This is a genomic window from Aquimarina pacifica (assembly GCF_000520955.1).
Lineage (GTDB): Bacteria > Bacteroidota > Bacteroidia > Flavobacteriales > Flavobacteriaceae > Aquimarina > Aquimarina pacifica.
The window spans coordinates 1-57,671 of record NZ_JACC01000039.1 but is presented as its reverse complement, the minus strand read 5'-3'; the positions used below and the strand labels follow the sequence as shown (position 1 = coordinate 57,671).

The following is a 57,671-nucleotide window of genomic DNA, read 5'->3' as shown; positions in this document are numbered from 1 at the left end:
TTTTTATAACATAGCAAAGAGTTTCAACTCCTTTTAAGCTAACTTTTTGTTCTGTGATCTCTCCGATAATATTTTCTGAAATAAAATAATCCTTATTTACCGCTAGTGTTTTGATATCTTCATCCGGTTTCTGATTTGATTTACAGGAGAAAATAAAAATAACAATAAGTAGAAGAGAGAGATTTTTCATTTTAAGAGAGTTTGTGTTTTTGAATAAGATTATTTATTTGGTATGAAAACTTAATTCAATTCAGGTGTTTTTTTGCCCGCAATTTTATCTTTTACAGATAACAAGCAATATGTTTGTTACGATTCGTATGACAATTAAAAGTACTGAATTTTTAGAGGATTACGAACCTAAATGATCATATTTTACTGTTACTTTTACTAAGGGATCATTTTAATTACAGTCGCAAATTTTGTGCGCTATTTTTAGTTATTATATTAAGATTTTGACTAAAAATTGTTTTATCAGCATTTTTCGTGTTGGTTGTAATTGAAGGTAATGAGATCGTATTAGAAATTTAGAACTTTAAAAGTTGTTTCAGAGTATGAGGATCGATCAAAACATCTCGTTTTAGAATCATCTAATTTGATAACTTAATTTAAGTCTTGCTGTTTGAGTGGTTGTTTTATTTTGTTATGGGATACAACCAAACTGGATAATGGCTATTGTGGCGGTCTGTTTTTATTTTTTCAAGCCAGTTTTTGATTCTGTCTCTTCTTTTATTAGCCTTTTTGCAAATTTATCAATATACCTTTCCGAAGTTGGTATTGAATTTAATATTAGTCTTTATGTCTAATAATTTCTTTAGTTTTTTTGCTTTATTAGTCATGTAAGAATCTGTTAACCAAACTCCGAGCTTTATTTTCTCAAAATGAATATTGACATTAGCTTTTTTGCAAGTTTCTGCATCTGGAAAAAATGGTACTCCATTAAATATCCATGTAAAAATTTTTAACCAATTTGCTAGTCTAGGAAACCAAATGTTATTTAATTCAATGGATTTCAGATCGCTATAGGAGTAAAATCCAGAATTCTGTTCTGTTTGTTCATCTATTAATTGAAACCCAGTATCCAGAAGTTGAAATTCAATTTTTGGATTTTTCTTCAAAACAATATTTTGCCTCATCATTTTTTTTCTGTTAGTTCTTATAATTTAAGAATAAAAATGGTTGTATCAAAATAGTCAATAAGAAACCTTTCTCAGAATCTCCTGATTTGCAGTTTATAAACAGTACCTTTGAAGTAAGAATTTTTTCAATTCTCCTTCACTTTTGGTTTTTTTATTTTCTTTTAGAAAGTCCTTCACGTAATTGAAACTTTTGGTAATTCATTTGATGTATGTTGTTACCAAATCTTACGAATTATCTACATCTAAGGGATTCATAGCTTATTATATTAATAAGCAGTCCCAACCGTTACAAAATATTTATGCATACACTTGGTGTAATCGGAACTTCCGAAAAGGAAGACGAACGTAGACTACCCATTCATCCTGATCATTTATTAAGGCTTCCTCATGATATTAGAAAGCAATTAGTTTTTGAAAAGGGATACGGTAAACCTTTCAAAATAGATGACGATGAAATTGCATCTCTTTCTGGAGGATTGGCTTCTAGAAGTGAAATATTGAAAGATATTGGATCGGTTATCATAGCCAAACCCGTTCTGTCTGATTTAAAAGAATTAAAAAAAGAAGGTATTCTTTGGGGGTACCCTCATTGTGCCCAGCAAAGAGAAATAACTCAAACTGCTATTGATCGCAAATTAACTTTGATAGCTTTTGAAGATATGTTCGTTTGGTCACCTAGTGGTTTACAGGGGCGTCATACATTTTATAAGAATAATGAAATGGCAGGATATTGTGCAATTCTCCATGCTATGCAATTAAAGGGAATTGATGGTCATTATGGAAATCAACGAAAAGTGATCATTTTTAGTTTTGGAGCTGTGAGCAGAGGAGCTATTTATGCACTGAAGGCTCATGGCTTTAGAGACATCACAATTTGTATTCAAAGGCCTGATCATGAGGTTAGGGAAGAGGTTCTTGATGTGCATTATGTTAGGATTAGAAAAGGAAAAGAAGGAGAAGCTAGAATGTTGGTCGTAGAACATGATGGATCAGAAAGACCCCTGACAGAGCTAATTAGCGAATCAGAAATTATTATTAATGGTACCTATCAAAATCCCAATAACCCTGTTGATTTTGTTACGCATGACGAAAAATCATACCTGAGAAAGGGTTGCTTAATTATAGATGTGAGTTGTGATGAAGGAATGGGTTTTTATTTTGCTAAGCCGACTACATTTAAAAATCCAATATTATCAGTTGATAATATAGACTATTACGCTGTAGATCATACACCCAGCTATTTATGGGAGAGCGCAACAAGGTCAATTTCTGCTGCATTAATTGTTCATCTCCCAACGGTTCTTAAAGGGCGTGATGCTTGGGACAAAAATGATACAATTCATCATGCGATTAATATAGACCAAGGTGTGGTACAAAAGAAAGAGATTCTTCAGTTTCAGAATCGAGCTCTTGGATATCCTCATTTAATAAAATAGGCTAAGTAGTTCAGGTAGATGATTTTTTAATTAAGTTTTCTGTACTTTCGCTGACTTTTTGAACTACTATTCTTACCACTATTTCGACTCAATTTTTCCTAATAAGTTTAGTGTTTTGGTAAGTGTTGGATATTTTCTTCTCGATTCTCATTTTCTGAGTACTTGGCTTAATAGTTTGACTCAAACACTTGATCTAGAACCTAAATTAGGTAATTTTAATTTCAGGTGTTTATCTTAATAAAGAAACCATTCTAAATCAGGGGTAATGATAAGAATGGTTTCTTTATTAATAAATCATTTTATATGTTACCTACATAATGGTATTCGGAGTTCCTTGCAAATCAACAGCAAAAAGTGCTATGACATCGTCGAAATAGAATTCATTAATGATATGATAATGATAAAATTTTTCACCATCACTATGCTGTGTTTCTCCATAATGCCCTCCTGATACATCTAAGTCCGCAGGATACGAGTTATCCATTTCTCTTCTTCCATATAATAAAAAACCATCTGCCAGAATACCTATTAATTTTTCATCATCATGAGAAAGTGTTGTGTTTTCAGGTACATCAGAAGATTCTATATGGTAATGATACCCAGAAGGGCCATTATGCGCTCCTGCATAATCAAATGTTTCTGCAATTACTTCTTCTATTGGTCTATTATCTCCTTCTAAATCATTAAAAATAGGGACTCCTGTTACAGAAATACCAATAGCACCTAATCCTGTAGCTGTGCTCGAAGCTGCTATCTCTGGTTCTGCAGGAACTGTAACAGTAAGGCCACGACTTCCTATACCACCCGGAGTTAAGGCAAGTGCTACTACGGGTTCTATATATAGGGGTTCTGTAGGTGCCCAGTACGGAGATGTGTGGTTAGGCAGACCATTTGACTCAATGGTAATATCATCACCATCAAATGAAATAGTTACCGCATCAGGATTGAATTCATCAAATGCTGATAGTGGAGTAACACCTCCGCTAGAGGAGGAGCCATCTGATGAATCATCTGAATCATCCGAATCATCATTATTATCACTACATGATGTAATGAATAGAAATGTTCCTAAAAGAAGTAAAATCGGGAATTTTAGATATTTCATTGTTTACAATTTTAAATTATGTTTAGTTTACGTGACTTTAAAAAGAGGTTTTGCAACTATCAGGTATAAAATAGTAACGCTTCTTTTTCTAATTTACGATTAGCCAGTATGAAATTACAGACATTTTAAATAAAAATAGGATTAAAAAGCATTAAAATCAGTGAATTATATTGGGCTTTCAGTGAATGAAACTTGGGTGTCTAGAATACCTTACGTCTTCTGATAGCTATAATATTCTACATCATCGTTGTAAATAATACACTATATTTCATATTTTTTAATTCTAAGACGATTATTATATAGAATTTGTCATGATCTTTTAATAAAAATTATTTTTAAGCTTTTCTGAATAGGGAAAGTTTTTGGTTCTAATGTATACTACTAGTTCTGTAGATGCATACTACATCTTTATTTTGATCAACTAAAAAACTAAATTAGTTTCACTATACATACTTTTCAGATCAAAAACCAATTGATGCCATTTAAAACTTTTGATACGCATTAATGTAGACAAAATTTCTTGAGAATAATAGTTCTAGAATGTATAGCAATTGGTCAATAGATAATTTTCACAAATTTCTAATGCTAGATGGTAGGATGTTTACTTTTACTGTTAATAGAAAAAAATGAAGTACTCGAGTGTTCGAAGGTTTTATTTTACTTTTAGATACTTTATTTCATGAATCCTTAATGATCAGAGGTTAATATTGTATAGGATTTCTAAAGATTTTACATTTGATATCTTTACCGAAGAAGGGTTGTTTTTTTGAATATATATTAGTATCGCAAAAACAACGAAGATCGAGATAGGGTAAATAACTCATTTGTGGTTATGATCTCTACTAGTCATTATTATTTGTTTTTGGGTGTGCGACACCTGAGAAGAAGGATTCCCATTTTTTTGTTTGCTCATTATATTTGAGAAATTCTTGTTTTATTGTACCATCGCCTTGTTTGGCCCACAAACCCCGAACGGGAGCACTTTTTTTACCATTATTAGGATACATTGTGCCCTCAAGAACCATGGCACCAGTTTCATTGAGGCTTCCCGAATAATCAATATGAAACATTGGACTCATCCATACCTGTCTCCATAGGCCAGTATTAGGATCGACAAAGGTCATGCCAGTTCCTGTACTACCAGACAGAGTAGTCCATTTCTCAAGTATCGCACAACCTTTTTCTTGCTTTGTATAGATTTGTTCCCCCATTTTTTTACCATCAGAAGTCAAAAAGTCCCATTCTCCCAATACAAAATCAAAGTCGCGATATGGACTTTCATCGGATGCACACAGAATTTGTGATTTTTCCTTTTCTTGTGAAAAAGAATACACCGTTGTTAATACCACCAAAAAAAATTGAAATATAGTTTTCATCGTCTTGAATTTTAAAGGGAGACGATTCTATGTACTTATTGTTACATATAAAAGCAAATAAAGATTCATACCCTTTATTGTAATGTATTGCTCTTTTCGGCTGTTATTTTTATATGATTCAAAACCCGTTTGTGTATTCGGTGAACAATAAAATTAGACCAAGTTTTCCAATAAATCTCAGGGGTGACATCTACTTTGTACCAAGTCGTTCCTTCTAATTCTGTTTGGTTTTTACCAATTTTTGTTAATTTAAACTGACCTTTGTATGATTTGAAATAGCCATCTAAATGTGGTGGATGAATTTCCCAAAATGGATTAAATTCATTCATAGGAATTGGCTGTTCTTTTACATCAAATTGTAATAGATTTGGTTCATTCCAGGTTGTAATTGGTTCGACAAAACTACCAGTTATAAAATTACAGTACCTAATTGCACCAACTCCAGTCCCTTTAATTGTAGCATCCGTTGGATAAGAAATCCCCGTTTTAAAAATCCAGTCAGTTGGTTCATCTATTTTATCAAAAGTTACAACGTTTTTCCAAACGTTCTCAATATTTGAATTAACGATAACGGTAGTTCTAACAGGAATTAGATTTTTAGGTTCATTGGTATAGTCAAAACTCATTGAAGAAAGACAAATTAGAAAAAGCCCTATGGTCGTATTTGTTGGGTTTGTCCACTTTCCTCTATTAGATTTAAACCCAAGATAAGAACCAAGCCAAACCACTAATGCAATTAAGGGCAATGACATTAGTATACAAATAAGTCCTTCAATAGCAAAAACTAAGAGCCCAACTAATACTATTCCGAGAGTTGCAAAACTCAATTGGTAGCTATCTCTTCTCGTTGTTTGGATCAGTCTTCCATTTATAAATGCGGGTAAAAATCCAATTATAAAAGGAATTACCAGAAATAGAGTCCATCCATAATCTTTAAATACTCCTATCTCAACATATCCCAAAATTGCGGATATCAGAAGTGTAATTAAAATTGAAAATAGTTTAGGGTTTTTCTTCATAGTTTGATGCTAATGTTTTACCACAATACTATAATAGCTATATCCTAGAATAGAATACAGCTTTTTAAGCTTTTTTATTTGTCATCAGTCATATGATCGCCACAATTTGCACAAAATGGTAAATGTGCATAATTTTCAGAATCACAATTATTACATTTTTTAAAAAGTTCGAGTCCACAGAATCGACAAAAGTTAGTTACAATGCCATACGTTTCTGTTTTATTTTTTTTCCCTACTGATTTATCCCATTTTTTTATTATAAAATCTTTGCCACAAGACGGACACATATGATTGTCTAGAGCTTTTTCGGCAGTTTCGGTTCGTACTTTTTTTGCTCTTTCGGTAGTAGAAACTTTTAACTCTTTCTTTTTTTGTTCGATAAAAGCTCTAATCTTATTGATAGCATAAATACCAAACAATACACTTATAATTATACCAACAGCAGATCTGATATATCCCCCATAACTTGGTAAATAGGGAACTAAACCAAAAAAGAAAGCATAAAAAGAGAACAGTACAAACCCCAAAAATAAGGGCCAGTATTTATGTTTTCTGAATTTTATGATGAAAAATATTCCTAAAAGTAGAATTGGTAAAATAAAGAGCAATCGAATTAAAAATACTTTTAAGTCATATTTTCTTATTGCTTTTTCACGTTCTTTATACGCTCTTTCTTTTTCGGTGTCAATACGTTTATAAATGCTACTTTTATCTTTGTTTAATAGCTGAATTTCATCGGTTATTTTTGTTAACTCTTTTTTCCATTCTTGTTGCGTTTTAAAGTATTCATCAAGTTCATTTGCTCTCGAAATAACTTCTTTGTCTTCTTTAGGAGAACCTACTGTTTTTCTGGCTTCTATCCAGTTGTCAAACGATTTTTTTGCGTTTTCATAATTGTTATTTACAACCTTAATTGTATTTTTAATACTGGATTTTTTTTCGTTCTTTAAATTGATTTCGGCATCAATTTTTTCTATATCAGACTTCTTTTTTGATATTATTTTGTTGTTATAAAATTCTTCGACCGTTGGCCTTTCTTTCCACTCGTCAACATCATCAATCAATTTGCCAGAAAGCGAAATTAAGAAAGCGCAAAGCACAATAGCAATAACGTAATTAATCAGTTTTGAAGTTTTTTCTAATTTCTTGTTATTAAATTCCATTATTTATTTTTGTAGTTAATAAACTTCTGTTCAGCTCTTCTTTGAGTGTTAAGAAATGCTTTTCGATAGTCTTACTGTCTTGGTATCTCTATAAGCCGGGATGATATTTTTCAAACACCATTTTTTTAAGATCTCATAATCTTCTTATAGTTATGTTACTAATGTCGAGTCTTTAATTACTAATTTTTGGCCCGATAACGGAAAATTTAAAGCTAAAAAGAGGGAAATTAAAAATTATTAGGTTCGTCATAATTAAGCTTTATCTTTTTTAGTTTCTACTTTTGTTTAAAGTCTATGTGTCTGCACCATCTCTAATATCTTGTTTTTAGATAGTTTGTTGTATCGTTAAGTATGTAATTTAGGAAATAAAAACTGAATAGAAAACCTAGGTGTATTTTCGTAAGTATTATACCACCGAGAGGTTGATTTTATAGGTTGTGGCTAATAATCGTTGTCTTTTCTTGCTTAAAATATAAATCTTACGTTCTAAAATTATACGGTAAATAGGAGTAAAACTAATTATACACGTATGAATTGTTGATGGATATAAAAACAATTGTAAAGTGCTACTTTTCATTTTTTCATTCATAATCGTGTTCTTTCTTCCACTCTATGAATTCAATTTTTTTACCCTTTGTTTTCTATATGATCGATTTCTAGTATTTCTCCATCTTCGGGGATATAAACTTTATACATTAGACGGTTATCCCTAAGAATAGTTTTTAATTTATCTCGCGTTAATGGGCAATGATTTATTGATTCCATATGGTTTGCAATAACTTTGCCTGAAGAGTTTTTTACAAATTTTATGATATCATCAACACTCATTATCAATTGCTTAAACAAATCAAATTGCGCAGTTCCGCAAGCCAAAACACTAATTTCTGGGTTATAATTCTTTAGTACTTTGTCAACTGACTCTGTGTATATTGTGTCTGAACTTAAGTAAATAGATTTTTGATTAGGAAGCTTAATAAAAAACCCGATTACATTTCCCATTAATTTAGAAACGACTCCATAACCGTGTTTAGCAGGGATACCTTCAATAGTTCCTCCTAAAAAGGTTTGTTTTTCCCAATATTTTAAGGTTTGAACAATATTCAGTCCTTTTTTTGTTAATGCTTTTTTATCTTTTATACTACAAATAACAGGAATGTTCTTTTTAATCAAGAATTGTATTCCTTTACTATCTAGGTGGTCAGGATGTCGATGTGTTATTAAACAATAAGTTACTTTTTCTAAGATAGTATTTATGTTCTGGGGTAGGGGTACTGTTGGGTTTTTTCTAGCTTTATGTCTGAACAGTGTAAAACTTGGCATGATTCCTTGGTCACCTAACATTGGGTCAATCAAAATAGCTTCGTTTTCTGTTTCAAGAACCATAGTGGCATTTCTGATTTGATGGATTTTTAGCATAGTATCAAATATTTTTACAAATATCTAATTGATAGGTAAGATATCCATTGATTCAAATCAAGAAGTACGTTTTCTTATTCTACTTAATGTTTCGGGTGTTATATTTAAATAAGAAGCAATATGATATTGAGGAACGTATTGAAGCCATTCGGGTTTGTATATAAATAATTCTTTATAAAGTTCATCGGGTGTTTTGGTTATTCGATTGAACTCTAACATTTCTTTTTGTTTTAATAACTTCTTAAATGATGACTCAACAAAGGATTTTCCACATTCGTATTTTTCTAGTAAATCAAAAAAAGAGTGTCGTTCTATACTTAATACCTCTACAGAAGTTATACATTCTTGATTTTTTTTGGTTGAAGAGTTTTGACTAAAAGTTAATAGGTCTGAGATAAATTGCGGTTTAACATAAAAATTGATATTTACTTCTTTTTTCTGATTAGAATAAAATTCCCGTACTACACCATTATTTAGAAAACGAAGTTTTTTGTCTTTAGAGTCTGCTTTGAGTATTATAGTTCCTTTCTTATAATTTTCTATTTTAAATAAAGAAAACAACTCTTCTAATCCATGTTCATTGAGCGGATATTCGGTTTTAAAGAATTTAGAAATTTCTTGGAACATATTTTTTGTATGTTGTCGACAGGTTATTCTTTTTTTAATCGTTTGTCAAACCATCCTATTACCGTTTCGTTCAGTTCTGTTTTATATTCTGAAAAAAAGTGGTCTGTATCAAATTTTTTTAATTCAAAATCGTAGTTTATTTCTTTTAATTTGTTGGCGATTTTGTCTGCTTGTTCTGGGTTTACTCTTTTATCTTTGATTCCGCATAAAATTAAGAGACTACTATTTTTGCTTAATTGGTCTACCCAATAAATGGCTGAACGTTTTTTTAATGCTTCTTCTTTGTTATTCCAATAATTAGGAATACATTCGGCAAAGACATTAGTTTCCATTTTTGGTCTAAACTTGGCTATGTCAAATAAGTCAGATGTTCCATTTCCTATAATAGCAGTCTTTATTAGGTCTGATTTTTTGAGGGCTAAGTAGGTCATCATTCCACCTCTCGACCAACCAAACATCCCAATACAATTCGCGTTGGCTTTTTCAATTTCTTTTACAGTTTCTGTTAAATTCAATACATCATTTATCTCCATACCCCCAAATTCATCTTTTGTCCTGTAGTTGCTTCCTATTATTACATAACCTTGTTCTGCTAATTTAGAAGTATACATTATCATCGTCGCAACCGTTAATGGAGCAAAATCTCTGTTTCCTCCGCGATTAAAAATCACCACTGGATATTTACCTTCTTTTTTTGGCTCAACTAACAAACCTTTAATTGTACGGTTGTCACTTTCGTAAGTAATAAAATAGAAATTCAATTTATTTAAATGTTCGAAATTTGAATTCAATTTATTGTCTTGAGAAATGCTGTTCCAAATCGGAGTTTTTGAAATATCAACTAATCTTTTAGAGTGTAATTTTCCGTTTTGTGAAAAACCCAAACTTAAAAAGAGGAAAAAAAATACTGATGTTATGACTCTGCTCATTAGTTTAGATACGTTACAGGTAGCAATCTTGTATATATAGAGTAAATGGACTTAATATAGCCGCATTTATGCATACAATATACTTTAATTTACTTAAATAGTGATCTAGGTGAACACCTAAACCACTATTGTTAATGCCTAATTTAGTGTATTGTTATTGATCTCTCAAATCGTAATAATTACAAGTGAGTCTATACTGTTTTGAATTTTAATTTTTAGTATGAGAATCGTACACTTTACCACTTATTTTCCATTCTCCTTCTTTTTTGAATAAGACAAAGAAATCAGTAAAGCGAAATCCATTCCAGTCATAAAATTCTACTTTTGCAGCTGCAGCTGGTCCAGAAATATCAATCCATGCAATATGAGATTGAACGTTTTCTGATGGGCCACCATCACTCACTGCAACGCCAAATTCATCTGCGGTCATATTATAAACTTGCCCCTCTATTGAACCTATGATATGTGCATGGTCATAAAATGCAGTCCGGCTTAATTTTCCATCTCCTGACTTTGCCGTTTTAATATAAGGCTCCAAAGCTTTTTCGACATCTCTGTAATCATTAAAACTCTGTAATTCTCTGTTTTTTTTATCCATTTTTTCTGTTTTTGAATTGTCATTGATAGTTGATTGTACGTTTTGAGCATTGATGCTACATACGATAATACTAATGACTAAAAGGGTTATTACTTTTTTCATTGTCTTGATTATTAAAATAATACAAGGCAAAAGTATGATTGAGTTTTACTACAATAATGTAGAAAACGACCAATGATATGGACAAAAGGGTCAGGTAGTTTGTTGCACTCTGAATTCGGTAGGAGAGAGACCAATACGTTTTTTGAATAATCTTGTAAAGTATTGAGGATCATTAAATCCTGTTTCATAAGCAATGTCACTTATACTTAATTCGCTTACTAGCAACAATTCTTTGGCTTTGTTAATTTTTTGAGTATTGATATAATTGTTAGGACTGTCATTGAAAAAGTTCCTAAAAGCCCTTTTAAAGGATGAAAGACTCATATTACAAAGCTTGGCCAGTTCCTGAACAGAAAGATTAGAAAATGTATGTAAAGCAATAACCTCATTTAATTTTATGGCTTTGGTACTATATAAATCTGTAATTAGTTGTTGAACTGAATCTATATAGTTAGTCTGAATGAGTAGTAATAATAGTTCCTTGACCTTTAATTCAAGTAAATCATTATTTACTAAGGTTGGATTCTCAAAATAAAATTCTAAAGAGTCAATAAATTTCGTTATTAAATCATTCGAAGAAATTTTTATACTTTGCTCACTATTGGTTCGTTTAATAATTGTAGTTGGGATTTCATTTTTATAAATTTCTTTAATCAATTCTGGAAAAAGATGAATCACAATGGTTTCTAATTCTTCATCATTATTTTTTTGAAGTATTTCAAGAAAATTACTTCCACATTTTAACAAAATAGCTTCTTTTCCCCTTATTTCTGTATTATGTTCACTAGATAGTAATTTGGTATTACCATTCTTAAAATATATAAAACATCCTCTGTCTTGAAAAATAGCTTCGTACTTTAAGGGTGTACGAACCTTCATTTTTTCAACAATCGTAAAATCTTTATATTTAAAATATTTGTGATCTTGAGTCAAAATGTTGTTTTATCAATCAAATTTGGTTTCTAATGGTGAGCATATTAGCTGTTAGTATTGTTTTGAATAATGGTCTCATAATGTTCTACCGTTGGAAAAGGATCATAGTACAGATGTAGCATTTTTTTCCATTCTAGATATTCTGTTGATTCTCTGAAACCAATAGTATGATCTTCAATTGTTTCCCAATTTACGAGTAAAACATACTTATTGTTTTCTTCGATACATTTTTTTAATGTATGTCCTTTATATCCTTTTATTGAACTAATATATTTTCCGGCAATATCAAAGTCTATTTCAAATTGCTTTTCAAGTCCTTTTTTAACATTCAGTATCGCTAATTCGAGTATCATAATTATGTAATTCTTTATCCATTTTTATTTTCAGTTAGAAGAAGTAGTAGTACTTGCGTTATAATAATTAGAGCTAAAAACGAAATATATGAAAAATAGTATGCGAAAAGATACTACATTTTGAGATTGGTATAGAGACATTTTTTTTATTTTGGTAAACTTTCTAAGTTGTAAGCTAAAATACTTTTTTGGTTTTAGTTATGAGAATATGTGTTTTCGATTTTATACTTAATGAGCTATGTTTTATAGCCCCTATTGCTTAACGTTCATATTCTCTATTGCCATTGCTTTGTTATAAAATACCTGAAACTCTTTATCTGAGTATTTAACTCTCATGGCTTGTAAAACATCAGAAAGTCCCAGACTAACCCATTCCCAAAGCATTGTATCGAAATTGTATTTATACATCTGTTCAGATACTTCTTTTCTTATATCAATAACTATATCTCTACTAATTCCATTTTTAATGAGTGAATTTATAGTATTTTCTGTTTCCTCTTCGGTATATTCGGTATCAAGAAATGGATCCAAAATATTATCCCAAGTCCAATTTTTTTCTGAAATCTTAATATTGTTAGTTTCGACAAATTTTGTCAATTCTTCTAATTTTTCTGCAGAGATAAAAATCCAATCATTTTTATATGATAATTGGGGTGGAGTAGCGGTTAAAGTGATAGAATTAATTTCATCGGCTTTCAAAATAATACTAGGATTTGCTAAAGAGGGTTTAAAAGGGTAGTTTTTTATTGATATTTCATCTTTTTTGATCGTGCATATACCATAACCACAAAAGAAGTTTTTTAACTCATAATTAGTTGCATTAAAAAATGTTACTGTTCCTTTTTTGAAAATATTTTTTATGAATTTTAGTATCATTTTTTGGAATAAAGCACAAGAAAAGCTCTTACTGTGTTTTAGTTTTGATTTAAAAATAAGGAAAAGACTTTTGCAATAAGACAAGTAAGAGAATATTTCTACTATCGCAGGATATAATTTCAGTTATGGGTATTAGGGCGATTTATTTTTTTATATCGAAAAGTCCTTTTTTTACTTTCATCAGAATAATAAATTAAAATTAAATCTTGTGGTGTCCATTCTTTTATAGAATAGTAAAGAATGTTTTCAGTTTTATATTTTAACTGTGATAAGTCGTTGGTTATTTCAATTTCGTAGTCAAAGCTTTTCTCTAATTCATAATAGATAGAATCTTTTTTATTAGCTATGATATGCAATTTATGAGTTATATCATTAATTGAGTTATTGGCCAAAAAATTAAGACTTTCAGTAATATTTGACTTAGTTTTTGTTACTCCATCTAAAGTAATTTGACTCTCAATAAGTCTAGTTACAGAAAGTTCTTTATATTCTTTACTATAAAGTTTCATATTTATAGAATCAAATTCCCTTTTGTGTTTTTTTTTACTGAGGATGTTTATAGTGTTTATAGTGAGATTGTTGTGTGGTTTGTGATACGTTAAAATTAACGAATCATTTTTTACCTTATAAAAACCAGTTTTTATTGATGAACCTGCTCTTTGTGTAAAGATGCTATCAGTTTCAAATGAAAGTATTATTCTAACTCCGTTATTTTTTACAAACAGATATTCTCCTAGATTTTTTTGAGAATATATGTTATTTACGATTAATAAAATGAATAAGATGTTTTTCATTTTTAAGGGTGGGTTCATTAATACATGCAATTTTGCACATCTTAAGTAAGTATATCTACAAGTTGTTAAATTGTATAATAAGTCAAGAAACCGAGCTATTTTCAATCTATACTTTTTAATAATCAGTCAGAATATTATAATTTAAAAATAACATTGTGTTTGTACTAGCTAGTACACTTTTGAGTGCGTTGTACTATGAATGCCAAAGATTGTTTTATAATATCTAACCTGAAAATAATCAGAATTTTCAGGTTAGATATTGTGATAGTAAACATGCTCATTATCTCTATAGGAAATTCTATAAGTAACTAACTATACAATATTGTTGATAGTGTCGTGTCAAAACTCTCGGCAGATAATCAGTCTTTTTTCTGAGTAATTTTACCAAGTCGAATAATCTAAGAAAAGGCTGTTTACTTCTCGAAGTGTTTTTCTTATTATTTTTTATCTCCAAAATAAGATACCCCACCACCGCTTAAGAAATCTTCTCTTACAGGACTAAATGTGTCAATAAGCATTCCTTCTTCTAAGCAAACCGCACTATGCAATAAATTAGGCTCAATATAAACTCCATCTCCTGCTTCAACAATTTTCTTTTCTCCATCAATTTCAAATTCAAACTTACCTGAAACACAATAGGTAGCTTGAGTATGAAAATGTTTATGAGGAGAACCTAATGCTCCTTTCTCAAATTTCACTTTTACCATCATGATTTGGTTATCGTAACCTAAGAATTTTCTTGATACTCCTCCACCAAGCTCTTCCCAGTCCATTTCTTTTGTGATGACGTACTTTTTACTAAATCGTTGCATTTTTTTAATATTTTGAATTTTAATTATTACGCGGGCAATATAATTTATTTCTATATAATTAGAGAAGTTAGTACCAGAAATTTATGATTTTAATTCTAACTGTTTCGTTCCTCTTCTTTTTTAAGAGGGTTCATGTTTGATGTATTACGTGTTTTAATCTGTTTTGGATAGTTTTTTGGTGTTTTTTTGATAATTTTGATATATGCGGTTGCTTTTTAATTCGTTTTTATTTTTGGTTATAAGTTTCTCTTTCTAATTTATACCAAATTGCCTCTTGTATTATTTCATCGTAAGGAGCTTTCTTATCATATACCATTCCTATTTTTTCCATTACTCTGATCGAAGTCTTGTTTTCGGGTAATGCTATGGCAATAATTAAATCAAGATTAAGTACTTTAAAACCATAATCAATAATGGCTTTAGAGGCCTCTGTTGCATAGCCCATTCCCCAGAATTTTTTTTTGAGTCTGTATCCAATATCCACTTTATCAAATTCTGGTAAATAAGTTAATCCCGCCCAACCAATAAATTTACTTGTTTCCTTTTGTATTACGGCTAATCGACCGAATCCATACTCTCTATAGTCCTTAAGTCTTATCGCTATTGATTGTTCTACTTCCTTCATTGATTTAATAACGGGTTCTCCTGTCCATTTTTGAACTTTTGGATCAGAATGTAACAGAAATAATTCTTCTTTATCATCAAAAGTAATTTCTCTTAATACTAATCTTTTGGTTTCGATCAATGTATTCATTTTATAAATCTTACAACTTTTATTACAAGGAATGTGGGTTGGGTTACAAGCTCTTATACTTCAGTTTATATTATACCACAATGTAATAAAAAAAGGGCATAGGTTAAGGTCGTACTGTTATTACTTAGATAGATTATTTTTAATTAGTTCAAATGCAAAACGGAGTGCATTATCATTATTATCAAGTTTCTATTTTATCGATTTTTTTATCAGGTAATTGTATTTTTATCAGTCTTACTTATTGATAGAGAACATATCTAGGTGGCTTCAGTCCATTCAACCTCATATAGACAAGCATCTGCCCTCTATGATGAGTTATGTGGTCGGCAAGTAATAACAAAATCTGTCTTTTTGTTCTATTTGCTCCAAAATAGTCTAACTTTTCTTCAAGTTTATTTATGTCAAAATTTGAGATAAATTCTCTGGTTTTGTCAAAAGTCTCACTGATTTTGGCTATCATTTCCTTTTTCGATTTGTTATCTACTTTAAGTTCTGTATCAGTAGCCCAATCTCTAGCTTCTCGGCCGCCCATTAAAGATTGACTATGCCAATCCATTGCCCACCCAATATGCATTAAATTTTCTGAAAAACTCATAGATTCTGTTGTTGCTTTGAATTTATATTTGTTCTCAGGCATCATTTCGGCTACAAGAATTAAATATTCTTTCGATTTATCCAGTCGTTCTATGTATTCTTTTATAAAGGGATCTTTTTGTGCTAGAATAGGAGATAAAAATGAAGAAAATAGGAGTATTGAAATAAGGGTTATTTTATGTTTTATATTTTTCACTTAGTTCAGTTTTTAATTTCTACTTAGATTTCTTTTTGTAATCAATGGTTAGACATGAAGATCAAAAGTCATTTTAATGCTTTTTACTTTGGGTTATAAATATTTATTATTTAACTAGAGCAATCACAGTCGTCTATAACAACAAGAGACCAATTATTGTCTGCGGCTATAAAATATAGTTTTTTAATAATCATATTATTATGTAGTATAACTACTTTCATTTTATCACCTCTCTTATACCTGTCTGGTAATTCTATTTCCTTGCCTTCAAATGTTTCTAAAATATAGGTAGGAAATTTTTTCACTTCTTTAAAATAAACACCATCGGGACTCTTACTTTTTTCACAAAAACCATTAACTGGCATTTCATTTTCGAAATAGATTGCTTTAGGCATTTCTGGCTCTTGTTCTTTATCATAATTTTCGAAGAGCATGTATGGTTCTAACTTACATGTAGTACCTGGATTATATAACCTAAAATAACCGATGTTGTAATTTTTGAGGTCTCTAGCTTGTGAACGATGTGTCCAATAATCAAATCCAATACCAAAAAAATGTTTATCGAGAATATTTTTGAGATAGTTTTTAAAGTTCGGAATAGTGTGTTCTTGGTTGATAGATGTTTGAGACCCAAAGACCCAACCTTTTTTATTTTGGTATACTATATGGTACCAATAATCTGTGATTTTACCTATAGATTGTTGTGTTCCTTTTTCAAGAATTCTACAGGTACTGCCATGATCTAGTGTAAATACAACTTTGCCAGTCATGGGTTTCGAACGAACCCAAATGTTATCCCCCTTTATAGTCAATGAATCATTACTACTATATTGTATAGCATCCAATGTTTGCGAATACACATTCGTACAAATAAAAAAAAGTAGTATGAGTTTATTCATATGAATAATTAATTGGCATTACGTACTTTGTGTTTGTAATACTTTATATATAGTTGTATCTAAGAAACATTCAAAAAAAATGTTCGGTACTTACCCAAAGGTAGCAAAAATGAAAAGAACAGTATTAAAGAGTTTTGTATCAATAGATTATATGTGTTTTTGTGTAGTTTTTATTTAAGTGGATATGTTTTTCTGTTCGAGATAGTGTAAAGTATGGATTATTAACTAGTAAGAAAGATGTAGTTAAGTAATTTTTTCCTTGTTGTTTTCTAATGGTATAAAGACTCGGTGGTATTAAGGGTGGTAGTTAAAAGTAATGAACTTTCTAGAAACCTTTTAATCACTTTTTATTTTCTAATCCGTTTAATTCTATTTCCGTCTAAAAAACCATCTAATAAAACGACTTCATTAACTATGTTATTCGTGCTTCTTAAAAAGCGCATAGAGGCGTCCATTTGTTCCATATAAAATTGGTTTTCGGATTGTGGTTTTAGATGTATTTTATTCGGTCCCATCATTACAAATAAACTATCATTTTGAACCACAACTTGAAAATTTGTATTTTCATTTATAGCATAAGAGCCAGAATAATCTTTTAGTAATTTTTTATCAATATCGAGTTCTTTTCTTGCCAAAGGAATTCGATATTCTTTATCGTTAATAATTGCATCAATACTATTCGATATTTCTTTTGCAACCGGATGTCTTCGGTTACTTAAAACGATTATTGAAATTTTATTTTGAGGATTTCTATATACAGAATAACTAAAACCATCATGTTCTAAATAACCTTCAATCTCTACTTTATTTACCGAATTTGAACTAATGATTTTTGTCAAGTCATGAGCTGTTGATTTAAGTCCATTTTTAATGAATGTGTTTTGCGAACTTATGACTGGTGATTTTTGTAATTCAAGTCCATTACCTTGATAATTATGATACAGGTAGCCTACGGCCAAATTAGTATCTGTTTTTTCAAAATAAGTGTTTTCTAATTCTAAATCTTTACTGTATTCCTCAATGTTTTCTTGGAAACTTTTTCCACTTATTTTTTCGATAAATAATCTTAAATAATCATGATTTAATTTATTCTTCTCTGATTGGTCCAAAGAACCTAGTGCTGAATTTGGCGTTTGATTTAATAAATCATTTAGAGTTAAGTCATATTTGATTTCTGGAAAGTACTTAGAAATGTTATCCGATAATTGAATTTGGTATTTAATTACCATTTCCTGAATCATATTGGTAATAACTATTTCAGAAATTTCACCTATCTTAAAAGAGGTGTTTTTTGAAAAAGGATTCTTTTTTTCGTAATCAGCTAGACCAAAGTTATTGTTGTAAATAATTGAATTTTCATTGGCAACCAATATAACTCCGCTAAATCGGTTTAATTCAAGATAGCGATTTGCTAGACTGTTAATTTTTTCAGTTTTCAGTTGTTGTAGATGCTCGGTTTCGGTTTTATTTTCTGTTTTACACGAAATTAAGCTTACTGTCAAAATCAAAAGGCAAAATAATGGATTCTTCAATTTCTTCATAATTACTACCAATGTTTACTCTATGTATGTTGTGGTTGGTTTTTTAGTAATAGTTGATTTTAAAATATATTATAGTATTCCAGAGAGTCTAAAAACAACTAAATAATATCCCACCAACTAAAAGTAAGTATCTAAGTCCTGGAGTAATTTTAATCTTATTCTTAAGATAATACCAGTCAAAAAGTTCCATTAGTGCTCCTAATGAATAAAAAACATTGGCACCAATTCCCCAAAATATTACTCCAATCGTATCCTCTGTTGTCCATTCGTAATCTATTTTGCCTAGAGAATCATAAATTCCGTATATTCCGAAGAGCCCAACCGCACTATTGAAAATCCAGCGTTTGGATTCCCACCACTTTATATTTGTTTTTAAATCTTCTAGGGTCATCTAAATTAGCTTCTACATTTAATATATGTGTTGTAGCATGGCAAAAATACAAGAACTATTCGATTAGTTGCTTTGAAGTTATAATCATATATATTCTTGCGCACAGTACTTTTATTCTCATCTATTCATCAATTCTATCTATCCTTTTTTAATTCCACTATAATAATTATCTTCTTTAAATTCGGGGATTATAACTTGGTCAATGATGCTTTTACATATCTCGTCGGTGAGTATTTTTCAGTACCTAATCCTGTTGAGATTCTGATTTTTCCAAGTGGCATACGACTCAAGTGAAGCAATAGGAATACCAATATAATTTGTTAGAATAAAAGAAAGCATATATTATTCCTATTGAACCTATAACTATAAGTACTTTTTTCATTTTATTGTTTATAACGGTCTTGTATGTGATAGTAGGGTATTTGAATGACTGCTTTTCTGATTTATAATATACTTTAATTTTAATAAAAGCACCTTGAAGAGGTGCTTAAATTACTGTTACTTGTAGACAATATTTTTGTATACTTATTTTTTGATTTCATTTCTTAAATCTACCAATTTCAATTCTTTATGGTAGGCTTCTATTCTTGCATGGGCAGTCCCATCTACCAATAAGATAACTATTAACATAGCAATCGTTGTGATGCTAATTGCTCGCCAAGTAGGTGTGTTAATAAAAATTAGCACTAAGGAAGTCACAATGATGATGATAGGAATTGCTTTAAACACCACTGTTTTGTATTCTTTTAAAGTTCTTTCTGCACGCAGAATTTCTGACTCTACAAATGCCGGGGCATCCGTTTTGTAAGCAGTTTCAAATTCTGTAATTCTTGATTTATTGGTAAAAAATAACCCAAGTCCGATTGTCATGAGTAAAGAACCCGCTACCAAAGTTGGAATAATGTATGCTCTGGCAATATCAGTTTTTCCTAGCTGCCAAAACCCGATGCTTGCGATTAAAAATAGTATCGCAAAAAACATAAAAAATCGTGTTGAGAAGACTTCGGCTTTTGCCCATTCGAGTGCAATTTTTAATATATCCATGTTAATTTAATTTATATTTTTCTCTATACTCTGTTGGACTTATACCTTCTTTCTTTTTAAATAATCTCGAAAAATAAGGAGGATATTCAAATCCTAATTCATAAGCCACTTCTGAGATACTTTTATTTGGTTGTAGTAAAATATTCTTTGCTTCATCAATTAAGTGCAAGTGTAAATGTTCGGTAGTAGTTTTACCTGTTTCTTTTTTAAGTGTATCACTTAAGTAACGTTGCGAAATCGATAATTCGTTTGCTATTTGTATGATACTCGGAATACCTTTTTCTTGTAATTGCCCTGATTCAAAATATTTAAATAGATGTCTATTAAATTTTTCTAATAAATCATTTGATAAATCTTTTCTGTTTAAAAACTGTCTTTCATAGAAACGATTGGCATATTTTAATAAAGTATCTAATTGAGAGATAATAATTTTTTTACTAAACTTATCTTGATTGTTTTGATATTCAATTTCAATATTTTTTGCTATTGATTCTATTTGTTTCTCTTCTTTTGGAGACAGGTGTAATGCTTCATTTGCTGTATACGAGAAGAAACTATATTTTTTTATTTGTTGAGCTAATTCTGTTCCTTGCAGAAAATCTTCGTGAAAGTTTATCGAAAAGCCTTTTTGCTCAAAAACCACACTATTATCCCATTGCAGAACTTGTCTTGGCGAAATAAAAATTAGAACACCGTTAGTAAAATCATATTTTGTGCGCCCATAGTTTAAGTTTCCTTTTACAAACTTTTTTAAACTAATAGAATAGCAATCGTTTGTAATTGGTGGCGAACTTTCTCTTGGACAAGGTAAGTAATCATTGCCTTTTGAGTTAAATACACTCAGCATAGGATGCTCGGGTCTAGGAAGCTTTAAGTAATCTAAATAGGATGATAAAGTTTTAAAATGTTGCATACTACTAATTTATAAATTCCACTCGAAACCAATAGTTTTTTCTGATAATTTCCATAACCTCTGTGCTACGGCTTTATCTTTTGCATGTGGTTCTAATTTACATGCTCCCACCGGACCGGTCCAATAACCTCTTCCTGTAGGCCCATAGAACTCATTTTGGTCCAAATTTGGCTCTGTTGCACACATCAATTGTGGATAAGAACCTTTTTCGGCCGATTGTACAAAGGGTGATAATTTCATTAGTTGCCAAATAAAGCGTGTCATTAAACCGCCACTGGTTTTAATTAATGATGTTCTAGAGGCACCTGGGTGACAAGCATAAACTTTAACATCTGTTTTACCTACTTCTTTTAGTCGGTCTTGTAATTCGTAAACGCACATAATCTGCGCCAGTTTACTTTGGCTATATACATCATTGGCATTGTAGTTCTTATCCCAGTTCATATCGTCAAATTGTATGGTCTTAATACCTAAATTATATCCCATACTACCTACTGTTACTATGCGACCTTTAGATTCTTCAATTCGCGGGTAAAGAAGAGCTTGTAGTAAGAAGTTGCCATAGTGATTTACACCAAGTTGGCTTTCAAAACCGTCTACGGTAAGTATTTGTTTTGGTACTTGGGCAATTGCAGCGTTACAGATAAGTGCATTGATATTAGGAACTGTTTTAAGAACCTTCTCTGCTGCTTTTTTTACAGAGGTTTGTTCTGCTAAATCCATTTGTATAGATGATACATCTATGTTATTACCTAGTTCTTGCTTCAAAACAGTGATGGTATCCTCTGATTTTTTTGGATTTCGATTAAGCATCACGACTTTTGCTCCCTTTGCAAGCAATATTTTCGCTGCTTCGAATCCGGTACCACTTGTCGTTCCTGTTATGACGTAAGTTTGACCATTTAGATGTCCAATTCTATCAGGCGTCCACCCTTTGTTACCAAATTGATTTATTTTCATTTTTGCCTATATTTTTTAATCATTAAAAGAATAAGACAAAGTTAGGGCGCAAGTAATCTTAACTTCTTATACGGATTTTCGAATGTTGTATACTTTTTGGTTTATCGTAATGTTCTCAGAAATAGATACTTTACATGAGTTAAAGATTAGGGTTTATTCTAAATTGCATCCTAGCTTTGTGAGTTGATTACAAATCTGCTGTGACTACATGTATAATGCAGCACATGTTTATTATTTCAGGAACTCATACCACTGGTATTTCAGATAAGTAACTCCATGATTTTTATTACTTTTTTTAGCACATTTCTTTTTTGCGGTGCTTTCAATTTTATAATAAAACCTTTTGATCTCAAACCTAAAATTAACGGATTGTTACAGTTAAATACTCATTTTTACCTTAATCTTTGCATGAAGAATTAGTAAACCCAAAATAGGAAATTATTGGTGTTATACTTACAACGACCTTTGGTTAAGCTCAAAAAATTATCGATTATTTTTATACATTATTAGCCGCCCTTTTTATTTCATTATTTGATTAAGGTGATGTTCTAAATGGTCGACATAGTCTATTATTAAGAACTCTAAGTCAGAGATATTTCCTTTTCCCAATTCTATTTTATAACTCAAGGTTTTTTCAGTTTGCAACTCAATTATGTTCTTTATCCTATTGTTGATTGATAACCAAAATTCAATAATTTCTTTAGTTTTAGCGTTTTGGTAGTCATTTACTTTAACTAACTCATTTTGTTTATAGGTTCTTATTTTGTACGGTTTGTCTTCAAATTGTATTTCCGTAAATCTTTGAAGATTATTGATTCCAGAATCAATTAAATGCCCTAATACTTCTTTTTTTGACCACTTTTCAATACTTATTTTTTGGCTCATTTCTGATTCAGAAGATTGAGATAAATATTCGAATCCACTTTTTAGTAATTGTTCAAGTTTATTAGTTGTTTCTTTCATCCCTTCGTTAAGTTTTTGAGATTGTTGTGTTTATTGGTTTTCTTCAGTTTCTGTATACCTACATATTCCTAAATCCTTTCTACTTAATTGTGGTTCAACATACATTTTAAGGTTATTCTCATCATATCCAATCTTAAATTTTGTTTTAGAACATCATTATTCAACTTTAGAAATCCTAAAATTCCAACAGTCAGAATTATTAGTATGATAATAAATTTCGTACTAAATTTTCAGTTTTTTAGAATGACATACAATGGTTTTATAGACGTTGTGGGTATTAATTTTCTATTTGTTTTATCATTTCTTTTGCAACTATTGCCGAGGAGGGAAGAAACATGGTTGACACAATTCTTTGGTCGATAACTATATCGTGTTTATTATTTAAATCACTTTTGGATTGAAATAAACCGCCATTGTCTCTCAATTGATTTTCTAACATTACTGGTAATAAAGTGCCTTTTTTAGCCCAGTTTTTGGTAATCTCAGTAGCATTCGGAAAACCAGTTACTTTCTTCCCCTTTACCATATATTCTCCATTACTAAGTTTGACATTTGCAAAAGCACCGGGTCCGTGTCCACAACCTCCTACGATTCCTTCATTTTCATAAATGTTAGCTATAATTGATAATAAATTCTCATTATTAGACACGTCGAATAATGGTCCATATCCACCGCCAATAAAAACGGCCTGATAGTCTTTATAATTTACTTGGTCAGGAGTAAGTGAATTTTCAACATTATCATTAAAATTTTCATACTTTATGGTATAGCTACTAATTCCGATAGGATCCATCGAAAATGGGACTTTTCCGCCGGTTGGCGAAACAAAATCAACTTTATATCCATGAGAAACAAAAATATGATATGGAGGAGCTACTTCCCAGAGGTTATTACCTGCGAAGTGTTTTTCTGGGTCCCCCATATTCTCGGTATTTGATACGATAATTAAGATTTTTCCTTTTGTAGTGTTCTCATTTTTACAGGAAACAAAAATTACTAATGTTAGTAATACTAAAAGTGTTTTTTTCATTTTTTGATTGATTGATTGAATTTTATATAAGATAATAAAAAGAGAAGAATGTTACAGTTTTTATCATTAATGTGAAGGTTTTGGCTATGAGTATTTGTGTGGTGCACTGTTTAACTTCACAAGATACAAACCAAACTAAAAATCAGAAAGGGTTTTCAGAAGTGAGCGGGCACAAGCAATTACTTACAGCAATTGTTAGGCACTATTTTTTATTCGATTATAAATTTCACTTTTACTTTTGCTACGAATTTCATTTTCTCAAAATCAATTATAATATCTTCTTTGGCCCGATTACCGTAAATGCTAGAATATCCTCTTATCTGAACTCCAGCTACTTTACCATGTAATTGACTTTTTATCGATTCAGATTCTAAATCCGAAATATAGATTGCTTTTCCAACTATTTGGTCTAAAGGCTCAACCATTTTTTTGGCATTTTGTTTTGCCTTTGAAATTGCCTTTGTTTTTAAATCTAACAGTAATAGGTCAGATTTAGAATATTCAGTTTTATTAATGGATACATTTGATATTTCTTCACGTTCTAATCCTGCCATTACTTTTCCGACGGTCTCTGCATCGTTAACAATTAACGAATACATTTTTGTTTTTAAAACTTTTTGCCCGCCTAAAAAGTATTTTTTGAAGTCACTACTATAGTCTAAAACAGAAAGACTTTTTTCTAAATCTATCTTTAGTGAATTTAGAACACGCAACATTGAAACTTCTAATTCCTCTGTTGATTTTCGGTTTCGATTGTCTTCTTCGTTTAATAGTATAACCAAACGAATTTTGTCAGGTGTTACTAAAGTGTCAATTTCTGCAATCGTTTCTAAAAATGGCTGATCAATAAAGTTCTTATTTTGAGCAAACGTAGGCATTGTTATAAATACGAGGAGAATGAGTATGACTTTTTTCATTGATTTTATTTTTATAGTTCGTTGTTTTTATCGAAACTATAATTTTGGTTGTTTTTTCAAAAGTCAGAATGAGTAAACTATACCTTTTAATTAGTTTGTTGATTATTTGATATTTTTCTTTCAAATGTTGCCTAACCGCTTTTAGGTGATATGTATCCGTCGATGTGTATGTACTACAAATCTTATTATTTGCTAGTTTTAATCAATTCGTTTCAAATATTTAATCCAATTCCCAAAATTGATGGTTTTTCTCACTGTTTCATTTTCAAAGAATTTAGAAAGTTCGGTATTCAACCAATTTTCAATTTGGCAATAATTCTCACCACGAATTATAGCGTCTGCAATATTACTTTGTGTAGTAAAATATAAGATTAATTCGTCTTTTGTAAATGAGACTTCATTTTTGAAGTTATCTTCTTTGACCAAGTCGAAGCGGCTTCTTTTTACATTCTCAGTACTCCAATCGTAGTTATTATTTCTTTTTGGTGATGGATATTTATGCATATATGTTTTGGGAAACCAATCTTTAAAAGATTCATTTTCTCTCATTTCTGATATAAAAAAGTTATCATAAATAATCAGGTATGCATTACTCCTTAGCAGACGATTTGCTTCAGATAAAAACGGGTCAATGTTGAACCAATGAACTCCTGAACAAACGGTAATTATATCGAATTCTTTATCTAAAAATGGTTGGTTTTCTGCTTTTGAAATAGCATAATTAATCTTGTCTTTTGAAATAGCATTATTCAACATTTCTTCAGAAGCGTCAGTTCCATAAACTTTATTAGCTATTTTGAGTAGGACTTTTGTAGATAATCCAGTTCCACAAGCAATATCAAGAGCTTTTTCGACATTCTCAAAAATCATTAACTCTTTTTTGATTCTTTCAATTGTTGTCGAATGAAAAGCGGGTCTTCCTTTGGCGTATCGCTCTGCAGCATTCTTAGGTCCAAAGTAATTCATTTTTACATTCCTTTTGGGTTCTACTAAGTACACGTAACGTAAAAAAACACAAATCAGAGCAAGCTAAGTATCCATGCACCAATCAATCTATTTACGCATTTTTATTTCTTTCTTAAATTATAAAAATCTAACACCACTACAAAATAGAAATGATCTTTTGGTCTATAGACTCAACTTTGCTATGATTTTATATATAATGTTGGCTGTTTTTTCTTTTTATAAAGTTCTAATTTTTTACGTTAGAAGTGATGTTTAATTTTACTGATTCAACGACGTCATCTATCGTTTCATGACCAACAAATTTTGTATAGAACACTGCTGTAGTTTTATATTGGCCTACGGGTAAATTAGCGTTTACCTGTACATTAATATCGGCATTTTTACCCGGTTCTAACCCACCAGTAACTAAGTTTCGATCCGCTGTAATTACATTTACTGTTGTACTAGGAACTTTATCCTCATAGGTAGTTGCAGACTTAAATTGAATTTTATGGTTTCCTATATTTTTCCATTTGGTAATACCCGTAAAATATTCTGATGAACCTGGTGTAATTACATCTGGTGTGGTAATATCTGTATTTTCAATTTCTACTGGGTTTTTTACATCAACAATTACATTTACCCATTTAATTCTATTGTTTGGATCGTCTCTAAGTACGATAATAAAGTTTTTGGGATATGCAAAATCAAAATTGGTTTCTGCGGTAGGGTAGGGTGTATCTACATCTGCAATAGGGATAGAAGAATCTTGTGTATAAAATACTTCTTCTGCATCAAATGTAACCGTTGGTGTTAAGTCGGAAAAATCTGTCCCAGCAGGTACGAACAAATAGATATCTTTTCTATTATTATCCTCAATGCTTGTTTCAATGGTAACATCATCGGTTAGTTCAGTGTTTTTGCTAGCTTCAAATTTAAAATCTGTAACGCTTAAAGTTGATGATATTGATGCAGCCTCTTGTTCAATCGTTACTGTGTAATGTAATAATTCTTGTGATTCATCCAATACATTTACAATGGTATGTGTCTGACTTTGTGTTTCGTAATTAAGAGTGGTACTATTTCCGGGTAAAATATTGAATTTACTTAAATTCAATTCGTCTGATGTAACAGCAGAAGCGATTCCATTTAGAGAAATCGTGTTGGGAATTATAATATTGATTTCACCAAAATCTGTTTCTTGGTTATCTACAATCGTAGGTTGTGTAATGTTCATAGAAATCGGTGTAATCCCAAACAATGGAAAATCAGATAACTTAGCATCATCAAGGTTTATTACATCTGGATTTGATCCGGGGTCATTACCATCATCTTTGTTACACCCCATAAAAATTGTAGTGAATAAAATAAGGATTAAAATTGGTGTTATTCTTTTTTCCATAATTGGTTTATAATAAATGCTAAAGATTTTTTTTGTGAAATGTAGCGTGCAAAAATACACTAACTTTTTGGTTTGGTAGGAAACTTAATTTTCTATGTTTTTAATTTTACTATTCTAAAAGTCAAATTTAAAAATTTGGAGTTTTTTTAAGAGTAAGAATTGTTCTTTGGGTTAAGCACTTATTGATTATGTTTTATACGCCATGTTCTCTATGGGCTTTATTCTACATCAGAATCATGCAGTCCGTCAATTAGTTGGTCAATTTGAACGATAATTTGTTTTCTTTTTTGTTTAGATTTTTCAATAATTTCTTCAGTACTTTTCGGGTTAGAGATCTGATTGTTGTAATAGTCAACAAGAGTTCGCATGGCATTCATTTTTGCACTCAAGTGGGTTTGTTCTACTTGTCGAATTAAAACTTCTTGAGATTTACGCTGAATTTTTCCGCTTTTTTCAAGTTCTTTTCTGTTCAAAACAATTTCTTCTCTATTTTGCTTTATTTCCTCTCGCTGTAGAATAATAGTGTATATTAATACTGCAAAAGCAAGAGCAGAAAACAATGCGTTTACGGCGCCAAATAAGTCTCCAAAAGTTCCTCTATCAGACCATTCAGAAAGAAAAAACATAATCAAAATAGCAGATACTCCCCAAATAAGAACAACCAAAAGAATCAACTTGATTAAGATACTATTTTTTGAATTTTCTCTTTCCATGATTATTTATATAGATTGCAGTTAACATATCGTATTAGAAAGGTAGGGTGGTAGGTGATAAGCGATACGTTTCTGGTTTATACGGACCATAATTTTATGTTTATATTTTCGTTTTTGTTACTTAAATCAGCGCATTGTGGCGTCGTCGTTTTTAATTATTCAAGTATCTCTTTAAGTTCATTAATAAACTTCATTGATTCTTTTTCAATTTGTTCAGTTAAACTTCTTTTGTTATCAAAATTGGGCGCTTCAACAATAGTTTGATCTATAATAGATAAACTGGTATCAATTGATTCAGCCAAATGATATTTATTCCAATCACTATTGTCAAAAAAACTCCAATATTTTTTTCTAATACTTTTGTTTTGCCCTGAAAGGCAAATTGAAAAACACAAAGTTTTGTGATCTAATATAATAACAAATTTAAGTTTTTGCTTTTTTAAATCCTCTGTGGTTATTGAAAAATAGGAATAATCTGCGCTTTCGCGATATAAATTACCTAGCTTAAAGGTTTCATATTCTTTTTGAAAAAATGCTCTTAATTCTTTCATATAGTTTATCAATTGATGATAGTCTAAGTCATTCGTGCATTGCTTGTCTTGTTTTTTGTAAGCAGATAAATTTACAGTATTAGTTTTTTCAAGTTTAACGTTAGTTGTTTTTTCAAGTGGAATACAAATGTCTATTATAAATTTTTGCTCAGGATGGGTTTTGTGATCATTAAGATATATCTCAAAATAGTCGTCATCTCTAAATTCATATTCATTTTCAATGACCCAAATGCACATACTTTTCCATGCTTTTGAAATTTCTTCTCCTTTAATTTCAAAATGCCCAACGGCATAAATACCTTTTTTTAGTTTGTATTGTCTAATTTCTCCTTCTGGGTTAATATTTTCGCTAATTGTCACACAAGTACTGAATCTTATTTTTGAGGTTTGAGTAACATTGGGGTTGTCGTGATAAATAGTTATTGCGTTAAAATTTGAGGTATCTAATACTCCTTTTTGATGTCCCCATTCTATCAATTTTTGAAACATACTACCTATCTTTTCAAAGTCTCCAATATGAGATGTACTTGCAAGTTTTAATTCTGGAAGTTCTTTTATGGTTATTTGCGCATTCATTTTAGTCCATTGTTGAATATTATCAATGGAACAAATGTATTTCTCTGATGAAAAAGGTTCTATACCAATCTTGCTAAGTAATTCTTTTCCGGAAGATTTAAATTTAGTTGGACTAACGCCGTAGTATTTCTTAAATGCTCTTGAAAAGGAATTATCACTATTAAACCCGTACTCATATGCTAATTCTTTTAAAGATGAATTTGACCCAATCAACAAAATAGAAGCAATGCGTTCAATCCGTTTTCTATTAATGAATTCATTTAGTTTTTCGTTTACTATTATAGAGAATACTCGATGAAAATGGTAAGGTGAATAATTGGCTTTCTCAGACAAGTTTTTAAGTGATAAATCTGTATTAAGATTATTTTCTATGAAATCTAAGACGATATTTATTCGTTTGAGGTACTCTCGTCTAGTTTCATTCATTTTATTTTTGGTTTTTCGAATGTTTATTAGGATATATGGTTTACAAAAGTTAAAAATCAGGTGTTTACGCCAAATTAGTTTCTGATCTTGTTGCTTGTTGTTTCTTTTTTAAAAGCCAAATCAACGATTTTGTGGTGTTTGTAAACAGTATCGAACTTTCATAAACGACTGAGGTTCCTAATTTGTTATTTGCAATGTTAGCACCAGTTTCTACTTTTTTTCTTTACGTAAAATCTTCTCCATTTTACGACCTTTTGCCAATTCATCAATCAGCTTTTCCATTTGTCTACATTGTTTATATATTTCAAATTCATCCTCAATTTCCTCAATTCGATAACCACAAACGACACCTTTAATCATATCTGCGTTCTTATGAATTTTAGCTTTTTGAAAGAATGTTCTATAAGTTACTTTTTCATCAATAAGTGCGTCTAGAGTCTCTTGATCATATCCCGTAAACCATTTAATTACTTGATCAAGCTCTTCCTTTGTTCTTCCGTTTTTCTCTAATCTATTTAGATAAAGCGGATAAATGGTCCCAAATACCATATTGGCAACTTTTTCATTCTTTTCGGCTGTAACTTTCATAATGACTAGTGTATTGATAGTGCTAACTTTTACTATATGTATCGTAGCAGGGTAAAACGTTACCCAATTTTTAATTCTTTAGCGCATTGGTTGGCAACTTTTATATTCTACATGCATTACGTCCTTACCAAATATACATGAACCAATTGATTTATCACTTAGCTGCTATGATTACATATGTGTTATTGGGGTGTGGTTTTTATTTCAAAATTGAAGTGGTCTACCTTTTCGCTTTTACCAAAAGTAGATTCGTAAAACTTAACTGCTTGTCGATCCTCTGAGTGTGCTTCAACGAAAATGCATTCAATTCCGTTTTTCATTGAATAATCCTTTATATAATCAATTAATTTTTTTCCTATTCCTTGGTTATGAAGTTCTGTTTTAACCGCTATATCATAAATATATAATTCACTTTTATTAGTATAATATCGTTGCAGTTCATATGCAGTTAGTCCTCCAATAACTTTATCTTTTTTAATTGCTGCAATGGCATAAAAATCGGGTTTTTTCAAGAGTTTCTTCAATTGTCTTTCTGAAGCGACTTTGTTTGGTTCTTCGAAAACCTCATTAAATAGTTTTACAAGTTCTCTGAATTGTTCACTATCATTTTTCTCAATTCTCGAAATTTTCAAACTGTTTCTCATCTATTAGTATTCAATTGTATACAATGTTTCTGTTATGATTAGAACAGGAATTAAAAGTAGTAAACTCTAGATTGGTACTTAATCAAAACTTTTAATTTTGTTTTATTTTTTTCTCTTCTAAAACCCCAATTTTATTTTGGCGGACTTCATTAATATTCACTTACTTTTAAATTTAGCACAAACGCCCTTTGCTTTTTATAAATTGTTGCCTTTAGTGCTTTACACGTATTGTGGTTCTCAAAAAGTTTATTTCTGAGGACATTTCATAAAGTTATTTTCTACGTTTCTGTTTTTAATTTTCGAGTACTACTATTTAGGTAGTTTTTTAAATTTCATGATAGCATTCAAATATCAAGTCCTAATTTTTTTTTGATGTTGTAACCTTTACATACTCTCCTGTATCCTATAGGTAAATAGAGACTTAAATTTAAAAAAATGATTCGCAAAGTAAAAACAGTAGTACTATTATTTCTTATTGTATTAGGTAGTTGTAATGCACAAATAGAAAAGAATTCAGATTTATTTACTGAACTAAAAGCAAGGAGTAGCCCCATATTGATTGACAGAATGATCGATAGTGAAATTAAGGATCTTAGAGTTCTTGCCTTTTATGTATTCAACATAATCATAAACACCTGAATGAGTTAATTTGTACACCCCGTTTACTTTATCATCAACTATTTCGTTATAATAATTAACAAACACTGGATATGGTCCACCTGGGTTTAAGTTTTCAGATTGTTTATCAAATACAAGAGCTATGGGAGCTTTCATTCCTTTATACTTTATTTGTATTGCTTTCCCATCGGTACCATAACTTATCCAAATTATATTGCTTGGATCATTATTATTAGTATAACAGATGTAGTGCTTAACTTCCTTGGTCTGTAGCTTGTCGTGTGTAGCTATATTTTTTAAATTTGAAAGTTTTGAATATACTTTCTCTTCACCATTATTTAATAGTTTTAGATAAACACTTTTACTATCAGTCTCGTTCGAAATTGGGCGTTCTTCTAGAATATACTCCCAATCTTTATTTTTAAAGAAATAAAAATAACAGCCTTCAGAACCTTGCTTTTCTATCTTTCCATTGGTTAGAATGAGATCTGGTTCCTCCGTTATCTTTTTTGATTTGCCCCAAGATTGATAACGGATGGTGTTGTCTGATAGTCTATCTACTTTAACAATATACTTATCGTTTGAGGCATGAATTAAATTATTATCAACTGTAAGTTCTTTTTCGATCAGTTTTAGCGAGGAGACTTCTTTTGTTTCTTCAGATGTATAATAGGCGGTTACGGTCTTGTTATTTAAGGATATTGTATTCCTATCAATGTAGTAGTCAAATACCATATTCGAACCATCTTCCAGTTCAATGGTCACTTGATTCGGGAGGTCGCTTATGGTTTCACTTTCTGCACCTTTAAGAATACCTTTTAATATTTTCCATTCTGGCTTTACCTCTCTAACTTCATCTTTATCTCCGTAGAACCTATGCACCTTAGTGACATTCATATTTAAATAACCTACCATAACGGTTTTTCCGACGAGCTCTGATGGTGTTGGGTCATAAAATATATTATTTTCGGAATTAACATAAATAGTCTCTGTTGTTTCACGATCGATAAAGTGACATGTTATCCCAAACGTTCCTGCATCTGGGCCATCTTCAACTTTTTGAACTATTGCTAACTCTTTAACCTCATCTTTAATAAACTCCAAAATTTCTTTAATAGTCGACCGATCAAAAACGCTATTGCATTGTAGCGTGTCTTGTGGAACTTTGTTTAGCAACTGATTAACGGCATCATATCCTCCTGATCCGGTTTTAGTTCTTTGGAGACACAAAATCTCTGTTTCGTCTAGATAATAAGTTCGTTTTTCTGAAATTTTATCTGACCTATCAACCCAAGAAGAGTTTTGATCCAACTTGAATATGAGTTTATTGTCCCAGAAGTAATAGGAAGATTTATTGCATCCATGATCATTGCAGTTAGCGCTGTAGGCGTATATTATCTTATCACCATTTACTACCCGTTTATACGTGATGGTACCAATTTCAGTTTCATTTACCGATTCTATAACCGAATAGGTTTCGGATTCTATTTTGCTTTCAATTAAAGCATGATTTTCTCTAATAAATTCTATTTGATCTTTAGGTTGAAGAACAGTTTTTGTTGATTCTGAACTTGTCTCCTTAGATCTACATGATATAATAGCAATGGAAGTCAAAATAAAAATAAGATTAAAGTAATTCATGTTGGCCGTTTTAGTTTGTAATTTAGGGTACTATTTGCAATGTTTGGTAATATTAAATATATGTGTCTTAAGAAAGCAAAATGTCACCAAGCCATCAAGATTTTCTGCATATTAGTTGCTAACCTTTGCTTTTGCAAACATTGTGCCATTAGAAAAATACAATAACCATTCGATTGATCCCTTAGGCAATATGAAATACTTTATAGTGTTCTACGACGTATTTATTTTTAATAGTCAATTATACCAAGGTTGTATTTTTCTTTAAGGTAGTTATTTATCAGTTTTAAGCTTACGTTTTTTAATGTAGTGTATTGCTGCAATCATAGCTCCAGTTCCCGCAACTATACTTAGACATAATAAAAATATAGATAGTACATACTCACCCGAGGCTTTCTCAACAGTTTCTTTTGAGAATAAATCTTTTATCCTAATGTTGATTTTGCCTTTTGCTAATTCTTCTTCAACATCTAGAGCAACAACTTCACCAAATTGATACTGGTGATATAGGTAAATAATTCCATTTTGCAAGTCGAAAATGTTTGAATACAAAGTTCTACTAAATACACCCTCTTGATGTACTGAATCCAGAATTGTTTTAAAATAGTCAACAGTTAGGTCATTTTCGTTGATTACTGCTCTCAGCATCTCCTCGGTTTTAGTGTATCTTTCGCATGGATACTCCAAAGCATTTTTAGGGTTTGCTTTATTGTAATTTGTTGATATTAAATATTTTTCATCTTTTTTCTTTCTCGTAAAGGCTAATTCTCCTTTCGTATCAACACTAATAACTACCGCATCCCCATTGGCATCAGCAAAGTTCAATTGATAATTTATACTTCCTGAGTCTGGATACCAATTTTCTCTTTGGTACGTACCTGCAATCTCAATCGCCTCTTCAACAGTAGTTGCTTTTCTTAATATTAACACAGGTGCCCATATCACATAATTCTCATAAGGTGGTTTATAATGTGGTGCTGGTATAAGCTCCGCATATAGGTTTATCCTAGATTCGGGTAGGGCATTAGCATCAAAACAGAGCCCTTTTTCATTAATTCCTCCTTGATGTGAATAGTCCTTAAACCCTAAATATATACAACCGTAATTTTGGTCAGTAGCTGGATCAGTCCACAAATAAGTTTTGGTTTTGTAATAATCCTCATTGTTGCCAAATAAGACTTTATCACCAATCGATGCAGAAAAGATTGTACAAGAACCTGGTACGGGATCAGTCGTATTATTTCTATTTATAATTTGTTGAATCACTATCCCAACAGACGAGAAAACTAGCATACCAATTAATATATAACGTTTGTTTTTCATCTTTTAAAATTATGATCTTGATTTGATGATATTGTTGGTAACATCTCGACTATGGTTATTACGAGAATTAAAAGTAGTAAACTCTCGGTTGAGTACGTCGCCAAAACTTTTTATTTTGGTTTATCTTTTTTGTTTCTAAAGCTAAACCAAAAAGATTCGGCGAATTTAGTCTAAAAGCAATTACTTTTGGGGTAAGCTTCAAAACTCGAATTAATTATAAGCATTGATGGGATGTCGTTATTCTTTGACCGCTACATCTTCTCTTTTTATAATTTGGCCTCCAATCATAATTTTTTCTATAGCATCATATGCTTCAATATCTATTAAAGGGTTTTTAGTCATCATAAGTATATTAGCCTTTTTTCCGATGGCCAATGAACCGAGAGAAGAATCTAAATGAAAAGCTTTGGCATTATTAATCGTAGCAGATGCGAGGATTTTATGTAAAGGAACTTCTGCCTTTTTCATTAATTTAAGTTCCCAATATCCATTATAACCAGGTTGATTCGTATAAATTGGGCCAGATGGCGTATCTGTGCCAAAAAGAATACGACCATTATTGTCAGAAAGATATTTTAACACTAGCATTGCATGAGCTTGTACGTTTCCGTAGATTTTATGCACCTCTTCTGCATTAGATTCACTAAAAAGGTCTTTGGCGAACCATTGTGCTTCTTCTGTTTTATACCATTCAAGTAAATTTTTGGGAACCACTTTTTTTAATGGAGGCTGATTAATAAATTTAGTGTCAACCAAAGCTTCCTCTCCTGCAATGACTGTTAATGTGGGAGTATATCCTATTTGTTTTTGAATTTGTAAATCCAACGTTTCTTTTATTTCTAAAGGAAGAGAGTCCGTTGGTACATCTTTATACTTTTCCCAGTTCCATAGTCCGTGCGCTAAAATATCTACCCCTACGTCAGCCAAAAAAGAATGCCCTGCAAGTGAATTAGCATGAACTGTTAGAACAAGCCCATTTGCATGTGACTCGTTAAGTAATTCATTCATAATATTTTTAGTGGGTAAAGGTAAATTAGACATGCGTCCAAAGCCTGACTCATAATAAGATTTTACAGCAATAGCTCCAGACTTTTTAATACGCTTAACAACTGCTTTGGGTGTATGGTCAGATGGGTTATACTTATCTGGAATATTCTGAGCCTGACTATCCATGTATATGAAATTTGGCTCCATTTCAAATCGAAATTCTTCAGGTGTATAAATCATTGGGTAACCATTTGCAATTGTAGCTCCCGAATATCCAATATGATATAAATCGGGTTTTAATGGTTGTATGTTAAAAGAATTGATTCGTTCATCTGATATACCCCCAAGATTAATGATAGTGGTAAAGCCATAGTATAAATAACTTCTAGGCATTTGGCTATTAAATTCTTTGACTAGTTCAGGGTATTTTTTTATATGATGATCAAGCATTCCTTGCACATCTGCAATATGAACATGACTATCAATTAACCCCGGAATTATAAATTTTCCGGTTGCATCAATCTGATCAAATGTTCCGCTTATACTTGGTTCATTCTTGTCTATATAAACGATTTTATCTTTTTCGATCACTAAATGACCGATATACGGGTTATAATGTCCATCCTCTGTTGAGATTATTGTAGCGTTTGATATGTACAGACCTTGAGTAAGATTCAATGGTTCTTTTTTAAGCGCTTGATTCTTTCTTAAATCCGAACAACTAGACATTAATGCAAGAATTAAAATTATTGTAATAATTGTAGCTTGCTTTTTAAATGATTTAGTCATTATAAAGTGTGTTTTTATCTAGACGAATCTATTTCGACTTTGTTACATTTAATTATATAGGGTGCATCAATTTTCTAATGCAGTCAATGCCAAATATAGGAATAGGAGCAAGGCTAGTAAGCATGAACCCATTGATCTATTTTCTCATTTTTATTTCTTGTTTAATTTATTTTTGTTCATTTTTTCGTAGTGTTACTAATGGTCTCGGCTGTGAGTAGTTGGGTTTTTAATCCCCAAATTTTTTGGTGAAACACCGACCTTTGTTTTATGTTTTTACTTTTGGTTTAGTACTTCCTCCCAGGGGCTTATCGTCATTGTTGTGTGTAGTATTTTCAATTCAGTTTTTCTAAAAGTCCTTTTAATATCTCATCTTCTTCATCTAATAAATGGTCTTTAATTATTATGTCTGGTATTACACCTTCTTGTTTTTTACTCCCATTTACGCGAACAATTTGTCCTTTAGACACTTTTACAGCAATTTTTGTATTTGGTAAAGTATATTGAAATTGAGATGCATATAAAGTTGGAAAATCGCCTGTTTCTTCTCCTACAATTGTCCCAAATTTATAATCTTGAATTTGAGAAGCTGTCACAGCCGACTGCGAATGTGATTGTCTATTGACCAAAACGTACACTTCTCCTTCAAATTGCTTTTGTTTAGGTTGTGGCTGATATTGATCAAACCTATAATGATATATATCGCCATCTTTGTGATATAGAATTTTTCGAAAAAAAGGAGCTGTAGTGTCATTGTTTTTCCTTGTATGCTCTTTGAGAAATTTACTTGTTTTGAGAGTGAATTCTGAATGCCATTTAAAGGGTTTATCTGCAAAATAGGATACTAAGTAATCACTAAAAGAGTCATTACCACCAGCATTATTTCTTAGGTCAATTATAAGATTTTTGCTGTTATTTTTTTTAACTTCTACAAAGGCCGAGTCAATGAATTTTTGATACTTTTGTTCATCTCCAGAAAAGTTCCCAGGATTTAAATAGGCAGATACATCAAAAAACGTTAAATCCATTTTAGAATTCAAGACTTCGGTTCTTTTCATTTCATAATCTTCAATTAGGTTTACCGCTTTTATTGAATATTTTTTGACGGTTTCGTTGAATAAAATTTCAATTTTAAAGTCATCTTGCTTTCCGAATACTTGCCAATATAATCGGGGGAACGAATACATTTCAATTTTTGCGTTTTTAAAGTATGTTCTTTCCGCTGAAACTTGTGGATAAATTTTGGCTAAGATATCTTTCATCAATACTCCGTTAATACTTAGTATTTCTGAACCAATTTTAATGTCAGGATTGTCGGTAAAGTTTTTACGGATTAAATATTTATTATTTTCAAAAGCAATTTCTAAAGGAAATAGGGTCCCGCCACTGTATGCGTAATTTCTGTAAGAAGTTCCTGGAAAGTCTATTTCGGTATGTCCATTATTTGCTGCTGATATTATTTTTTGAAAAATAGTAGTTGCTTGTAATAGAGAAACAGAATCCTTTATAATAGATTTTTTTACATTCTTATAATTCTCTAAAAAAGCTTCTTTTGATGTATATGAGTAAAGATTATAGTGAGCATCTTCTAATGATTTTTTGAGATATTCTAAATCTTCTAAAATTTCATCTTGACCAAACTTACTTTCAGATTGTTGAGCATGAGATGGTTGAAGGAAAAATACAATTAGAAATATTGTTAATAAGAATTGGTTTTTCATTAGTTATTTCGTTTACTTTCTTTTGAGACGAATTCAACCTTAGAATGTTACCATGTATTAATCACCACACTATGTAAACATGTATTGAAAACGCATTTTTATAGTGCAGTAATTAGTTTTTATATCCCGTCGTAAATAGATTCCTTGCGCCTTTTATGCCACATTTTTGATATTTGTTATATGCTTGAGCGGCCCTTTCATCTATTTGTCTACCATTTTCGTTGTTGACCCATCCATCAATTGCTGCTTTTAATGTATAAGCTTCTGGAGCCATTAAATGTGTTGTCCACAAAATAGGATTGGCATTTGCTTTTCTTATTTCGGGAGAGAAATAAAGTCTGCTATAACATGCTAAGATTATGACATCTCTTTTCTTTTTGTTAGTTTCTTTGTAGGTAATATTTACTTTAAAATCCATTAATCCATCATGTCCTACATAGGATATTAAGTCAGAATCTCCTCCGAAATTAAGTTCTAATGTGTTTTCTTTTATTATAAATCCATCTTGTGAGTTTGAAGCTTTTAAAAAATCTTCTACACAGGTTTTTATCTTCTCTCCATCATATGCATCAGCTAATAAGTAAATATCTTTGGTTGAATGCTTAAATAGCAATCTATCTAAGATTATGGGATTCGATGATTTCAATTGTTTTACGAATTTCCAATCTTTAGTTTTTAATTTAAAGAAAGATTTGACTCCATATCCGGCTCCCCAATATAAATTTAATTTAGGATCTTTACCATTCCCAATTTTTTCGGGTACTGGTACGATACCTTGAAATTCATTGTCACATAATGCTACAAAAACATGAATTGTTCTAGTTTCGGCATGACTTTTACTAACTAGGGCCAAAAAGAATAATAGTATTATTAAATTTCTTGTCATACAATTTTTTAGATTAATCATAACGTGTTTGTGTATGGAGCGTAGTGTAAAAAGACACTAACTTTTCGGATTAACACAGAGCCGCATTTTTATATTTTGTTTTAATTTTTTCTCTTTTAATACCCAATCAAAAGATTTGACGACTTTGCAAATAAATGTAGCCCTTTCAATTAGCTCTAAAACGTCCTATGTTTCTTATACATCGTTGTAATACACTTTATTTATTCATCGATACTTTAAAATATCTATTTGTAGTTTCTAAAATTATCAGTCCATCTAAATTTACAATGTTCCTTATAGGATGTGGGAATTTAAACTTTACACTTTTATCTTCTAATTTCAGTTCATAATAGAATAAATTGTTAGAACTCATTCCTATTACAAAATGATTACTTCCTGTAAAATTATAATCTAATGTAACTGAATCAAATTGATTTAGCGGGCTTTTATTGAAATAAGTGGTTTCATATAATTTGTAATTACTTGGTTTACAGCTACTAACGCCTTTTAATTTTGATTTAATAAAAGTACCTTTATATAAATAACTACTATTATCTAAATAGACTTCTTTGTTTTTGAAATGAGCAATAGCGGTATTACTTTTATCTAATTTCGTTATGCATAATAATGTGTCTATAAATTTTTCTTTAAGAACTTTATATCTTTTCTTTTTTAAAAAATAGTCAAGTTCACTTTGATTTTCCTGTAATTTTTTATCCTTTATTTCAGAAGAATATATATTTTCTAAGTTTTCATAACTGACATAGTCTAAAGCGTATTTTTCTAAAAATATTTTTTTATACTCTGGAGGACTATATTTAAAAGCCTTTTCTGTTTTTTCATCAAAACCGTAAATAATACCATCAGAATTAATACTAATTTTATTGTCTATTAGCGGTAATGTTTTTATCAGCGTTTTTGATTTTTTATTATAGATTACAACCTTACTTTCAGGTATTGAATTGTTAGTTAGAAAAAAAACATATTTATCTGTGTCTCTATAGTATTTGGGAATGGGATCAATCTCTTCAAATCTAAAGTCTCCTTTCATATTTGGTTCAAAAACAACCATTTCTGGGTATTTATCTTCTTCTGTTTTGCAAGAAGATAAAAAAATGAATACCGTTAAACAGATATATGTTATTTGATTTATTGGTCTATCTTCTTTAAAACGCATTATTTAGATTTAATAGGTTACAACAGTCAAGTATACGCATAGTGCAAGATTAATAGCACCTTACTTTCGTTTTAGCAATATATTTATTATTATTCAATTCGTTCAAATTAAATGCTTTAAACCGCATTATGCTTATACATTGTTAACGGCTGGCATTGTTTTCTAATCTTTTTAGAGTATCATTTTTATAGGTTTCGCTTATGGGTATTTTACCTTTTCCAATCGTCAATTCTGTACTTGTAAAACTGGTAATATTTGCTAAATTCACAATGTAGGATTTATGTGTCTGAATAAAACTGTCAGGCAATTTTTCTAAAGACTCTTGAATAGTTTCTCTTGCCAATATCTTTTGATCTAAGCAATGGTAATTCATATAGTTTCCGTCTTTTTCTAAATACAATATAGATACACTTTCAAGTCTGAAAGTTTCGAAACCACTTTTAACAAGTATTAATTGATTTTCCCTGTCGATTGCAGTCGATTTTGATGATAAAACCCTGCTTATTGATTTTGTGAACCGCTCAATACTTATTGGTTTAACTAAATAGTCTACAGCTTGCATTTCATAGCTTTCAACGGCATATTCTGAATATGCGGTCGTGAAGATGACTTTTACATTATCGGGCAGTATTTTGGATAATGAAATACCCGAAATATGAGGCATATTGATATCGAGAAGAATTAAGTCAATAGGCTCTTGCGATAAAAACTCAAATGCCTTTAAACCATTTCTAAATGTGGCAACCAATTCAATACTATCAAAATGGTTCAAATAACTTTTTAGAAGTTCTATTGCTTTTGGTTCGTCTTCTACAATTATAACTTTCACTGTATAAATATAATTAATTGGACAATAAATTCATCCCCATTAGAAATTTTCAGTTTATGTTTATCATGATAGATGAGATCTAAACGTTTTTGGGTTGTTTCTATTCCTGTCCCAATGCTGTTCTTGTTCATCATCATCGTTTTGTTTTTTATTTCAAATTGGATAGCATCACCTTTAGATAAATTAAATTGGATATCAATTTTTGAGGTTTTTTCGGGTTCCGTACCATATTTAAAAGCATTTTCAACAAACGGAATGAACAAACCGGGTTCAATTTTCTGCTCGGTATTTTCTCCTTTCACGTTAAATTCAACATTTATTTCGCCTTCTTCAAACCGCAACATTTGTAATTCTATATAATTTTTAAGGAATTCAATTTCCTTTGAAATTGGAATTTTTTCTGCTCTGTTATCTTCAATAACAAATCGCAAAAGATGGGAAAGTTTGTCAATAGCATTTATAAGTTGGGGATTTTCAGAGGTTTTAACCATCGACAATAAATTATTGAGTGCATTAAATAAAAAGTGCGGTTGCAGTTGGTTGCGAAGTAAGCTCAGTTCAGCATGCTTTTTATCAATTATTAATTGCTGATTACGTTGATTATTGTATATCGAGTTTTTTATCAAAGCATAAGCTATAGATAAAGAAAAATAAAAAGTAGAAACACCAAAGGCAATTTGTTTTGGAATTGGTGGCATGTTACTTAAGAATCGAATCTCCGTAACTGCGTATACCAATGCAATTAGAATTACAAACGTTACTAGAGCATACCAAATTAAGTTATTTATGTTGCCTGTTCGATTACTCTTAACTATCAACCAAGAGTTGATGTAAAAGGCAATTAATGAAAATAAGATACAAATTAGCAATTGATACGTCAATCCATTGTTTCTAACAATTTTTACCTTCTCTATGTCATTCACAACCTCTATTTCGTGCGATTGTATAGAAAAGCTGGAAGCTATAAGCCAAGCAGTACACAACCAAAAAAGTGTGTGAATAATAATCTCTGTCCACTTTTTCATAAGTCAAAGTTACGAATAGAAGGGCTTGTGTTAATGAATTTGTGATAAACAATTGATTTAGTGGTACGAAATAGCTACAAAATGCAATATCACTTTTTTCAAATACTTTGTAACATCAATATGGCTACTCGTAACTTTCAGAGAAACGGCATTTTTTCTATTAGTAATCTTGTTGCGACGATCATTATAAACAGGAAAAATGAAAACAAATACATCAAATCATATCAAAGCCTGCAATAGCTTAACCTTTACCACTCAATTGAGAAAGCAGTTTTTTTTAATCATGCTGGTTTTTACAACTTGTATAATGTCTCTAAATGTCCATGGACAGTCACCAAAGTATATTAAAAATACGATTCAAAGCGTTGAAAAAATGTTAGACTCAAAAGATAATGAAGCATTAATCAAATTTATTGAGCAATCAATGGTTAAAAATGGAAATCGTGATAAAACCAAGTTAATTGATTCCCTTAAAGCCATACGTACGGAAATGAGAGGTTTACGCGAGGATATATCCGTTGATACTGAGCCAGAGGGTTTACGCTTGATGATGTCGGCTGGAAAAAAAGAAAAACATTTGATGATCGTAATGAATGACAAAGCCAAAGCAATTTCCCATCTGTATCTTGTTGCGCCTCCTGAGCCTTTAAATGTTACGCTGGAAAACATATCTGAAACGTTCAATCAGCTTGAGAAAGATGGTGCCGCTGGTTTGATTTATGTAAAAATTAATGGTGAAACAATTTTAAGACGTGCCTTTGGTTATGCTAACAAGGAATTAGGAATACCGAATGATATTAATACGATTTTCGGTACAGGTTCCAGATCCATTGACTATACTGTTGCCGCTATTTATTTACTCAATCAAAGAGGGCTTTTAAACACGGATAACATCATCAGTAAATACCTAAAAGACGTTCCAAAAGATAAATCCAAAATAACTATCCAACACTTGTTATCGGGGCAATCAGGGCTGCCTGACTTCTTTGATACAGATGCTGATTGGGATCCAGATTTAGCATGGGTTGATCGCGAAACTGCAGTTAAACGAATGTTATCTCAAGAATTACTTTTTGAGCCAGGGACTGACCGTAAGCATTCTCATGGTGCCTTTGGAATGCTAGCAGCTATTGTTGAAATTGTTTCAGGTTTAACCTACTATGAGTTCCTCAATGACAACTTTTTTAAACCAGCTGGAATGAAGAGAACAGGTGAATACGGTAAAACAAAAGAACTTACAATTAGTGATTTTGCAGTTGGAGGTGGGCCTATGTTTGTTGGACTACCTAATATTCCACCTAACTGGGGACCGACATCATGGCTGGTAAAAGGTAGTGGGGGAATGTATTCTACATTAGATGATTTACTTAAATTCTACAATTTAGTTCGCTCGAATAAAGTTTTAGATGCTAAACATAATCAATGGTTTACAAAATCAGCCTTTAATCTTGATGGTTCGGATCGTGGTTTTGAGTTATTCAGTGCGTATCTTCCATCAAATAGCGAAATCTATTTGTTTTTGAACAATTCAGATCATATCAACTTACGACAGGTTATTCAAGCACTAGAACGCTTAATCGATCCTAATTAAAACAATACAATAGCATTAATTATAAACAACGGGGGTAAAGTCAACTTTTTCTTTTTGTTTCGAACATACTATCCCCAAAAAAATAGAAACAGACCAAATAAGGTTAACATAATTCCACTTCCGATTTCGTTGCTTAGTTTTCTGTGAGTTTCCTAAGTAAAAACAAAATATCGTATTTCTATGACCTAGGATTTAGGAAAAAGGCTTTATATAGGATATGGTGTTGTGCATAGTACTTTTATTCCCATTTCGCGATTAACTCAATTACACCTTTTTTAATTCCGCTATAAAATTTTCCATTTTTAAATTCGGGTATAATTGTTTTATCTATTACTTTTTTGCAAATTTCATCTGTCAAAATTAGTTCGGTTCTAGTTCCTGTTGCAATTCCGATTTGCCGGCAGGGATTGCACATAACAATTGTTAGTCCGTTATTTTTTTTCGCATCACCGACTCCCCAATAATTACTTAAATCAGTAGCATATTTTTGAATATCCGAATAGGGAGAAATGCTATCAATTGTTACAATAACTATTTGTCGTGTTGTTTCGATGTTATAGTTATAAATAATGTCTGATAATTCTTTCCTCTGCGAAGGATTGAAAATACTATCATAATCGTTTAGTATCTGACCTTTAAGTTTTGTTTCTCGGAATTTTTTGAATGTTGAAAAATCAAATTCCGTTGTAGTTTTTTTAATTTCAGTTTCTTGAGTAGTTCCTTTGCAGGAAAACAAATTCAAAGTCAAGAATAGGATTAATACTTTAGTTCCGATTTTCATTTCAGGTATTGCGTATAAAGGCTTCGACTAAGTGGTTATTATAGGAATTAATAAGCGATTAATTTCTGATGAAGCACTTAGCTAAAACTTTTTGTTTTGTTTTTATTTTTCTATTTTTCAAATTCAAACCATTTTTTGAGCATAAATACTTTGTCAATTGTTTTTCCTTTTTTTGTTACTTCAATTTTCAAAAAATCATTTTCGGTTGACACATATTTCAATTTTAAATCATTCATTCCGTTTGTGTCATAAAATGCTCCATATTTACATTTAAACGGATTGTTTTTTACTTCATTCGTGAAAATGGACAAGAGTATCATTTTGGTTGAATTAATATCTTTGTTTTTATAACCAAAAATACGATGGTCTTTTTTCATATTCACTGTCATCCAAATACTTCCGTCTTTATGAATATAAGCTTTGCCCATATATTCGGAATCTATCTCTTCAATAATTTTCACAGAACCGTTACAAGCATCTCCTTCTTCGGTTCCGCTAATCCATATTTTAAGAGTTTCAATTCGTTTGTCGGTTAATTCTTTTAAATAAAAAGCTCTACACGTTGGATGCATTGAACCGTAGATTTTTTCTTGGTAATTTGGATATTTCATTTCCATTTCGGCATCACGAAATTTTATCCATATTCGTTGAGATTTCTTCAGATTCTCAACAAAAATTGTATCTGTTTTATACTCTGATAAAATAGTTTTATAGATTTCATTTAGTTGTTTGTCAGATTCACGAAACTCTGAATATGCTTCTTTATTCATTTCCCCTTGAGTTTGCGAAAAACAAGTTAAATTAATAGTTAGAAATAATATAAAAAGGATTCGATTCATTTTTTTACCTTCAGTTTTTAGTATGTTTCCAGCGGACTTGTGTATGAAACGTAGCGTTTAAAAAGACGCTAACTTTTCGAATAAACACAGAGCCGAATTTGTATGTTTTTAATTTTTCTATTCTAAAAGCCTACCGAAGGACTACGACTACCAAAATAGAAAATAAAAACGAAGTCGTAAATTTAAAATTTGGCAGACATTATAAAAATACGCTAAACTTTGGATTAAGCACCAAACCCCGTATTAATTGTAGCTCTTGTTATGTGCAGGCTTTTTTTATTCCACAGTATTCCAACCAAGTAAGTGGTTTAGTCAGATTATGTTTATTAAATTCTAAATGTATTACTCGTCTTTTCTTTCTGTTAGTTGTTCTATTTGAAGCGTGTAAAGTCAAAGGTTTCATTAACATTACTCCACCTTTTTCTACTTCACAGATAAATTCGTTTTCAATATTCCAATCTTTTGATTCAGTACGAATTATTCCTTTTGAGTGTGATTTCGGGATTACTTTTAAGGCACCATTATTTTTGTTGGTTTTGTCTAAATGAATTCGTATTGTTATAGTGTCTTGCAAAATCTTAATTGGTGGTTGAACTCCGTATTGTCCTTTTTTTAATGTCCAATTCACATAATTTTCCAAATCGGCTTTTTTGTCAACCGAAATGCTCAAATCTTGGTGATAAGCCACAAACCAATTCGATTCGCTTGGTTTGTCAAAATAAATTGCTTTGGTCAGGAAATATTCTGATTCTGATAGGTTAGAAATTAATTCAGTCAATTTTTTGTTAAATAACAAATCACTCAATTCAGGTACATTTTTGATTAATTGTCTAATCGCAAACAAGTCCTTTGTTTTCATAAACGAATTCCCCTCTTGTTCAGCATTTTCTATACAAGCTAAAATTTGGTTTATTTCGTTATCGGAATATAGATCGGCTAAAACGGAATATCCATTTTCTTCAAGTTCTATTTTGTTCTTTTCGTAGTTCATTTTTAGTTGACATACAAAGGCTCGGCTATGGTTAGTGCGGGAATTAAAAGTAGTGAACTTTCGATTAAGTACTTAGCTAAAACTTTTTATTTTGTTTTATCTTTTTTATCGTAAAATCAAATCAAAAGGATTTGGCGGACTTAGTTTAAAACCTTGAACTTTGAGTTGAGCACCAAAATCCCTATTAACCATAGCCATTGTTGCTAGTAGTTGTTTTTTAACAAACAACTGAAATTAATTTAAATATACTACTTGTGGTTTTTTATTCATAACATTCAAAGTAGACTTTGTGATTAGTATATATGTTAGGGTATCCATCGTATTTTAAAAGTTTAAAGATATAATTGTCGTGGTTAAATATATAATATGGCCATCCATCGTAAATTTCGCCATAATTTTGTTGTTCTTTTATTTCTAAATTTTTGAAATCTTCAGAAAGAGCTTGGATTATAAGGTATACCTTTTCAATTGAAGTATATTTAAGTAATAAAAAATTACCATATTTATCAGAACCTAGTTCTTTTCTGTAATCTTGATTGTTTTCTTCTTGTACTTGGCTATTATTGATTATAGAACAAAAATTTTGATTTTCTAATGATTTAAAGAAAGTGAAAGTGGTTAGAAACCCATCAAAAACATAAGCTTCTTTTTCTTTATAATTTATTTTTCTAAATTTTCCTTCTATCTCTAATTTTAAATTTTTATTGTCGGGAACTATAATTTCTTTTCCATATTGCTGTATACTAGCATTAGTTATTGTACCAAAATCAAGTTTTCCTATAACTTTTGATAATGTATTAGGTTGTTCTCTAACAAGCAGCCCATTTAATGCTAGAACATACATTTTTTCGATTCTAGTACTTTCATAGTTTGATAAGAGAGTTTTAGTATAATTAAATAAGTCTTCATATTCCTCTTTCTCTTCTCCAAACTCACCTATTTGTTTTATATGTTTGTATTTAATAGGGTCATATTTAAAAAAAAAGTTATGATTACTATTATAATTTAAATAAAACTTCCTTAAAACCTCTTTCGGTAATGTTGTTTTATATGTTAATGTAATGATTTGAAAAACCTTTTGAAGTTTTTTTAAATCCACGTCAATTTTAACTTTTTTTCCATTTTCAAAAAAAGTAATTCTCTCCGCTAATGCGTCTTCACATCCAAACTGTAAAATTCCTCCTTTTATTTTTATAATTGGATATTGAGATGAATCAAAACTCTGAAGGCAAAAATCAAAGATAAGTTCTGCTCTTGAAATATTGGAAGAAAAAATGAATATAGATAAAATGAATAATTTTTTAAAAATTTGATGCTTCATTAATCGAAATTAGTTTTAAGTTTTTGAACTTACTGGCAACGTTCTGGCTATGATTAGTGTACCGAAGAAATTCAGCGAATTTCGAGCCAGCACAAGTAAAAGCTTTTGGCGTTTTTTAGTTTGAGTTTAGAAATAAGAAAAAAGTTTTTACGATAATGCAAATCAGCCAACATTTCCGCTAGCACCTGCTCCCGCATTAATTATAGGTTTTGTTGCCTACAGTTTTTTTATTTCAGTTTCTTTACCGTTCCAAGAAATATTTATTTTTTCGTCTGCTCCAATCAAAGTTATTTCATAGGAATTATTTTTCTCATTCCATTTTAAATTTAAGATATCTTCTTCCATCGCAAATTCGTTATTAAGATAGAAGTCAAGAACTTTTGTTTTATAAATGACTTTATTTTCAATATCAGTAAAAATCATGAAAAAATATTCAGGGTAGCCTAAATGATAAGCTCCATCATAACCGTCTTTTTGACCAATGATTTTCAATTTTTGATTCAGCTTATTTAGATCTTTAGAAATTGAAAAGTCATGAACGTCAGCGTCTGTATAATAATATTTATCGTTGATTAATATTCTATTCCAAACACAATTGGTAAAGTCTTTAAATTTGTATTTGTAAATAATTGAATCAATGCAAATTTGAGTCAATTCTGTTAGCTTTCCAATCGGTTTTAATTCATTCAAATTATGATTTTCAAAAAGTACAATTTCTTTATTGTATGGATTTAAGAAATTTGGATATTCTTTAGGATTTAGTGTTTCAATATTCGGTTTGATAACAGCTAGTTTTTCTTTCAAGAATTCTTTGGAAAGACTATTAATTTTATAAGTCCCGTCTTTTATTTTGTACTTATATTCAGGATAATATATCTCTTTTTGTCCAAAACAAAAGTTTAAAAAAAGAAAACACAATAATGTTATAATTTCGTTTTTCATAATCGTAGGCAACGTTTAATATATGTGTCGAAGCAGAGCAAATTGTTACCCTACTTTTCGATTTTTTTGTGCATTGGTTGCTAACTTTAACTTTTTGCAAGCATTACGCTTAACCAAAAATACAATAACCATTCGATTCATCACTTAGCTGCTATTACATCATGTATCGTGTTGTAAACAGTTTTTATTCCTTTCCTTTCCGAAATTCAGACAGGTTTTGTTTAATCAACTTAGACTCTTCATAGCTAACTCTCAGTTTATTCAGCGGAACAGAAAATTGTTGATTTTGATCAGTCACTTCCAAGGTAGACTTAATTCCATTATAATTTAGAGATTCAATTCCGATAAAAACTCTTTCCAAAAAAAGTTTGTTGCGAATTATTAGGGATACTCTATGTTCAGTTAAAATTAGATAATCAAATTTTTTTCTGGTCAAAAAATAAAAAATAGTTGCTATTGAAAAAATGTTCTCCAATATAGTTTCCCAAAATGTATTTTCGGACTCCTTTTTCAAGAGAATTATTCCGCATTCTTTTTTGAGTAGATTATCTATACTTTTTTTTGTCATTAAATTTTCAGGAATTGTTCACACCGGTCTTGTTTATGAAACGTAGCGTTTAAAAAGACGCTAACTTTTCGAATAAACACAGAGCCGAATTTGTATGTTTTGTTTTTCATTTTTCTATTCTAAAAGCCCACCGAAGGACTACGACTACCAAAATAGAAAATAAAAACGAAGTCGTAAATTTAAAATTTGGCAGACATTATAAAAATACGCTAAACTTTGGATTAAGCACCAGAACCCGCATTAATTGTAGCTCTTGTTGTAGTGCGTTTATTTGTTTTTTAATTCTATTTTCCTACCATCTAAATCTTGGATTATCGAAATTAATCCCCATTCCATTTGAGTTGGTTCTGATAATATTTTCCAGTTAGTTTGTCTTAAATCTTCAATTTTTGATTCAAGATTTTCAATCTCAAATCCAACTCTTAAAGATGCATCAGCTTCTTTCATTGATTTGGTCAAAGGATAAATTTCAAAAACAAACCCGTTTTCTTCAGATGCATAATGAAAAGGTCCATTTCCGTGTTTATGATATTCAAATGTTAAACCTAATTTTTCATATTGAGTTTTTAATATTTCAATATTTTCAGTTCTAATGACTAATAAGTTTATTTTCATTGTCTTTTTTGGTTCTACTTCAAAATCAATATTTTATTTAGTTTTTCTCTAAGTTCTTGAGTTTTTACTAAAGCTTTTTCTCTTTTATTTTCACTACTTAATTTTCCTTTTAATGCAGCGGTTAAATATACAAGAACCTTTTGATTAAACACCAATTGTCCTATTTGCTATATATCATGTTAGGGAACGTTTTTATTTCGCTATCTTTTTTATCTATTCTGATATTTATAATCTATAGTCTTCTTAGTCTATAATTTTTTCTAAAACCGAAAATGGGAGGGACCCATTTTCTAAAATAATTTGATGAAATTGTTTTAAATTAAAATCCTCTTTCTTTTGAAATTTCGTTTTCCATTTTAAAATTTTATCCGCTCCATATTTATATGTAATTACTTGACATGGCCATCGCTTCATTCTAGCAATTTCTCTTAATCCAATGTTATCTTGTTCTTTAATATGTTGTTGCCAAAATTCTAATGCTTTTTGATCACTCCAACCATAATAGTTTATCCCAACATCTATAGATACACGAACAGAGCGAATGATATCCCATTCCCACTTTCCTAATTCGTCATAAATATCTCGATAAGCTCCAATTTCGTAACCGATTTCTTCAATATAAGCGGCCCAGCCTTCTCTGTAACTTGCGTATTGAAACATTTTTTGAATGTCAGTACGGTTTAAACTATTTTCCAACATAATCTGATAATGATGTCCAGGCATCGCTTCATGAATGTAAATCCAACTCATCTGTCGTTTGTTAAAAGGCTGATCAAAAAAATTATAATAGAAGGTCTCATTTTGATAGAATGCAGGGACTTTAGCCAACTCTTTATTAGTGCCACGCGCAATTTTTACATCAGAAATCGAATCCAAAAATGGAAAATTTTCAGGCAGTTTTTGAGCTACAATTTTTTTAATGTTTTCAAACTCTTCTTGAATAATTGCTATATTATCATAATAGAAAGAAGAGGCATTGATGTGTTTTTTAAAAGTAGAGTTATCCATATTTACTCTAGTTTGAACCGTTTTCATACGAGACTTTACTCGTTCAATTTCACTTAGACCAAATTTGTACATTTCATCAGGAGTTACTTCAAGACCAATCCATCGCTTCAAGAAATAGCCGTATAAAAATTTTCCATTAGGTAGCGAGAACAAACCGGTGTCTGAAATGTCTTGAACTTTTAAAGAACTCCATTTCTTTTCTTGAGCAATTCTAAGCAAATTCATTTTAGTCTCGTAGTCAATTAGTTCAAAATCTAGTCGATTTTTCTTTGATAGTTTTTCAGGGTTTATTTTTTGTAAGATTTTTGTTGTTCTTTCAAAAAAAAGCTCCTGTTGTAAAATGGAATCTTTACTCTGAATTGCTTGAAGGTTGGCTACATAGGAAAGTTGATTGGGCGAAAGGTTTAATTTTTTAAATCCTTCTTTAAAATTTTTGGCAACAAGTTTAAAATCAGAATTGTAAGTGTTGTTTTTGTTTTGACAACTTACAGGTAAGACTAAGAAAAGACCCACTAGAAGAAATCCATTTTTCATAAATATTGTTTTTGTAAAAATAGAAATTCGAAAAAGGAAGCATTTGTAAAATCTTGCGAATTTTAATATTTAGAAAAAGAAGAAGGAGATGCTCCAAAATGCTTTTTGAATTGATTGGAAAAGGCAGCTAAATCTGAATACCCTAAATAGAAAGCAACGTCAGTTAATGTCATTTTCTTTGTTGAAATTATTTTTTTTGCTTTCTCCATTCTTAAAAATTCTTGTAATTCAAGAGGTGATTTTCGGAAACAACTTTTAAATAATTTAGAAAAATGAAACTTTGAAATTCCAGATTCAAGAGACAATTGGTTTAACGTAATTTTAGTGTTATAGTTTTGATAAATAAAATCTTTAGAAACCATTAATTTGGAAACCAGTATTCTTTTTGTTTCTGTTTTTTTAGCAAAAAAATCTAACCTCATTTGCATTTCAAATAGGTCATCAGAAAATGAAATTAGCTGAGAAGAAATTGAATTAAGAACTGCTAAACCGTTCATTTTATCATTTTCCTTTTTAGAAAAGTCTTGAAATGAATTTCCTAAAGGACAAAAAGTAAAACAATTAAAAACTGTTTTGAACAAAATTTCATTTTCATATAAATCAACTAAATTTTTGTCCAAATCGAGATTTAAGTCAATACAGATTCCTTGGATTGTGTTTCTTTTATTTTCAAAAAATACTTCATATTTTTCATTTTCTTTTAAAAGTAAAAATTGTCCTTTACGTAAAGGAATATTAACTCCATCTAAGCAATAATTCTCTACTCCTTCAACTACATATTTTAAGGCAAGTCCTTTCGTCTTTCCTTGAAATTGAGATTTGCTTTTTGCTTTAGAAAATTTAATTTCTCCTAATTTCCCTCCATATTTTTGGGTGTTTAAAAACATGTCTTCAAATTTTTGGATGCATTCAACGTACTTGTGTATGAAACGTAGCGTGTAAAAAGATACTAACTTTTTGGATGAACACAGAGCCAAATTTTTTTATTTTATTTTGTTTTTTTGTTGAAAATGCCAAGTTTTATATTTAGCGACTTTGTAAATAAACACAGACCTTTGGAGTTAACACAAAAACTCTATGTTTTTTATAAATTGTTTGCAAATGTTTTATTAGCTATTTAATTTCAATAATCTTCTAATGTTTTTAGATAAAAAGAGAGACTTTCTATAGTTGATGATTTAGTTGGATCAAAATTACCAGTCCAAGTCATATGCCCACCACCTTCAGTTTCATAGGATGCGTAAGAATCTATACCCGTATATATACGTGTTTCCTCAGTAGGAGGGCATTCTTCTTGAAACATAAAAAAACTCCTGTGAAAGCCACCAGTTCTTCTAAGTTTTTTATGAGACAAGTTTGATAATTCCATAAACTCGTTTAAAGTCATATTTAATTGATAAGGGACTTTTCTAAATAGGACAACATCAAATAAAGTTTGGGTTTTACCATACTTGTATGCTAATTGGTAATCATCCTTAGACATAGCAATATTTAAGCTACTTAATTCATAACCTTTATTATGTAATTTTTTAAAACTAATAGATAATTTTAAATTTTTATATTCATAATGAAGCGCTTTTTTTGTTGTGTCACTATCTTTTCTTCTTAAGAATTTATCATAATTGTAAATTGTTCTTTCATCTTTTCCATCAGGTTTACCGAAAATAGAAATAATTTTTTCAGGAGAATCTCCAAAGAAAAAACTGTTACTATTATACTTATATTCACAAATATCAAACTCAAAACGATGTTTTTGTTGATTAAATTTATTGACTAAAGGTTTAAATTTGGGGTGTTTTGTATTTGCAGTAACTTTATAGTCATCTGTATAATCAGATATAGTTACCTCACTAGGAAAAAATATTGGGTACAATACGATGCCAAGAAAGATAATTATTAAAACAAAGAATCCTAAGCAACCTTTAATTACAATACTAAATTTTTTTTTCATTTATATTTTTATGTTAAAAACTACATATTTCATTTTCAAATGGAGATATGAAAATATGCTCTTTTTTGGTAATATTTGCTAACGTTTCGTTTAAGAAACGTAGGGCAAATGATAAGCAATACGTTGCGGATTGGCCCTAAGTCAAATGTTATAGTTGGCGACTTTGCAAATAAACACAGACTTTTGAATCAAGCGTAAAAACCCAATGTTTTTTTATATCTTGTTGTATGTAGTTTTATCTCCTAGGTCTTTTATCAAGAGGTATATTTATTATTCCTGAGCCATCCACCAAAAATATTCCATTTTCATTCACAACTTTTACTGCAACTTTAAATGATTCCCATCCAATTCCTTCCAATATAACATATTCAGATTCTGAATCAAAACTAGAGATTTTAAATCCATCATCAGGATAATCTTGAGCATCAAGAATAAGGTCTGCATTATCAAGTGATATATGGTAACCTGTTTCAGGCTCGTAATAAAAATCTTGTTCTGATGTTTTAGTACATATTTCTTTGAAATTTTTAGAGGTAAGAAATCTTTTCTCTAAAATACAACCTCTTACGTGAGCATTAAGAAACTGTTTAGCTACTGTATAATCGGTATAATCTTTTTTAAACTCTAAATATCCATTAAAAACGTATCCGTAATTAGAGTTATCTACTTTTATTTTAACCCAATAGCCAGATATTATTTTGTTATTATCTATAACTTGAAAGGATTCTATAGTTTTTTTTAAGACATCAACTGTCTGCCCATAGTTTAATTTACCAATTTTATCACTTTCAATACTAGCTTTACTTCTAATTGATAAACCACTTTTTGCAGTTACAATATGTTCTTGAGCAAAAATATTAGTTGATATTATTAATAATAAATATATTACTTTTTTCATTTTTTCTAATTACATACAACGGCTCTTGTATGGCGCGTTTGCTTGCCAAAGGCGGCATATGCAACGTACAGATTGTTATAATACGTTTTTTACAGGTATTGACTTTTTATTTATAATATTCAAATTTTCTAACTACTTTCATATCTATGTCAAAACTTGGATAAAATTTAGTTGTCCAATTATCGTAAACATCATATTCATAACTGTATTCAAGTGTCTGGGTGTTATATTTTAATTCAGTTTCCTTATTGCCATTAGCAACATCCAATAACTTATTTAGAATTGTACTTTCGTCATAAGGGTTTTGATAAACATAAACTTGATAGATCTTTTTTTTAATAACATCATTTTTATCATTTAACAAATATGTTTTCATTTCTAATTCGTAAAATTTGCCTTCGCTATAGGAATATATATCTTCGCGAATTAAATTGTTTTTTTTATCATAAAAATAATTCCAAATCTGTTTATCACCGTTAAAATTTTCACATTTTTCAACTTTATTAAAATCGTTGTATTTGAATTTATATAATAATTTTTTTGACTTTATTTTGTTATCAGGATTTTTTATATTGCCGTTTTTATCAAATAAATGCTTATTTTCATATTCTATAAAATAGACATCTAAATTATTTTTATTCCTTACGTAAATAATACCCTCTTTATTAAAAAGGCTTTTTGTTATTTTTTTGTCAGAAAGGTAATCCCAATAGCTAATCTCTTCTTCTTTTACCCCTTTTGTTTTTTTTAATTCTTTCCATTTTTCATGAAGAACATTAGTCTTTCTTACACTAATATTATGCCGCTTAGATGTTTTATAATAATCTACAATTCTATTTATTAATACACACTCAATTATATTTCCGTTTTTATCCAAAATATATTTCGATGGTTCATAACTTTCAGGAAATCTAATAGAAGATTCTATGTATTTTTTTGTCTTGGAATTATAATCAAATAGTCGAGTTGTAAAGCTTTTTACATTCCCTTTTATTTTATGTAGATTCCCACGGTTGACATCACCAACATATTGGCCATTTATAGGCTTATATTCTATAACCTGAGAAGTACATATATGTGAACTACAAAAAAGAATTAGGGTCAAATATAAAATGATAAAACTCTGTTTTTTCATAGGTCATTTTGTTTATATTAAAAGAAGTTTAGTTTAATGCTAATCCGCAATCAGAACATTCAATATCATTTTCAATTATAGGATTCAAGCACGCAGGACATGTACCCGACTTTAAATTGTTTGAAATTTCTTTTTTGATATCTGAATCACTTTTAGGATTCTCTAGAATAAATTCATCATCAATTTTTTTGGTCGCTCGATCTAATCCGTAAATAAAAATAATAGGGAATAAAATAATGATTAAACTGAAAAGTGAAAATCCAGATTTTAAAGAAACAACTATAAATCCAATAGCGAGTAGAATAATTGAAGCATTCCAAATATATTTACCCCATTTTTTGCCATTAGCCAACAAATATGTAGCAAACATAAGCAGTAAACCAACAACGGAAAATATTTTATTAAACCGTGCTAATATAAAGATTAAAAATATGCTGATTGAAATTACTCCACAAAAGATTATCCAAAAATAAAATAAACTAGTTTTATTGGGTAAAGATTCCTTAATGTCATCTTTTTTATATCCCATTTTTAGTAAAGCAGAAATTATTTCAGAACGATTAAAGCCTTTTTTCTTTCGTTCTTTTATTTCTTGTTGGATATCTTTCATTGATTCTTTATTTGGGAATGTTCGTTAAGATATAGTTTACACAAGTTAAAGCTTAGGTGTTTACACTAAATTAGTTTCTAACCTTGTCGATTGTTGTTTATGTCTTAGGTTTCTTTGATCAAAGAAACCTAAAAATACATTTCTATAATAGACTTTCCAAATACCGTTACCTTGTTCCTTTATTCCCGCGTATTTTCCTTTTAATGTATCGGTTAAATATACAAGATCCTTTGGGTTGTCACTTAGCTGCTATGACATTATACTAGGTGTTATAGCACTTGTTTTTCTTTCAGAAGTCGTTCTGCCGCGGTTTTTGCTTCGTCCACATATCCGCTATTCTCGTCCGCAATATTTTTCAATTGCAATTCAGATTTTGATTGGAACTTTCGTTCGTAACGTTTAATCCGATTTTCCGTTTCCACATTTTTATCCACTAAATCCTTTTCTGTCAATTCCTTTTCAGGAAACAGTGTGTTTAGTAGTTCTTTGTTCACAGCCAAGAAAATAACTAGCAAAGTCAAAAATATAGTATTGAACTTAATAGGTCCGATTCCGAATACTATGTTTGAGTAATAAATGTCAATCAAGTTGACAATTCCTATGACCAATGTTAATCCAAACACATAAACATAAAGCTTTTTATTCTTGAAATATAGTATTGTACTAATTCCAATCAAAGCAATTCCCACGTAATGTTTATAATTCAGTAAATAATCAGTCAGAAGAGTGATTCCGATCGAGTAGAGTACAAGAAGTAAAGAAATCAGTATAGGAATTATATCTTTTTTTATCATATGTGCTGTAACGGTCTCGGCTATGAGTAGTTGCGTGAGTTAGCACTTAACTTTGCAAGGACACACCAAGTTGAAAATTCCTCAGGAATTTCCAAAGTAAATGAGAACAAACAATTACTTATAACCATTGTTGTGCGTAGTTTTTTTGTTTTCAAGATAATAATATTTTATCAGTTGTGTTGGTTTATTTAAATTCAAATCTGTTGAATAATTTTCGATTGGTAAGTTCAACGTATTGTATGTGAATTCAGTTAAAATATCTTGATTGTCAGAACTATAACTTTCTTTTTTGATTAGCCTTTGCTCTTCATAGAAAGACCTAAAACCCCAAAAACTTACTGTAATATCATTTTCTAAAGTTTCGCTACGATAATTAATCTGTTGACCTTTATTATTAAATTCCTTTATGTTTTTAGAATCAAACTTGTCTGAAGTAACTACTGAGAAGTATTCGATTTCCTTAATTCGATTTTCGGATTCATATTCAAATAATTTCTTTCGTTGAAGAATTGGCTTTTCGTATAAGAAATATCCATAGTATTTTTCAGATTTTATTAAACGCTCCAAATTATCGTAATAGTAAAATGTTTTTGAATTTATTTGTCCTTCGCGATTATAAATAATCCACTCAATTATGTTTGATTTTGTATCATAAATTTTTCTATAATTCAAATGAGTTTCGCCCGTTTCAATTCGAGTAGCATATCTCTCAAAATCTCTACCTAAACTGTCGTATTTGATTTCGTAATTAGTATGGTCTTTAAATGTGGTAAAATAATTAAGGTTTTGATATTCGATTAAAGTGCTGTCTTTGATATTTCCATTCTTCTTAAATTCATAGGAATATATTTTAACAGCTTTAGTTTTATTTGTGTCTATTTTAGTTTTTCCAATTAATCCGAGCATTTCGTTAAATGCTAAATTTCCTTCATCGATTTGTATACAATTCCAAGCTTTATTTTTACTTGCAGAACAGCTACTTAAAATCAGAAATAGTAATAAGTATTTTAAAGTTTTCAAAAGTTTAGTTTTTAGTTTCTCGAAAATAATTCGATTCTTTTGAAGAGAAAAGTCATATTGAGTGAACTATGTTTTTCGTTGAGTAACGAGGTTTCTCAAAATTACGCACAACGGTTCAGCTAAGGTTAGTACGGGATTAAACTAGTATTTAATTTCGGATTAAGCACTTAGCCAAAACTTTTTATTTTGTTTTAATTTTTTCATTTTTAAAGCCCACCGAAGGACTACGACTACCAAAATAGAAAATAAAAACGAAGTCGTAAATCAAAAGATTTGGAGGACTTTATAAAAATACACTAACTTTCGGATTAAACACCAAAACTCGTATTAATTATAGCATCCATGAAAAAGCAGAGAGTCC

General features: G+C 30.3%; 57 protein-coding genes (1 of these 57 running past the window's edge). 2 read left to right on the top strand and 55 right to left on the bottom strand.

Annotated features, from left to right (window positions below; genetic code table 11):
* Nucleotides 1-190: the beginning of a YHYH protein gene (locus tag DZ60_RS0117560; RefSeq protein ID WP_025743335.1), read on the bottom strand. The gene continues 746 nt to the left of window position 1, outside the view; only the first 190 of its 936 coding nucleotides appear in the window; its start codon is at nucleotides 188-190; its stop codon lies beyond the left edge, outside the window.
* Nucleotides 191-749: 559 nt separating this feature from the next.
* Nucleotides 750-1,136, bottom strand: a complete 387-nt coding sequence (locus tag DZ60_RS0117555) for a hypothetical protein (RefSeq protein ID WP_025743334.1) — start codon at nucleotides 1,134-1,136, stop codon at nucleotides 750-752.
* Nucleotides 1,137-1,435: 299 nt separating this feature from the next.
* On the opposite strand from DZ60_RS0117555, the gene DZ60_RS0117550 reads away from it, so the two are divergent.
* Nucleotides 1,436-2,572 (top strand): N(5)-(carboxyethyl)ornithine synthase, encoded by a 1,137-nt coding sequence (locus DZ60_RS0117550; RefSeq protein WP_034230036.1) that lies wholly within the window; start codon nucleotides 1,436-1,438, stop codon nucleotides 2,570-2,572.
* 310 nt (nucleotides 2,573-2,882) lie between these two features.
* Here DZ60_RS0117550 and DZ60_RS0117545 read toward each other — a convergent pair whose 3' ends face one another.
* From DZ60_RS0117545 to DZ60_RS0117360, 39 genes are all read right to left on the bottom strand, one after another.
* On the bottom strand, nucleotides 2,883-3,677 hold the full coding sequence (locus DZ60_RS0117545) for a YHYH protein (RefSeq protein ID WP_025743332.1): 795 nt from the start codon (nucleotides 3,675-3,677) through the stop codon (nucleotides 2,883-2,885).
* An 842-nt stretch (nucleotides 3,678-4,519) separates the two neighbouring features.
* The gene (locus tag DZ60_RS24420; protein WP_025743331.1) at nucleotides 4,520-5,053 is read right to left on the bottom strand and encodes a hypothetical protein; all 534 of its coding nucleotides are present in this window, start codon (nucleotides 5,051-5,053) and stop codon (nucleotides 4,520-4,522) included.
* A 74-nt stretch (nucleotides 5,054-5,127) separates the two neighbouring features.
* A complete protein-coding gene (locus tag DZ60_RS0117535; RefSeq protein ID WP_025743330.1) occupies nucleotides 5,128-6,072 on the bottom strand; it encodes an SRPBCC family protein in 945 nt (314 codons plus the stop codon).
* A 74-nt stretch (nucleotides 6,073-6,146) separates the two neighbouring features.
* On the bottom strand, nucleotides 6,147-7,235 hold the full coding sequence (locus DZ60_RS0117530) for a zinc ribbon domain-containing protein (RefSeq protein WP_025743329.1): 1,089 nt from the start codon (nucleotides 7,233-7,235) through the stop codon (nucleotides 6,147-6,149).
* Nucleotides 7,236-7,862: 627 nt separating this feature from the next.
* Nucleotides 7,863-8,651, bottom strand: coding sequence for an MBL fold metallo-hydrolase (locus DZ60_RS0117525; protein WP_025743328.1), 789 nt, complete (start codon nucleotides 8,649-8,651; stop codon nucleotides 7,863-7,865).
* 57 nt (nucleotides 8,652-8,708) lie between these two features.
* On the bottom strand, nucleotides 8,709-9,278 hold the full coding sequence (locus DZ60_RS0117520) for a Crp/Fnr family transcriptional regulator (protein ID WP_025743327.1): 570 nt from the start codon (nucleotides 9,276-9,278) through the stop codon (nucleotides 8,709-8,711).
* A gap of 23 nt (nucleotides 9,279-9,301) precedes the next feature.
* Nucleotides 9,302-10,207, bottom strand: coding sequence for an alpha/beta hydrolase family protein (locus DZ60_RS0117515; protein WP_025743326.1), 906 nt, complete (start codon nucleotides 10,205-10,207; stop codon nucleotides 9,302-9,304).
* Nucleotides 10,208-10,415: 208 nt separating this feature from the next.
* Nucleotides 10,416-10,907 carry a nuclear transport factor 2 family protein gene (locus DZ60_RS24415; protein ID WP_025743325.1) on the bottom strand — a complete coding sequence of 164 codons (492 nt, stop codon included), beginning with the start codon at nucleotides 10,905-10,907 and terminating at the stop codon, nucleotides 10,416-10,418.
* Nucleotides 10,908-10,997: 90 nt separating this feature from the next.
* Nucleotides 10,998-11,786 carry a helix-turn-helix domain-containing protein gene (locus tag DZ60_RS0117505; RefSeq protein WP_051477679.1) on the bottom strand — a complete coding sequence of 263 codons (789 nt, stop codon included), beginning with the start codon at nucleotides 11,784-11,786 and terminating at the stop codon, nucleotides 10,998-11,000.
* A gap of 98 nt (nucleotides 11,787-11,884) precedes the next feature.
* The gene (locus tag DZ60_RS0117500) at nucleotides 11,885-12,193 is read right to left on the bottom strand and encodes an antibiotic biosynthesis monooxygenase family protein (RefSeq protein WP_025743323.1); all 309 of its coding nucleotides are present in this window, start codon (nucleotides 12,191-12,193) and stop codon (nucleotides 11,885-11,887) included.
* A gap of 252 nt (nucleotides 12,194-12,445) precedes the next feature.
* Nucleotides 12,446-13,069 (bottom strand): hypothetical protein, encoded by a 624-nt coding sequence (locus DZ60_RS0117495; protein ID WP_025743322.1) that lies wholly within the window; start codon nucleotides 13,067-13,069, stop codon nucleotides 12,446-12,448.
* A gap of 119 nt (nucleotides 13,070-13,188) precedes the next feature.
* Nucleotides 13,189-13,863 (bottom strand): hypothetical protein, encoded by a 675-nt coding sequence (locus tag DZ60_RS0117490; RefSeq protein ID WP_152537466.1) that lies wholly within the window; start codon nucleotides 13,861-13,863, stop codon nucleotides 13,189-13,191.
* A 437-nt stretch (nucleotides 13,864-14,300) separates the two neighbouring features.
* Nucleotides 14,301-14,675, bottom strand: coding sequence for a cupin domain-containing protein (locus DZ60_RS0117485; protein ID WP_025743320.1), 375 nt, complete (start codon nucleotides 14,673-14,675; stop codon nucleotides 14,301-14,303).
* Nucleotides 14,676-14,901: 226 nt separating this feature from the next.
* Nucleotides 14,902-15,429, bottom strand: a complete 528-nt coding sequence (locus DZ60_RS0117480) for a GNAT family N-acetyltransferase (RefSeq protein ID WP_025743319.1) — start codon at nucleotides 15,427-15,429, stop codon at nucleotides 14,902-14,904.
* Nucleotides 15,430-15,667: 238 nt separating this feature from the next.
* Nucleotides 15,668-16,219 (bottom strand): DinB family protein, encoded by a 552-nt coding sequence (locus tag DZ60_RS0117475; protein WP_025743318.1) that lies wholly within the window; start codon nucleotides 16,217-16,219, stop codon nucleotides 15,668-15,670.
* Between the two features lie 110 nt (nucleotides 16,220-16,329).
* A complete protein-coding gene (locus tag DZ60_RS0117470) occupies nucleotides 16,330-17,118 on the bottom strand; it encodes an SH3 domain-containing protein (RefSeq protein WP_025743317.1) in 789 nt (262 codons plus the stop codon).
* Between the two features lie 347 nt (nucleotides 17,119-17,465).
* On the bottom strand, nucleotides 17,466-18,659 hold the full coding sequence (locus DZ60_RS0117465; RefSeq protein ID WP_034230031.1) for a serine hydrolase domain-containing protein: 1,194 nt from the start codon (nucleotides 18,657-18,659) through the stop codon (nucleotides 17,466-17,468).
* Between the two features lie 88 nt (nucleotides 18,660-18,747).
* Nucleotides 18,748-19,050, bottom strand: coding sequence for a hypothetical protein (locus tag DZ60_RS23340; RefSeq protein WP_051477678.1), 303 nt, complete (start codon nucleotides 19,048-19,050; stop codon nucleotides 18,748-18,750).
* Between the two features lie 138 nt (nucleotides 19,051-19,188).
* On the bottom strand, nucleotides 19,189-19,242 hold the full coding sequence (locus DZ60_RS25615; RefSeq protein WP_241448758.1) for a hypothetical protein: 54 nt from the start codon (nucleotides 19,240-19,242) through the stop codon (nucleotides 19,189-19,191).
* A 333-nt stretch (nucleotides 19,243-19,575) separates the two neighbouring features.
* Nucleotides 19,576-20,094: a hypothetical protein gene (locus DZ60_RS0117455; protein WP_025743315.1), complete on the bottom strand. Its 519-nt coding sequence runs from the start codon at nucleotides 20,092-20,094 to the stop codon at nucleotides 19,576-19,578.
* 1 nt (nucleotide 20,095) lies between these two features.
* Nucleotides 20,096-21,007 (bottom strand): helix-turn-helix domain-containing protein, encoded by a 912-nt coding sequence (locus tag DZ60_RS0117450; RefSeq protein WP_025743314.1) that lies wholly within the window; start codon nucleotides 21,005-21,007, stop codon nucleotides 20,096-20,098.
* 9 nt (nucleotides 21,008-21,016) lie between these two features.
* Nucleotides 21,017-21,967, bottom strand: a complete 951-nt coding sequence (locus DZ60_RS0117445) for an SDR family oxidoreductase (RefSeq protein WP_025743313.1) — start codon at nucleotides 21,965-21,967, stop codon at nucleotides 21,017-21,019.
* A 519-nt stretch (nucleotides 21,968-22,486) separates the two neighbouring features.
* Nucleotides 22,487-22,930 (bottom strand): DinB family protein, encoded by a 444-nt coding sequence (locus tag DZ60_RS0117440; RefSeq protein WP_025743312.1) that lies wholly within the window; start codon nucleotides 22,928-22,930, stop codon nucleotides 22,487-22,489.
* Between the two features lie 277 nt (nucleotides 22,931-23,207).
* Nucleotides 23,208-23,960 (bottom strand): type 1 glutamine amidotransferase domain-containing protein, encoded by a 753-nt coding sequence (locus DZ60_RS0117435; RefSeq protein ID WP_025743311.1) that lies wholly within the window; start codon nucleotides 23,958-23,960, stop codon nucleotides 23,208-23,210.
* 209 nt (nucleotides 23,961-24,169) lie between these two features.
* The gene (locus tag DZ60_RS0117430; RefSeq protein ID WP_025743310.1) at nucleotides 24,170-24,877 is read right to left on the bottom strand and encodes an SIMPL domain-containing protein; all 708 of its coding nucleotides are present in this window, start codon (nucleotides 24,875-24,877) and stop codon (nucleotides 24,170-24,172) included.
* 198 nt (nucleotides 24,878-25,075) lie between these two features.
* Nucleotides 25,076-25,843 (bottom strand): class I SAM-dependent methyltransferase, encoded by a 768-nt coding sequence (locus tag DZ60_RS0117425; RefSeq protein ID WP_025743309.1) that lies wholly within the window; start codon nucleotides 25,841-25,843, stop codon nucleotides 25,076-25,078.
* 226 nt (nucleotides 25,844-26,069) lie between these two features.
* Nucleotides 26,070-27,224 (bottom strand): hypothetical protein, encoded by a 1,155-nt coding sequence (locus DZ60_RS0117420; RefSeq protein ID WP_025743308.1) that lies wholly within the window; start codon nucleotides 27,222-27,224, stop codon nucleotides 26,070-26,072.
* A gap of 218 nt (nucleotides 27,225-27,442) precedes the next feature.
* Entirely contained in the window at nucleotides 27,443-27,937 is a 495-nt protein-coding gene (locus DZ60_RS24410; protein ID WP_025743307.1) for a hypothetical protein, read from the bottom strand.
* A gap of 155 nt (nucleotides 27,938-28,092) precedes the next feature.
* Nucleotides 28,093-29,490 carry an AraC family transcriptional regulator gene (locus DZ60_RS24405; RefSeq protein WP_025743306.1) on the bottom strand — a complete coding sequence of 466 codons (1,398 nt, stop codon included), beginning with the start codon at nucleotides 29,488-29,490 and terminating at the stop codon, nucleotides 28,093-28,095.
* A 210-nt stretch (nucleotides 29,491-29,700) separates the two neighbouring features.
* A complete protein-coding gene (locus DZ60_RS0117405) occupies nucleotides 29,701-30,078 on the bottom strand; it encodes a DUF2200 family protein (protein ID WP_025743305.1) in 378 nt (125 codons plus the stop codon).
* Nucleotides 30,079-30,260: 182 nt separating this feature from the next.
* Complete coding sequence (locus DZ60_RS0117400) at nucleotides 30,261-30,722, bottom strand: GNAT family N-acetyltransferase (protein ID WP_025743304.1); 462 nt, start codon at nucleotides 30,720-30,722, stop codon at nucleotides 30,261-30,263.
* A 531-nt stretch (nucleotides 30,723-31,253) separates the two neighbouring features.
* Nucleotides 31,254-32,981, bottom strand: a complete 1,728-nt coding sequence (locus DZ60_RS24400) for a hypothetical protein (protein WP_025743303.1) — start codon at nucleotides 32,979-32,981, stop codon at nucleotides 31,254-31,256.
* A gap of 270 nt (nucleotides 32,982-33,251) precedes the next feature.
* The gene (locus DZ60_RS0117390) at nucleotides 33,252-34,301 is read right to left on the bottom strand and encodes a carcinine hydrolase/isopenicillin-N N-acyltransferase family protein (RefSeq protein WP_025743302.1); all 1,050 of its coding nucleotides are present in this window, start codon (nucleotides 34,299-34,301) and stop codon (nucleotides 33,252-33,254) included.
* Nucleotides 34,302-34,538: 237 nt separating this feature from the next.
* The gene (locus DZ60_RS0117385; RefSeq protein ID WP_025743301.1) at nucleotides 34,539-36,077 is read right to left on the bottom strand and encodes an amidohydrolase family protein; all 1,539 of its coding nucleotides are present in this window, start codon (nucleotides 36,075-36,077) and stop codon (nucleotides 34,539-34,541) included.
* Nucleotides 36,078-36,409: 332 nt separating this feature from the next.
* Nucleotides 36,410-37,795 (bottom strand): S41 family peptidase, encoded by a 1,386-nt coding sequence (locus DZ60_RS23320; RefSeq protein WP_034230028.1) that lies wholly within the window; start codon nucleotides 37,793-37,795, stop codon nucleotides 36,410-36,412.
* A gap of 112 nt (nucleotides 37,796-37,907) precedes the next feature.
* The gene (locus tag DZ60_RS0117375; protein WP_025743300.1) at nucleotides 37,908-38,681 is read right to left on the bottom strand and encodes a hypothetical protein; all 774 of its coding nucleotides are present in this window, start codon (nucleotides 38,679-38,681) and stop codon (nucleotides 37,908-37,910) included.
* A gap of 217 nt (nucleotides 38,682-38,898) precedes the next feature.
* Nucleotides 38,899-39,858: a hypothetical protein gene (locus DZ60_RS0117370; protein WP_025743299.1), complete on the bottom strand. Its 960-nt coding sequence runs from the start codon at nucleotides 39,856-39,858 to the stop codon at nucleotides 38,899-38,901.
* Between the two features lie 142 nt (nucleotides 39,859-40,000).
* A complete protein-coding gene (locus DZ60_RS0117365; protein ID WP_025743298.1) occupies nucleotides 40,001-40,687 on the bottom strand; it encodes a LytR/AlgR family response regulator transcription factor in 687 nt (228 codons plus the stop codon).
* Entirely contained in the window at nucleotides 40,684-41,712 is a 1,029-nt protein-coding gene (locus DZ60_RS0117360) for a sensor histidine kinase (protein WP_025743297.1), read from the bottom strand. Before DZ60_RS0117360 ends, DZ60_RS0117365 begins: the two co-directional genes overlap by 4 nt.
* A 199-nt stretch (nucleotides 41,713-41,911) precedes the next feature.
* Between DZ60_RS0117360 and DZ60_RS0117355 the strand changes: the two genes are divergently transcribed.
* Nucleotides 41,912-43,303: a serine hydrolase domain-containing protein gene (locus tag DZ60_RS0117355; protein ID WP_025743296.1), complete on the top strand. Its 1,392-nt coding sequence runs from the start codon at nucleotides 41,912-41,914 to the stop codon at nucleotides 43,301-43,303.
* A 238-nt stretch (nucleotides 43,304-43,541) separates the two neighbouring features.
* On the opposite strand, the gene DZ60_RS0117350 is transcribed toward DZ60_RS0117355, so the two are convergent.
* From DZ60_RS0117350 to DZ60_RS0117270, 14 genes are all read right to left on the bottom strand, one after another.
* A complete protein-coding gene (locus DZ60_RS0117350; RefSeq protein WP_025743295.1) occupies nucleotides 43,542-44,084 on the bottom strand; it encodes a TPM domain-containing protein in 543 nt (180 codons plus the stop codon).
* A gap of 110 nt (nucleotides 44,085-44,194) precedes the next feature.
* The gene (locus tag DZ60_RS24740) at nucleotides 44,195-44,923 is read right to left on the bottom strand and encodes a lysozyme inhibitor LprI family protein (RefSeq protein WP_025743294.1); all 729 of its coding nucleotides are present in this window, start codon (nucleotides 44,921-44,923) and stop codon (nucleotides 44,195-44,197) included.
* A gap of 259 nt (nucleotides 44,924-45,182) precedes the next feature.
* Complete coding sequence (locus DZ60_RS0117340; protein WP_025743293.1) at nucleotides 45,183-45,914, bottom strand: phytanoyl-CoA dioxygenase family protein; 732 nt, start codon at nucleotides 45,912-45,914, stop codon at nucleotides 45,183-45,185.
* A gap of 262 nt (nucleotides 45,915-46,176) precedes the next feature.
* A complete protein-coding gene (locus tag DZ60_RS0117330) occupies nucleotides 46,177-47,235 on the bottom strand; it encodes a hypothetical protein (RefSeq protein ID WP_025743292.1) in 1,059 nt (352 codons plus the stop codon).
* Between the two features lie 216 nt (nucleotides 47,236-47,451).
* Nucleotides 47,452-48,177 (bottom strand): hypothetical protein, encoded by a 726-nt coding sequence (locus tag DZ60_RS0117325; RefSeq protein WP_025743291.1) that lies wholly within the window; start codon nucleotides 48,175-48,177, stop codon nucleotides 47,452-47,454.
* 835 nt (nucleotides 48,178-49,012) lie between these two features.
* Nucleotides 49,013-49,360 carry a VOC family protein gene (locus DZ60_RS0117315; RefSeq protein WP_025743289.1) on the bottom strand — a complete coding sequence of 116 codons (348 nt, stop codon included), beginning with the start codon at nucleotides 49,358-49,360 and terminating at the stop codon, nucleotides 49,013-49,015.
* A 243-nt stretch (nucleotides 49,361-49,603) separates the two neighbouring features.
* The gene (locus DZ60_RS0117305) at nucleotides 49,604-50,902 is read right to left on the bottom strand and encodes a DUF885 domain-containing protein (RefSeq protein WP_025743288.1); all 1,299 of its coding nucleotides are present in this window, start codon (nucleotides 50,900-50,902) and stop codon (nucleotides 49,604-49,606) included.
* 62 nt (nucleotides 50,903-50,964) lie between these two features.
* On the bottom strand, nucleotides 50,965-51,789 hold the full coding sequence (locus DZ60_RS0117300; RefSeq protein WP_025743287.1) for a helix-turn-helix domain-containing protein: 825 nt from the start codon (nucleotides 51,787-51,789) through the stop codon (nucleotides 50,965-50,967).
* A 236-nt stretch (nucleotides 51,790-52,025) separates the two neighbouring features.
* On the bottom strand, nucleotides 52,026-52,853 hold the full coding sequence (locus DZ60_RS0117295; RefSeq protein ID WP_025743286.1) for a hypothetical protein: 828 nt from the start codon (nucleotides 52,851-52,853) through the stop codon (nucleotides 52,026-52,028).
* A gap of 235 nt (nucleotides 52,854-53,088) precedes the next feature.
* Nucleotides 53,089-53,751 carry an SH3 domain-containing protein gene (locus DZ60_RS24395; RefSeq protein ID WP_025743285.1) on the bottom strand — a complete coding sequence of 221 codons (663 nt, stop codon included), beginning with the start codon at nucleotides 53,749-53,751 and terminating at the stop codon, nucleotides 53,089-53,091.
* 106 nt (nucleotides 53,752-53,857) lie between these two features.
* Nucleotides 53,858-54,886, bottom strand: a complete 1,029-nt coding sequence (locus DZ60_RS0117285) for a hypothetical protein (RefSeq protein WP_025743284.1) — start codon at nucleotides 54,884-54,886, stop codon at nucleotides 53,858-53,860.
* Nucleotides 54,887-54,914: 28 nt separating this feature from the next.
* Nucleotides 54,915-55,496, bottom strand: coding sequence for a UBA domain-containing protein (locus DZ60_RS0117280; protein WP_025743283.1), 582 nt, complete (start codon nucleotides 55,494-55,496; stop codon nucleotides 54,915-54,917).
* A 269-nt stretch (nucleotides 55,497-55,765) separates the two neighbouring features.
* Complete coding sequence (locus DZ60_RS0117275) at nucleotides 55,766-56,290, bottom strand: hypothetical protein (RefSeq protein ID WP_025743282.1); 525 nt, start codon at nucleotides 56,288-56,290, stop codon at nucleotides 55,766-55,768.
* A gap of 114 nt (nucleotides 56,291-56,404) precedes the next feature.
* The gene (locus DZ60_RS0117270; protein WP_025743281.1) at nucleotides 56,405-57,310 is read right to left on the bottom strand and encodes a hypothetical protein; all 906 of its coding nucleotides are present in this window, start codon (nucleotides 57,308-57,310) and stop codon (nucleotides 56,405-56,407) included.
* Nucleotides 57,311-57,671 lie beyond the last annotated feature (361 nt).

What these genes read in the sequence shown, in the direction of transcription:
- DZ60_RS0117485 (WP_025743320.1), bottom strand. Translation starts at nt 14,675, where the DNA reads ATGCAACGATTTAGTAAAAAGTACGTCATCACAAAAGAAATGGACTGG.
- DZ60_RS24405 (WP_025743306.1), bottom strand. Translation starts at nt 29,490, where the DNA reads ATGAATGAAACTAGACGAGAGTACCTCAAACGAATAAATATCGTCTTA.
- DZ60_RS0117520 (WP_025743327.1), bottom strand. Translation starts at nt 9,278, where the DNA reads ATGTTCCAAGAAATTTCTAAATTCTTTAAAACCGAATATCCGCTCAAT.
- DZ60_RS0117450 (WP_025743314.1), bottom strand. Translation starts at nt 21,007, where the DNA reads ATGCAACATTTTAAAACTTTATCATCCTATTTAGATTACTTAAAGCTT.
- DZ60_RS0117305 (WP_025743288.1), bottom strand. Translation starts at nt 50,902, where the DNA reads ATGAAAAATGGATTTCTTCTAGTGGGTCTTTTCTTAGTCTTACCTGTA.
- DZ60_RS0117355 (WP_025743296.1), top strand. Translation starts at nt 41,912, where the DNA reads ATGAAAACAAATACATCAAATCATATCAAAGCCTGCAATAGCTTAACC.
- DZ60_RS0117515 (WP_025743326.1), bottom strand. Translation starts at nt 10,207, where the DNA reads ATGAGCAGAGTCATAACATCAGTATTTTTTTTCCTCTTTTTAAGTTTG.
- DZ60_RS0117370 (WP_025743299.1), bottom strand. Translation starts at nt 39,858, where the DNA reads ATGCGTTTTAAAGAAGATAGACCAATAAATCAAATAACATATATCTGT.
- DZ60_RS0117535 (WP_025743330.1), bottom strand. Translation starts at nt 6,072, where the DNA reads ATGAAGAAAAACCCTAAACTATTTTCAATTTTAATTACACTTCTGATA.
- DZ60_RS0117495 (WP_025743322.1), bottom strand. Translation starts at nt 13,069, where the DNA reads ATGATACTAAAATTCATAAAAAATATTTTCAAAAAAGGAACAGTAACA.
- DZ60_RS0117425 (WP_025743309.1), bottom strand. Translation starts at nt 25,843, where the DNA reads ATGAATTACTTTGGACCTAAGAATGCTGCAGAGCGATACGCCAAAGGA.
- DZ60_RS0117295 (WP_025743286.1), bottom strand. Translation starts at nt 52,853, where the DNA reads ATGAAAAAAAAATTTAGTATTGTAATTAAAGGTTGCTTAGGATTCTTT.
- DZ60_RS24395 (WP_025743285.1), bottom strand. Translation starts at nt 53,751, where the DNA reads ATGAAAAAAGTAATATATTTATTATTAATAATATCAACTAATATTTTT.
- DZ60_RS0117500 (WP_025743323.1), bottom strand. Translation starts at nt 12,193, where the DNA reads ATGATACTCGAATTAGCGATACTGAATGTTAAAAAAGGACTTGAAAAG.
- DZ60_RS0117275 (WP_025743282.1), bottom strand. Translation starts at nt 56,290, where the DNA reads ATGATAAAAAAAGATATAATTCCTATACTGATTTCTTTACTTCTTGTA.
- DZ60_RS24410 (WP_025743307.1), bottom strand. Translation starts at nt 27,937, where the DNA reads ATGGAAAGAGAAAATTCAAAAAATAGTATCTTAATCAAGTTGATTCTT.
- DZ60_RS0117440 (WP_025743312.1), bottom strand. Translation starts at nt 22,930, where the DNA reads ATGAAAGAAACAACTAATAAACTTGAACAATTACTAAAAAGTGGATTC.
- DZ60_RS0117555 (WP_025743334.1), bottom strand. Translation starts at nt 1,136, where the DNA reads ATGATGAGGCAAAATATTGTTTTGAAGAAAAATCCAAAAATTGAATTT.
- DZ60_RS0117285 (WP_025743284.1), bottom strand. Translation starts at nt 54,886, where the DNA reads ATGAAAAAACAGAGTTTTATCATTTTATATTTGACCCTAATTCTTTTT.
- DZ60_RS0117330 (WP_025743292.1), bottom strand. Translation starts at nt 47,235, where the DNA reads ATGAAGCATCAAATTTTTAAAAAATTATTCATTTTATCTATATTCATT.
- DZ60_RS23320 (WP_034230028.1), bottom strand. Translation starts at nt 37,795, where the DNA reads ATGAAAAACCAATTCTTATTAACAATATTTCTAATTGTATTTTTCCTT.
- DZ60_RS0117420 (WP_025743308.1), bottom strand. Translation starts at nt 27,224, where the DNA reads ATGGAAAAAAGAATAACACCAATTTTAATCCTTATTTTATTCACTACA.
- DZ60_RS0117430 (WP_025743310.1), bottom strand. Translation starts at nt 24,877, where the DNA reads ATGAAAAAAGTCATACTCATTCTCCTCGTATTTATAACAATGCCTACG.
- DZ60_RS0117530 (WP_025743329.1), bottom strand. Translation starts at nt 7,235, where the DNA reads ATGGAATTTAATAACAAGAAATTAGAAAAAACTTCAAAACTGATTAAT.
- DZ60_RS0117525 (WP_025743328.1), bottom strand. Translation starts at nt 8,651, where the DNA reads ATGCTAAAAATCCATCAAATCAGAAATGCCACTATGGTTCTTGAAACA.
- DZ60_RS0117375 (WP_025743300.1), bottom strand. Translation starts at nt 38,681, where the DNA reads ATGACAAGAAATTTAATAATACTATTATTCTTTTTGGCCCTAGTTAGT.
- DZ60_RS0117550 (WP_034230036.1), top strand. Translation starts at nt 1,436, where the DNA reads ATGCATACACTTGGTGTAATCGGAACTTCCGAAAAGGAAGACGAACGT.
- DZ60_RS0117405 (WP_025743305.1), bottom strand. Translation starts at nt 30,078, where the DNA reads ATGAAAGTTACAGCCGAAAAGAATGAAAAAGTTGCCAATATGGTATTT.
- DZ60_RS0117315 (WP_025743289.1), bottom strand. Translation starts at nt 49,360, where the DNA reads ATGAAAATAAACTTATTAGTCATTAGAACTGAAAATATTGAAATATTA.
- DZ60_RS0117360 (WP_025743297.1), bottom strand. Translation starts at nt 41,712, where the DNA reads ATGAAAAAGTGGACAGAGATTATTATTCACACACTTTTTTGGTTGTGT.
- DZ60_RS0117505 (WP_051477679.1), bottom strand. Translation starts at nt 11,786, where the DNA reads ATGAAGGTTCGTACACCCTTAAAGTACGAAGCTATTTTTCAAGACAGA.
- DZ60_RS0117545 (WP_025743332.1), bottom strand. Translation starts at nt 3,677, where the DNA reads ATGAAATATCTAAAATTCCCGATTTTACTTCTTTTAGGAACATTTCTA.
- DZ60_RS0117470 (WP_025743317.1), bottom strand. Translation starts at nt 17,118, where the DNA reads ATGAATAAACTCATACTACTTTTTTTTATTTGTACGAATGTGTATTCG.
- DZ60_RS0117435 (WP_025743311.1), bottom strand. Translation starts at nt 23,960, where the DNA reads ATGAAAAAAACACTTTTAGTATTACTAACATTAGTAATTTTTGTTTCC.
- DZ60_RS0117325 (WP_025743291.1), bottom strand. Translation starts at nt 48,177, where the DNA reads ATGAAAAACGAAATTATAACATTATTGTGTTTTCTTTTTTTAAACTTT.
- DZ60_RS24415 (WP_025743325.1), bottom strand. Translation starts at nt 10,907, where the DNA reads ATGAAAAAAGTAATAACCCTTTTAGTCATTAGTATTATCGTATGTAGC.
- DZ60_RS0117340 (WP_025743293.1), bottom strand. Translation starts at nt 45,914, where the DNA reads ATGAACTACGAAAAGAACAAAATAGAACTTGAAGAAAATGGATATTCC.
- DZ60_RS24400 (WP_025743303.1), bottom strand. Translation starts at nt 32,981, where the DNA reads ATGAATTACTTTAATCTTATTTTTATTTTGACTTCCATTGCTATTATA.
- DZ60_RS0117300 (WP_025743287.1), bottom strand. Translation starts at nt 51,789, where the DNA reads ATGTTTTTAAACACCCAAAAATATGGAGGGAAATTAGGAGAAATTAAA.
- DZ60_RS0117280 (WP_025743283.1), bottom strand. Translation starts at nt 55,496, where the DNA reads ATGAAAGATATCCAACAAGAAATAAAAGAACGAAAGAAAAAAGGCTTT.
- DZ60_RS0117465 (WP_034230031.1), bottom strand. Translation starts at nt 18,659, where the DNA reads ATGAAGAAATTGAAGAATCCATTATTTTGCCTTTTGATTTTGACAGTA.
- DZ60_RS0117490 (WP_152537466.1), bottom strand. Translation starts at nt 13,863, where the DNA reads ATGAAAAACATCTTATTCATTTTATTAATCGTAAATAACATATATTCT.
- DZ60_RS0117445 (WP_025743313.1), bottom strand. Translation starts at nt 21,967, where the DNA reads ATGAAAATAAATCAATTTGGTAACAAAGGGTGGACGCCTGATAGAATT.
- DZ60_RS0117400 (WP_025743304.1), bottom strand. Translation starts at nt 30,722, where the DNA reads ATGAGAAACAGTTTGAAAATTTCGAGAATTGAGAAAAATGATAGTGAA.
- DZ60_RS0117385 (WP_025743301.1), bottom strand. Translation starts at nt 36,077, where the DNA reads ATGACTAAATCATTTAAAAAGCAAGCTACAATTATTACAATAATTTTA.
- DZ60_RS0117480 (WP_025743319.1), bottom strand. Translation starts at nt 15,429, where the DNA reads ATGAATACATTGATCGAAACCAAAAGATTAGTATTAAGAGAAATTACT.
- DZ60_RS23340 (WP_051477678.1), bottom strand. Translation starts at nt 19,050, where the DNA reads ATGACCCTAGAAGATTTAAAAACAAATATAAAGTGGTGGGAATCCAAA.
- DZ60_RS0117350 (WP_025743295.1), bottom strand. Translation starts at nt 44,084, where the DNA reads ATGAAAATCGGAACTAAAGTATTAATCCTATTCTTGACTTTGAATTTG.
- DZ60_RS24420 (WP_025743331.1), bottom strand. Translation starts at nt 5,053, where the DNA reads ATGAAAACTATATTTCAATTTTTTTTGGTGGTATTAACAACGGTGTAT.
- DZ60_RS0117390 (WP_025743302.1), bottom strand. Translation starts at nt 34,301, where the DNA reads ATGAAAAACAAACGTTATATATTAATTGGTATGCTAGTTTTCTCGTCT.
- DZ60_RS0117455 (WP_025743315.1), bottom strand. Translation starts at nt 20,094, where the DNA reads ATGGATATATTAAAAATTGCACTCGAATGGGCAAAAGCCGAAGTCTTC.
- DZ60_RS24740 (WP_025743294.1), bottom strand. Translation starts at nt 44,923, where the DNA reads ATGAATCGAATCCTTTTTATATTATTTCTAACTATTAATTTAACTTGT.